57 protein-coding genes (2 of these 57 cut by a window edge) are annotated in these 54,099 nt (G+C 67.4%); 18 read left to right on the top strand and 39 right to left on the bottom strand.

Annotated elements, in window-relative coordinates; genetic code table 11:
• The 8 genes from ctaD to bioB form a co-directional block, all read right to left on the bottom strand.
• A protein-coding gene (ctaD, locus tag ACTFO6_RS06110; RefSeq protein ID WP_439933565.1) for a cytochrome c oxidase subunit I crosses the window boundary here: on the bottom strand, positions 1-801 show its 5' portion. The gene continues 789 nt to the left of window position 1, outside the view; only the first 801 of its 1,590 coding nucleotides appear in the window; the start codon lies at positions 799-801; its stop codon lies off the left edge, out of view.
• A 54-nt stretch (positions 802-855) separates the two neighbouring features.
• Complete coding sequence (gene coxB / locus ACTFO6_RS06105) at positions 856-1,680, bottom strand: cytochrome c oxidase subunit II (RefSeq protein WP_439933564.1); 825 nt, start codon at positions 1,678-1,680, stop codon at positions 856-858.
• A 31-nt stretch (positions 1,681-1,711) separates the two neighbouring features.
• Positions 1,712-2,185, bottom strand: a complete 474-nt coding sequence (locus ACTFO6_RS06100; RefSeq protein ID WP_439933563.1) for a DUF2244 domain-containing protein — start codon at positions 2,183-2,185, stop codon at positions 1,712-1,714.
• A 161-nt stretch (positions 2,186-2,346) separates the two neighbouring features.
• The gene (gene bioD, locus ACTFO6_RS06095; protein ID WP_439933562.1) at positions 2,347-3,039 is read right to left on the bottom strand and encodes a dethiobiotin synthase; all 693 of its coding nucleotides are present in this window, start codon (positions 3,037-3,039) and stop codon (positions 2,347-2,349) included.
• Positions 3,036-3,932: a malonyl-ACP O-methyltransferase BioC gene (gene bioC, locus ACTFO6_RS06090; protein ID WP_439933561.1), complete on the bottom strand. Its 897-nt coding sequence runs from the start codon at positions 3,930-3,932 to the stop codon at positions 3,036-3,038. The genes bioD and bioC overlap by 4 nt, the downstream gene beginning before the upstream one ends.
• On the bottom strand, positions 3,895-4,701 hold the full coding sequence (locus ACTFO6_RS06085; RefSeq protein ID WP_439933560.1) for an alpha/beta fold hydrolase: 807 nt from the start codon (positions 4,699-4,701) through the stop codon (positions 3,895-3,897). Before ACTFO6_RS06085 ends, bioC begins: the two co-directional genes overlap by 38 nt.
• Complete coding sequence (gene bioF / locus ACTFO6_RS06080) at positions 4,698-5,912, bottom strand: 8-amino-7-oxononanoate synthase (RefSeq protein WP_439933559.1); 1,215 nt, start codon at positions 5,910-5,912, stop codon at positions 4,698-4,700. Before bioF ends, ACTFO6_RS06085 begins: the two co-directional genes overlap by 4 nt.
• A gap of 36 nt (positions 5,913-5,948) precedes the next feature.
• Positions 5,949-6,926, bottom strand: coding sequence for a biotin synthase BioB (gene bioB / locus ACTFO6_RS06075; RefSeq protein WP_439933558.1), 978 nt, complete (start codon positions 6,924-6,926; stop codon positions 5,949-5,951).
• A gap of 112 nt (positions 6,927-7,038) precedes the next feature.
• Here bioB and ACTFO6_RS06070 point away from each other — a divergent pair, with 112 nt between their 5' ends.
• Complete coding sequence (locus ACTFO6_RS06070; RefSeq protein ID WP_439933557.1) at positions 7,039-7,722, top strand: ComF family protein; 684 nt, start codon at positions 7,039-7,041, stop codon at positions 7,720-7,722.
• On the opposite strand, the gene ACTFO6_RS06065 is transcribed toward ACTFO6_RS06070, so the two are convergent.
• The 16 genes from ACTFO6_RS06065 to ACTFO6_RS05990 form a co-directional block, all read right to left on the bottom strand.
• Positions 7,719-8,951, bottom strand: coding sequence for a tetratricopeptide repeat protein (locus ACTFO6_RS06065; RefSeq protein WP_439933556.1), 1,233 nt, complete (start codon positions 8,949-8,951; stop codon positions 7,719-7,721). The two genes, ACTFO6_RS06070 and ACTFO6_RS06065, sit on opposite strands and share 4 nt — an antisense overlap.
• Positions 8,948-9,841 (bottom strand): ExeA family protein, encoded by an 894-nt coding sequence (locus ACTFO6_RS06060; protein WP_439933555.1) that lies wholly within the window; start codon positions 9,839-9,841, stop codon positions 8,948-8,950. The genes ACTFO6_RS06065 and ACTFO6_RS06060 overlap by 4 nt, the downstream gene beginning before the upstream one ends.
• A 1-nt stretch (position 9,842) precedes the next feature.
• Entirely contained in the window at positions 9,843-11,660 is a 1,818-nt protein-coding gene (mshL, locus tag ACTFO6_RS06055; protein ID WP_439933554.1) for a pilus (MSHA type) biogenesis protein MshL, read from the bottom strand.
• Complete coding sequence (locus ACTFO6_RS06050) at positions 11,657-12,094, bottom strand: hypothetical protein (RefSeq protein ID WP_439933553.1); 438 nt, start codon at positions 12,092-12,094, stop codon at positions 11,657-11,659. Before ACTFO6_RS06050 ends, mshL begins: the two co-directional genes overlap by 4 nt.
• Positions 12,079-12,774: a hypothetical protein gene (locus ACTFO6_RS06045; protein WP_439933552.1), complete on the bottom strand. Its 696-nt coding sequence runs from the start codon at positions 12,772-12,774 to the stop codon at positions 12,079-12,081. Before ACTFO6_RS06045 ends, ACTFO6_RS06050 begins: the two co-directional genes overlap by 16 nt.
• Positions 12,771-13,418, bottom strand: a complete 648-nt coding sequence (locus ACTFO6_RS06040; protein WP_439933551.1) for a hypothetical protein — start codon at positions 13,416-13,418, stop codon at positions 12,771-12,773. Before ACTFO6_RS06040 ends, ACTFO6_RS06045 begins: the two co-directional genes overlap by 4 nt.
• Positions 13,415-14,311 (bottom strand): agglutinin biogenesis protein MshI, encoded by an 897-nt coding sequence (locus ACTFO6_RS06035; RefSeq protein WP_439933550.1) that lies wholly within the window; start codon positions 14,309-14,311, stop codon positions 13,415-13,417. Before ACTFO6_RS06035 ends, ACTFO6_RS06040 begins: the two co-directional genes overlap by 4 nt.
• A 179-nt stretch (positions 14,312-14,490) precedes the next feature.
• Entirely contained in the window at positions 14,491-18,111 is a 3,621-nt protein-coding gene (locus ACTFO6_RS06030) for a DUF6701 domain-containing protein (protein WP_439933549.1), read from the bottom strand.
• On the bottom strand, positions 18,108-18,587 hold the full coding sequence (locus ACTFO6_RS06025) for an agglutinin biogenesis protein MshP (protein ID WP_439933548.1): 480 nt from the start codon (positions 18,585-18,587) through the stop codon (positions 18,108-18,110). Before ACTFO6_RS06025 ends, ACTFO6_RS06030 begins: the two co-directional genes overlap by 4 nt.
• A complete protein-coding gene (locus ACTFO6_RS06020) occupies positions 18,577-19,386 on the bottom strand; it encodes a PulJ/GspJ family protein (RefSeq protein ID WP_439933547.1) in 810 nt (269 codons plus the stop codon). Before ACTFO6_RS06020 ends, ACTFO6_RS06025 begins: the two co-directional genes overlap by 11 nt.
• Positions 19,387-19,457: 71 nt before the next feature.
• Entirely contained in the window at positions 19,458-19,973 is a 516-nt protein-coding gene (locus tag ACTFO6_RS06015; RefSeq protein WP_439933546.1) for a type II secretion system protein, read from the bottom strand.
• 67 nt (positions 19,974-20,040) lie between these two features.
• Entirely contained in the window at positions 20,041-20,436 is a 396-nt protein-coding gene (locus tag ACTFO6_RS06010; RefSeq protein WP_439933545.1) for a hypothetical protein, read from the bottom strand.
• Between the two features lie 100 nt (positions 20,437-20,536).
• Positions 20,537-21,043 (bottom strand): prepilin-type N-terminal cleavage/methylation domain-containing protein, encoded by a 507-nt coding sequence (locus ACTFO6_RS06005; protein ID WP_439933544.1) that lies wholly within the window; start codon positions 21,041-21,043, stop codon positions 20,537-20,539.
• A gap of 32 nt (positions 21,044-21,075) precedes the next feature.
• Positions 21,076-21,516, bottom strand: coding sequence for a type II secretion system protein (locus ACTFO6_RS06000; RefSeq protein WP_439933543.1), 441 nt, complete (start codon positions 21,514-21,516; stop codon positions 21,076-21,078).
• A 212-nt stretch (positions 21,517-21,728) separates the two neighbouring features.
• A complete protein-coding gene (locus ACTFO6_RS05995; protein ID WP_439933542.1) occupies positions 21,729-22,958 on the bottom strand; it encodes a type II secretion system F family protein in 1,230 nt (409 codons plus the stop codon).
• A gap of 18 nt (positions 22,959-22,976) precedes the next feature.
• Positions 22,977-24,680: a GspE/PulE family protein gene (locus ACTFO6_RS05990; RefSeq protein WP_439933541.1), complete on the bottom strand. Its 1,704-nt coding sequence runs from the start codon at positions 24,678-24,680 to the stop codon at positions 22,977-22,979.
• Between the two features lie 141 nt (positions 24,681-24,821).
• Here ACTFO6_RS05990 and ACTFO6_RS05985 point away from each other — a divergent pair, with 141 nt between their 5' ends.
• Complete coding sequence (locus tag ACTFO6_RS05985) at positions 24,822-25,004, top strand: tRNA (cytidine(34)-2'-O)-methyltransferase (RefSeq protein ID WP_439933540.1); 183 nt, start codon at positions 24,822-24,824, stop codon at positions 25,002-25,004.
• Positions 25,005-25,013: 9 nt separating this feature from the next.
• Here the strand turns inward: ACTFO6_RS05985 and ACTFO6_RS05980 are convergent, their stop codons facing one another.
• The 6 genes from ACTFO6_RS05980 to ACTFO6_RS05955 all read right to left on the bottom strand — a co-directional run bounded on the left by ACTFO6_RS05980 (position 25,014) and on the right by ACTFO6_RS05955 (position 28,319).
• On the bottom strand, positions 25,014-26,009 hold the full coding sequence (locus tag ACTFO6_RS05980; RefSeq protein ID WP_439933539.1) for an NAD(P)H-dependent glycerol-3-phosphate dehydrogenase: 996 nt from the start codon (positions 26,007-26,009) through the stop codon (positions 25,014-25,016).
• A complete protein-coding gene (locus tag ACTFO6_RS05975; protein WP_439933538.1) occupies positions 26,006-26,458 on the bottom strand; it encodes an SH3 domain-containing protein in 453 nt (150 codons plus the stop codon). The genes ACTFO6_RS05980 and ACTFO6_RS05975 overlap by 4 nt, the downstream gene beginning before the upstream one ends.
• Positions 26,455-26,910 (bottom strand): protein-export chaperone SecB, encoded by a 456-nt coding sequence (gene secB, locus ACTFO6_RS05970; RefSeq protein WP_439933537.1) that lies wholly within the window; start codon positions 26,908-26,910, stop codon positions 26,455-26,457. The genes ACTFO6_RS05975 and secB overlap by 4 nt, the downstream gene beginning before the upstream one ends.
• Positions 26,911-26,990: 80 nt before the next feature.
• Positions 26,991-27,233 carry a glutaredoxin 3 gene (gene grxC, locus ACTFO6_RS05965; protein ID WP_439933625.1) on the bottom strand — a complete coding sequence of 81 codons (243 nt, stop codon included), beginning with the start codon at positions 27,231-27,233 and terminating at the stop codon, positions 26,991-26,993.
• 19 nt (positions 27,234-27,252) lie between these two features.
• Complete coding sequence (locus ACTFO6_RS05960) at positions 27,253-27,666, bottom strand: rhodanese-like domain-containing protein (protein WP_439933536.1); 414 nt, start codon at positions 27,664-27,666, stop codon at positions 27,253-27,255.
• A 338-nt stretch (positions 27,667-28,004) separates the two neighbouring features.
• Entirely contained in the window at positions 28,005-28,319 is a 315-nt protein-coding gene (locus ACTFO6_RS05955; protein ID WP_333843830.1) for an ArsR/SmtB family transcription factor, read from the bottom strand.
• Positions 28,320-28,458: 139 nt separating this feature from the next.
• Between ACTFO6_RS05955 and gpmA the strand changes: the two genes are divergently transcribed.
• From gpmA to ACTFO6_RS05930, 5 genes are all read left to right on the top strand, one after another.
• Positions 28,459-29,211, top strand: a complete 753-nt coding sequence (gene gpmA / locus ACTFO6_RS05950) for a 2,3-diphosphoglycerate-dependent phosphoglycerate mutase (protein WP_439933535.1) — start codon at positions 28,459-28,461, stop codon at positions 29,209-29,211.
• Positions 29,186-30,385 (top strand): murein hydrolase activator EnvC family protein, encoded by a 1,200-nt coding sequence (locus ACTFO6_RS05945; protein WP_439933534.1) that lies wholly within the window; start codon positions 29,186-29,188, stop codon positions 30,383-30,385. The genes gpmA and ACTFO6_RS05945 overlap by 26 nt, the downstream gene beginning before the upstream one ends.
• 75 nt (positions 30,386-30,460) lie before the next feature.
• A complete protein-coding gene (locus ACTFO6_RS05940; RefSeq protein WP_439933533.1) occupies positions 30,461-31,876 on the top strand; it encodes a S41 family peptidase in 1,416 nt (471 codons plus the stop codon).
• 87 nt (positions 31,877-31,963) lie between these two features.
• The gene (locus ACTFO6_RS05935) at positions 31,964-32,362 is read left to right on the top strand and encodes a hypothetical protein (protein ID WP_439933532.1); all 399 of its coding nucleotides are present in this window, start codon (positions 31,964-31,966) and stop codon (positions 32,360-32,362) included.
• A gap of 91 nt (positions 32,363-32,453) precedes the next feature.
• Entirely contained in the window at positions 32,454-33,221 is a 768-nt protein-coding gene (locus tag ACTFO6_RS05930; protein ID WP_439933531.1) for a HesA/MoeB/ThiF family protein, read from the top strand.
• Positions 33,222-33,228: 7 nt separating this feature from the next.
• Here the strand turns inward: ACTFO6_RS05930 and slmA are convergent, their stop codons facing one another.
• The 4 genes from slmA to ACTFO6_RS05910 all read right to left on the bottom strand — a co-directional run bounded on the left by slmA (position 33,229) and on the right by ACTFO6_RS05910 (position 35,976).
• A complete protein-coding gene (gene slmA, locus ACTFO6_RS05925; RefSeq protein ID WP_439933530.1) occupies positions 33,229-33,807 on the bottom strand; it encodes a nucleoid occlusion factor SlmA in 579 nt (192 codons plus the stop codon).
• A gap of 34 nt (positions 33,808-33,841) precedes the next feature.
• Positions 33,842-34,483, bottom strand: coding sequence for a pyrimidine 5'-nucleotidase (locus tag ACTFO6_RS05920; protein ID WP_439933529.1), 642 nt, complete (start codon positions 34,481-34,483; stop codon positions 33,842-33,844).
• Between the two features lie 40 nt (positions 34,484-34,523).
• Positions 34,524-35,411, bottom strand: a complete 888-nt coding sequence (gene argB, locus ACTFO6_RS05915; RefSeq protein ID WP_439933528.1) for an acetylglutamate kinase — start codon at positions 35,409-35,411, stop codon at positions 34,524-34,526.
• A 145-nt stretch (positions 35,412-35,556) separates the two neighbouring features.
• The gene (locus tag ACTFO6_RS05910) at positions 35,557-35,976 is read right to left on the bottom strand and encodes an Hsp20/alpha crystallin family protein (protein WP_439933527.1); all 420 of its coding nucleotides are present in this window, start codon (positions 35,974-35,976) and stop codon (positions 35,557-35,559) included.
• Between the two features lie 219 nt (positions 35,977-36,195).
• On the opposite strand from ACTFO6_RS05910, the gene ACTFO6_RS05905 reads away from it, so the two are divergent.
• The 5 genes from ACTFO6_RS05905 (at position 36,196) to lipA (ending at position 40,179) form a co-directional block, all read left to right on the top strand.
• The gene (locus ACTFO6_RS05905) at positions 36,196-37,329 is read left to right on the top strand and encodes a D-alanyl-D-alanine carboxypeptidase family protein (RefSeq protein ID WP_439933526.1); all 1,134 of its coding nucleotides are present in this window, start codon (positions 36,196-36,198) and stop codon (positions 37,327-37,329) included.
• Between the two features lie 7 nt (positions 37,330-37,336).
• Positions 37,337-38,209 (top strand): D-amino acid aminotransferase, encoded by an 873-nt coding sequence (locus tag ACTFO6_RS05900; RefSeq protein ID WP_439933525.1) that lies wholly within the window; start codon positions 37,337-37,339, stop codon positions 38,207-38,209.
• 11 nt (positions 38,210-38,220) lie between these two features.
• Entirely contained in the window at positions 38,221-38,487 is a 267-nt protein-coding gene (locus tag ACTFO6_RS05895; RefSeq protein WP_439933524.1) for a YbeD family protein, read from the top strand.
• Positions 38,488-38,677: 190 nt separating this feature from the next.
• Positions 38,678-39,241: a lipoyl(octanoyl) transferase LipB gene (lipB, locus tag ACTFO6_RS05890; protein ID WP_439933624.1), complete on the top strand. Its 564-nt coding sequence runs from the start codon at positions 38,678-38,680 to the stop codon at positions 39,239-39,241.
• Positions 39,238-40,179 carry a lipoyl synthase gene (gene lipA / locus ACTFO6_RS05885; protein WP_439933523.1) on the top strand — a complete coding sequence of 314 codons (942 nt, stop codon included), beginning with the start codon at positions 39,238-39,240 and terminating at the stop codon, positions 40,177-40,179. Before lipB ends, lipA begins: the two co-directional genes overlap by 4 nt.
• 90 nt (positions 40,180-40,269) lie before the next feature.
• Here the strand turns inward: lipA and ACTFO6_RS05880 are convergent, their stop codons facing one another.
• Positions 40,270-42,288 (bottom strand): site-specific recombinase, encoded by a 2,019-nt coding sequence (locus ACTFO6_RS05880; protein ID WP_439933522.1) that lies wholly within the window; start codon positions 42,286-42,288, stop codon positions 40,270-40,272.
• Positions 42,289-42,608: 320 nt separating this feature from the next.
• Between ACTFO6_RS05880 and ACTFO6_RS05875 the strand changes: the two genes are divergently transcribed.
• Complete coding sequence (locus tag ACTFO6_RS05875; protein ID WP_439933521.1) at positions 42,609-43,325, top strand: DUF4197 domain-containing protein; 717 nt, start codon at positions 42,609-42,611, stop codon at positions 43,323-43,325.
• A gap of 17 nt (positions 43,326-43,342) precedes the next feature.
• Here ACTFO6_RS05875 and ACTFO6_RS05870 read toward each other — a convergent pair whose 3' ends face one another.
• The gene (locus ACTFO6_RS05870) at positions 43,343-43,522 is read right to left on the bottom strand and encodes a hypothetical protein (RefSeq protein ID WP_439933520.1); all 180 of its coding nucleotides are present in this window, start codon (positions 43,520-43,522) and stop codon (positions 43,343-43,345) included.
• Between the two features lie 78 nt (positions 43,523-43,600).
• Complete coding sequence (gene polA / locus ACTFO6_RS05865; RefSeq protein WP_439933519.1) at positions 43,601-46,309, bottom strand: DNA polymerase I; 2,709 nt, start codon at positions 46,307-46,309, stop codon at positions 43,601-43,603.
• A gap of 30 nt (positions 46,310-46,339) precedes the next feature.
• On the opposite strand from polA, the gene ACTFO6_RS05860 reads away from it, so the two are divergent.
• The 4 genes from ACTFO6_RS05860 to ACTFO6_RS05845 all read left to right on the top strand — a co-directional run bounded on the left by ACTFO6_RS05860 (position 46,340) and on the right by ACTFO6_RS05845 (position 49,289).
• Positions 46,340-47,068, top strand: a complete 729-nt coding sequence (locus tag ACTFO6_RS05860) for a TIGR00730 family Rossman fold protein (RefSeq protein ID WP_439933518.1) — start codon at positions 46,340-46,342, stop codon at positions 47,066-47,068.
• Between the two features lie 68 nt (positions 47,069-47,136).
• The gene (locus ACTFO6_RS05855) at positions 47,137-47,550 is read left to right on the top strand and encodes a DUF2782 domain-containing protein (protein WP_439933517.1); all 414 of its coding nucleotides are present in this window, start codon (positions 47,137-47,139) and stop codon (positions 47,548-47,550) included.
• Positions 47,551-47,575: 25 nt separating this feature from the next.
• Positions 47,576-48,526, top strand: a complete 951-nt coding sequence (locus ACTFO6_RS05850) for a homoserine kinase (protein ID WP_439933516.1) — start codon at positions 47,576-47,578, stop codon at positions 48,524-48,526.
• A 34-nt stretch (positions 48,527-48,560) separates the two neighbouring features.
• The gene (locus tag ACTFO6_RS05845) at positions 48,561-49,289 is read left to right on the top strand and encodes a BPSS1780 family membrane protein (RefSeq protein ID WP_439933515.1); all 729 of its coding nucleotides are present in this window, start codon (positions 48,561-48,563) and stop codon (positions 49,287-49,289) included.
• 54 nt (positions 49,290-49,343) lie between these two features.
• On the opposite strand, the gene ACTFO6_RS05840 is transcribed toward ACTFO6_RS05845, so the two are convergent.
• Positions 49,344-51,533, bottom strand: coding sequence for a UvrD-helicase domain-containing protein (locus ACTFO6_RS05840; RefSeq protein ID WP_439933514.1), 2,190 nt, complete (start codon positions 51,531-51,533; stop codon positions 49,344-49,346).
• A 71-nt stretch (positions 51,534-51,604) separates the two neighbouring features.
• Positions 51,605-52,501: a phosphoribulokinase gene (locus ACTFO6_RS05835; protein WP_439933513.1), complete on the bottom strand. Its 897-nt coding sequence runs from the start codon at positions 52,499-52,501 to the stop codon at positions 51,605-51,607.
• A 234-nt stretch (positions 52,502-52,735) separates the two neighbouring features.
• Between ACTFO6_RS05835 and leuS the strand changes: the two genes are divergently transcribed.
• Positions 52,736-54,099, top strand: partial view of a leucine--tRNA ligase gene (gene leuS / locus ACTFO6_RS05830; protein ID WP_439933512.1) — the 5' portion only. It continues 1,243 nt past the right edge of the window; only the first 1,364 of its 2,607 coding nucleotides appear in the window; the start codon lies at positions 52,736-52,738; its stop codon lies off the right edge, out of view.

The following is a 54,099-nucleotide window of genomic DNA, read 5'->3' as shown; positions in this document are numbered from 1 at the left end:
GAAGGCGGGAATGGCGATGATGTACACCTCCGGGTGGCCGAAGAACCAGAAGATGTGCTGGAACAGCACCGGGTCGCCGCCGCCCGCCGGGTTGAAGAAGTGGGTGTCGAAATGGCGGTCGGTGAGCAGCATGGTCACCGCCCCGGCGAGCACCGGCATCACGGCGATCAGGAGGTACGCGGTGATCAGCCAGGTCCACACGAACAGGGGCATCTTCATCAGGGTCATCCCCGGCGCCCGCAGGTTGAGGATGGTGGTGATGATGTTGATCGAGCCCAGGATGGAGGACATCCCCAGGATGTGGATGGCGAAGATGGTGAGATCCATGCCCATGCCGAACTGGACGGTGAGGGGCGGATACAGGGTCCAGCCCGCCGCGGCCGCGCCCCCGGGCACGAACATGGAGATGATGAGCAGCAGCGCCGCCGGCGGCAGCAGCCAGAACGACCAGTTGTTGAGCCGGGGGAAGGCCATGTCCGGCGCCCCGATCATCATGGGGATCTGCCAGTTGGCGAAGCCCACGAAGGCCGGCATGATGGCTCCGAACACCATGATCAGGCCGTGCAGGGTGGTCATCTGGTTGAAGAAGTCGGGGTTCACCACCTGCAAGCCTGGCTGGAACAGCTCGGCGCGGATGGTGAGGGCCATGACGCCGCCCACCAGGAACATGATGAAGCTGAACCACAGGTACATCGTGCCGATGTCCTTGTGGTTGGTAGTCATCACCCAGCGCAGGAGGCCGCTGGGATGGTGCTCGTGCCCATGGGCGTGACTCTCAGCGTGTCCGTGCACTGCTGCCATCTCGATCTCCTTGTCCTTGATCCCGTCCGATTGCCGAATTCGTCGCCGGCCGGCTTACTTCGCGGCAGCCGCGCTCACCTGGACCGGCTGACCGGCCGCCTTCTTCTGCTTATGCTCGGCCACCCACCGGTCGTATTCCGCCTGCTCCACCACCTTCACCACGATGGGCATGAAGCCGTGCTCCTTGCCGCACAGCTCGGCGCACTGGCCCCGGTAGATGCCGGTCTTCTCCGCCCTGAACCAGGAGTCCCGGATGAACCCGGGGATGGCGTCCTGCTTGACACCGAAGGCGGGCACGAACCAGGCGTGGAGCACGTCCCCGGCGGTGATCAGCAGGCGCACCTTCTTGCCCACGGGCACCACCATGGGGTTGTCCACCTCCAGGAGATAAGTCTCGCTCTTGGGCGCCCGCCCTTCGATCTGCTCCTTGGGCGTGGCCAGGTTGCTGTAGAAGCCGATGCCCTCGTTCAGGTAGTCGTAGTGCCACTTCCACTGGTAGCCGGTCACCTTGACCGTCATGTCGGGCGCGGAGGTGTCCTTCATCTCGATCACGGTCTTGGTAGCCGGGTAAGCCATACCCACCAGGATGAAGAAGGGGATGACGGTCCAGATGATCTCGACGGTGGTGTTTTCGTGGAAGTGGGCCGCCTGGTGGCCCGCCGCCTTGCGGTGCTTGAACACCGCGTAGAACATGAAGCCGAACACCACCACGAAGATCACCACGCAGATGGCGAGAATGATGGTATGCAAATCGTAGATCTGGGCCGCGATGGGGCTTTGGGGCGGCTGCAGGTTGTACTTGGACGGCCCGAGGGTGGCGGCGAGCGCAGCCGATGGGGCGAATGCGAAGAAGCCGCCCCCGAATAGTTTTCTCTTCATTGTTTTGCCCATGTACCGAAAAATTTGAATATTACCGTTTCGCGAGACGCAATTTCAATTCTCGCGCGAGCTCGCGCCGCCGCTCTTGCGGCAGATGGCGTCCTACCTCCACCAGCCGCCCGTGGGAACGGAGCCACACCCGGGGTACCGCCAGGACCGATTCCGGTTCCACCACCACCACCTGGACCCAGTGGCGGTTGAACTGCACCGAGTGGCGGCTGCCGGCGCGCACGGTCTCCACCCTCACCGTGTCGCCGGCGATCACGATGGTTTCGCAGTCCCCCTCGTGGCGGGCGATCTCGCGGAAAGCGAGGAACAGAATCGCCAGCTCCATCCCGGCGAAAGGCACGATCGGCCACGCCCCCGCCGCGGCGAGTCCGCCGGCGATGCCCAAGGTAAGGGCGGCGATCGAGCAGAGCGCCCAGCGCCGCGCGACGGGCGGGAGGGAGGCGTTCCGCTTACAGACGACGGAAAACTCCGCTTCGTTGGAGAGGGCGAAAGCCATTTGCTCGGATCGCAGCCGCGGGCCCGGGCCGGAACCGGTCGAGCCTGCGGGCAAATTCTCGTTTTGGACGTTATCCAAAAGTAGCATGGCTGCACCCGCCGTGGCAAGGAAACGCATGGGCTCTGCATGGGCTCCAATGCTTGATTTTCCTGCCAAAACGGCTATTCCCAGGGCGGCGGCAACCTCAAGAAGCGCGCCGCCGCCTGGGGATCCGGCTGCGGGAGCGCCGGGACCACGCCGAGGCACGGCGCCCCCAGGCGTTCTTCCAGAGCAGCCACGTTGTCGTGGAAGGCGGCCATGGCGGGATCGAGGGTGTTGGCCACCCAGCCCGCTAGACGCAAACCCCGGGCCCGGATCGCCTCCCCGGTGAGCAGGGCGTGGTTGAGGCAGCCCAGCCGCATGCCCACCACCAGGATCATGGGGAGCGCCAGCCGGACCGCTAAGTCGGCGGTATCCCAGTCCGAGGCCAGGGGAACCCGGAAGCCGCCCACCCCTTCCACGATCACCCCCTCCGCCTCCCGCGCCAGGTGGCGGAAGGCTTCTAGAATCGGCTGCGGCCGAATCTCCACGCCCTCCGATCGAGCGGCGAGATGGGGCGCGATGGGCAAGGCCAGGGGATACGGGTTGATCAGCGCCCGGGGGAAGGGGCGGCCGGAAGCGTCCGCCAGGGCTTCCACGTCGGGGGAGCGGCCGTCTTCGCAGCCGGCGGCCACAGGCTTCATCCCCGCCACCGACCATCCCTTCTCCCGCAGCCGGTGCACCAGGGCACAGGCCACCAGGGTCTTGCCGACTCCGGTGTCGGTGCCGGTGACGAAGAGACCGCGTCCCATGACCGCGGAAGCGCCGGCGCTCATGTCGGCCTTCGGGGTCTGATCTCGATCACCGCCCGCCCGCCCGCGGAAAGCCGCGGCGCCCGCTGCCAGGCATGGCCGTACACCACCTCGAAGGTGGCCGGCAGCCGGCCGTCCCGCCGCAGGGCTTCGTAGCGCGCCTGGGCCTGGCGCCATTGGTTCTTGCCCATGAGCCCGCGGCGGCGGCCCTCCGTGGCATTGTGGGCACCGATCGCCTTGAGGTCGCGCAGGATCTGCCCGAACTCGGCGTAGGCGACGGTGATGAACTCCATGTCCATCACCGGGTCGGCGAAGCCGGCGCGCACCAGGGCGTCGCCCAGGTCGTGCATGTCGATGAAGCGGCTCACGTGGACGTAGCCGTCCACGCCGGCGAAGGCCTGCCGCAGCTCCTTGAGCGTGTCGGGGCCGAAGGTGGTGAACAGGAAAAGCCCCCCCGGCCGCAACACCCGCCGCACCTCGGCGAACACCCGCGCTGGGTCGTTGCACCACTGCAGGGTCAGGTTGGACCAGACCAGGTCCAGGCTGGCCCCCGCCAAGGGCAGGCGTTCCAGGTCGCCGCACACCCGCTCCGGCAGCGGATCCCGCCCGGGAAGAAACCGCCGCCAGCCGCCCCGGCGGGTCTCGATCTTCCTGAGCATGTTGAGCGCCAGGTCCAGGGCTACCAGGCGCGCCTGGGGATAGCGGCGCTTGAGGCCCGGGAGCGCGTAGCCCGTGCCGGTGCCTGCGTCCAGCACCGTGCGCGCCTCCAGCTTGATGTAGTCCAGGCGCGCCAGCAGGCGTCCGGCCACTTCCCGCTGCAGCAGCGCTGCGGCCTCGTAGCCGTCGGCCGCCCGCTCGAAGGCGCGGCGCACCGCGCGCTTATCGATGCGGTAGAGGAAATCGGTGGGACTCGCCATAAACCTGCTCGATGAAACGCTCGAAGAGGGCGGTGCACGTCTCCGGTTCGACAAGGAATGGGGCGTGCCCGCCGCCGGGCACCCGGGCGAGCCGGGCCCGGGGGAGCCGGGAAGCGAGCCACGCCCCCGCTGCCGCGGGAACGATTTCGTCCGGCTCCCCATGGATCACCTGGACCGGACAGCCCACCCGGGCGACGAGGGGGCGCAGGTCGTTGTCCCGGAGAAACTTAAGTCCCGCCGCCAGGGCCTCGGCCGCCGGCCGGGGACCCGCTCCCTGGACGGCGCGAAGCTTCTCCACCAGGGCGCGGGGGCGGGCCGCCCCGCGGGCCATGAGCACCAGGAACCGCTCCAGGGTGGCGTCGGGATCGCGGGCGAGCCCCGCCTCGAATCGGTCCAGCACCGCTCCCGCGACCCCCTGGGACCAGTCATGGCCCGCCACGAAGCGGGGGGTGGCGCTCACCAGCACCAGCCCGGACACCCGCCCGGGGCGAGCCACGGCCAGGGCCAGGGCGAGCTGGGCGCCCAGGGACCAACCGCCCACGACGGCGCCCGGGGGAACCACCTCCCCCAGCGCCTCCACCCACTCCGGCCATTCGCCGGGCAAGGGGTCACTCTTCCCGTGGCCCGGCAGGTCCACCCGGTGCACCCGGGCCTGCCGTGCCAGGGCGGCGGCCAGCGTTTCCCAGACGCCCTCGTGCAGCCCCCAGCCGTGGAGTAACACCAGGTCCGGCCCCCGGCCACAGCACGTCACATGCAGCCGATCCTTCATTGGGCAAGCTCCCCGGACGCAGGTACAGCCAGCTCCCGCCCCGCCTGGACCAGGGCCTCCGCCAGCCGATCCACGTCCGCCTCTCCATGGGCGGCAGACAGGGAGATGCGCAGCCGGGCGGTACCCGGGGGCACGGTGGGGGGACGAATCGCCGGAACCAGGATTCCCAGGCGAGCAAGGATCCGGCTCGCCGCCAGGGCGAGGGCGTTGTCCCCCAGGACCAGGGGCTGGATCGGCGTTTGGGAGGCCATAAACCGCCAGGGCCCGGTAGGCAGGCGGCGGCGCAGCCGGGCGACATGCTCTCGGAGCCGGGCCCGGCGCTCGTCGCCGCCCTCGATCAAGCGCAGGCTCTCGAGGAGGGCGCAGGCGAGGAGCGGCGGCAAAGCCGTGGTGTAGATGTAGGGACGGGCCCGCTGGATTAGGGTCTCCACCACCGCGGCATCGCCCGCGACGAAGGCGCCGAACACCCCAGCGGCCTTGCCCAGGGTACCCATGTAGACGATGCGGGGGGAACGCAGGCCGAAATGGGAGAGCGTCCCCCGGCCTCTTTCGCCCAGCACACCGAAACCGTGGGCGTCGTCCACCACCAGCCAGGCGTCGAATTCTTCGCACAAGGCGAGGAGCTGCGGCAGCGGCGCCAGGTCCCCGTCCATGCTGAACACGGCGTCCGTCAACACCACCCGGGGCCCGCGGTGGGCGCCGGCGAGCAGCCGCCGGAGGGCTTCCGCGTCCCCATGGGGGTAGCGCTTGAACCGGGCCCGGGAAAGGAGTGCCGCGTCGTTCAAGGAGGCATGGTTGAGCCGGTCGGCGAACACGGTGCCCCCCCGGCCGGCGAGGGTCGCCACCACCGCCAGATTGGCCATGTAGCCCGTGGAGAAGAGGAGCGCCGCGGGCAGCTCGACGAACTCGGCCAGGGCCTCTTCGAGGCGATGATGGGCGGCGCTGTGACCGCTCACTAGATGGGAGGCGCCCGCCCCCACTCCGTAGCGTTCGATCCCCTCCCGGGCGGCGCGGGCGACGCCCGGATGGTGGGCGAGCCCCAGGTAGTCGTTGCTGCAGAATGCCAGGTACTCGACCCCGTCGATGACGAGCCGGGGACCCTGGGCCGCCTCCACCCGAAGCCGCCGGCGCTTGAGCTGCAGGGCCTCCAGCTCCGCCAGTTCTCGCCCCAGCTCCGCAAGCCCGGGGAAAGGAGCGACGGTCGGATCCATGCAACGAGCCATCCGGTGGGCGCCTTCCAGCGCCCGTCAGGAGAGGGCCTTAAGCCCCAGCTTGGCGAACAAGGCCTGGTCCCGCTCCACCTGGGGGTTGCCGGTGGTGAGCAGCCTTTCGCCGTAGAAGACGGAATTCGCGCCCGCGAAAAAGCACAGGGCCTGCACCGGCTCGGGCATGGTTTCGCGCCCGGCGGACAGGCGCACCCACGCCTTGGGCATGGTGATGCGAGCGCAGGCGACGGTACGCACGAACTCGAGGGGATCTAGCGCCTCGGTGCCGTACAGGGGCGTGCCCTCCACCTGCACCAGGGCGTTGATGGGCACGCTCTCGGGATAGGGGTCCAGGCTGGCGAGCTGGGCGATCATGCCCGCCCGATGCTGCCGGCTCTCCCCCATGCCCACGATGCCGCCGCAACAAACCCGGATGCCGGCGGAGCGCACCCGGGCCAGGGTTTCCAGCCGCTCGGCCTGGGTGCGGGTGGTGATGATGCGCCCGTAGAACTCCGGGTCCGTGTCCAGGTTGTGGTTGTAATAATCGAGCCCCGCCGCCCGCAGCCGCTCCGCCTGTCCCTCCTTCAGCATCCCCAGGGTGACGCAGGTTTCCAGGCCCAGGGCCTTCACCGCGCTCACCATCTCGGCGACCCGTTCCAGGTCCCGGTCTTTCGGGCCGCGCCAGGCGGCCCCCATGCAAAAGCGGGTCGCACCCTTGGCTTTCGCGGCGCGGGCCGCGGCCACCACGTCGGGCAGGGAGAGAAGCTCCTGTGCCGCGAGGCCGGTCGCGTAGCGCACCGACTGAGGGCAATAGGCGCAGTCCTCGGGACAGGCGCCGGTCTTGATGGAAAGGAGCGTAGAGAGCTGCACCTGGTTCGGATCGAAATGCCGCCGGTGGACCCGCTGGGCTTCGAACAGCAGGTCATTGAAGGGCCGCTCGAACAGGGCGAGCACCGCTTCCACCGACCAGGCGGGGCGCTGCTGCGCCGCGGTGGAGGAAACCGTCATGGGCTGGGACATGGCTACCGTTGTGGCGGGAAAGAAGAAGCTTTTAAATTTCCCGCAGTATCGGTTCCGGGACGGGAGGCTGTCAATTTTTCTTCCCAGATTTTTGAACAGCCTGGCGCAGGCTTTGCGCCGCGCCGCAGCCGAGGCCTGCCTCCTCTGCGGCGGCGCGACCCGGGAGGGAAACCCCTGTCCGGCCTGCCGGCGGACCCTGCCCCTGCTCCCCTCCCCCCGCTGCCCGGTCTGCGCCGTCCCGGCGCCCCAGGCTGCCGCCTGCGGCGACTGCCTGCGGCGCCCGCCGGCTTTCGACGCCGCAGCGGCCCTCCTGGAATACCGGTTCCCGGTGGACGCCATGATCCGCCGCTTCAAGTACCAGGGAGACTTGGCCGCGGGCCGGGCGCTGGGGAGGCTGCTGGCCGAGCACGTGGCTCCCCTGCCCTCCCCCGACCTCCTGATCCCCATGCCCCTGCACCCGGCTCGGCTCAAAGTCCGGGGATTCAACCAGGCGGCGGAGCTGGCCCGGGAAATCGCCCGCGGCACCAGGGTCCCGGTGGCCATGGACCTGTGCGCCCGCCACCGGGACACGGCCGAGCAGGCGCGGCTTTCCATGGGGGAGCGGCGCAGGAACGTGCGGGGGGCGTTCTCCTGCGCCCGGGACCTGGACGGGGCGGACGTGGCGGTGGTGGACGACGTGCTCACCACCGGCGCCACGCTCAATGAGCTGGCCCGGCTGCTCAAGCGCCGAGGCGCCGCCCGGGTGCGGGCCTGGGTGGTGGCGCGGGCGGTGCCCAATTGGGCCGGAGAGGCCTAATTCGAGGGTAACTGCCCCAGCCGCTGCTCGACGAAGGTGGCCAGTTCGGCGCTCAACTGGCGGCTCGCCCGGGCCTGCTCGAAGGCGGCACGGGCCTCCGCGTGGCGGCCGTCCGCCTGAAGGGCGAGGCCCATGCCCAGCAGCCACACGCCGGTGCCAGGGGCAATCTGCAAGGCGCGGGCGTAGCGCTCCGCGGCTTCCCGGTGCCTCCCCGCCCGGTGCAAGAGCGCCGCGAAGAAGGCTTCGAACTCCGCCGAAGCTCCCCCATAAGGGGCCGCCGCCGCCAGGGTGTCCAAGGCGGCGGCGGTGGCGCCCCGCTCCACCTGGATCCGGGCAAGCGCGGTGGCGAAGCCGATCTGGCGCGGATTGAGGGCCAGCCCCTCCGCGAGGGCGCTTTCCGCCTCGGCCAGCCGGTTGCCCGCCAGCAGCAGCGCCACCAGACTCTGGCGGGCCGTCTCGTGGCGGGGATTGCGCTCCAGGGCGGACCTGAAGGCGTCCATCGCCTCCCCATCCCGATGCCGCTGCAACGCGGCGAGCCCGCGGCGGAACTCGTTTTCCGCCTGTTCCTCGGGCGTGGGGGGCCGGATCTTCTTGTCGATCGAAGGGGGGGCCTGGGGCGTGGGCTCGCCGCCGGTCTTTTCGGACGCGGGCGCCGGCGGGCTGGATCCGCCCCCAGGGGCCGCGTCTTCGCCCGTCGGGAGAGCCGCCGCGGGCAGCGGTAAGGATCGGGGCGGCTGGGCACCTTCCCGGGAGGCTGCCGGGGGGGAAGCGGCCCCCGATGGCTTCGTTCCCGGACGAGCCCCTTCTCTCGCTTGTGGGGCGGGCGTGGGGCTTGCCGCCTGCTCGGGCGGGCCCGAATCGTCGGCCGGCCTCCCGGCGGCCTGAAGCCTCGCCTCCTGGGCCCCTTCCCCGGAAGCCTCGGCCTCCGAGGAAGGGGCGGCGGATGCCGGTTCCGAAGACGGCTCCGGCGCTCCTATGACCTGGACGGCCGCCATGCTCGCCTGGGAAGGCCGGGCCGCGCCCCCTTCCGCCGGTCCCGGCGCCGGCCGGGTCCAATACAGCGTCATGGCGACCCCCCCGATCGCCCCCGCCGCCAGCAACACTCCGACCCCTAGCCAGGGACGCCGCGGGCGGGGGGGCACGGCGCGGATCTCCGGCTCGAAGGCCGCTGGCCGGGCTTCCCCAGACCGGCGCTCCAGGTCCGCCAGCATCTGGTTGATGAGGCTCATGCCAGCCACATCCAGGTGAGCCCGCCGAGGGAAAGCAACGCCCCCGTGGCCACGGGCCAGGCGCGGCGCGCGAAGCCCCGGGCCGCCGCCGGGGTATCCAGGGCGGCACGAACCACGGCACCCGCCGCGACGGCGCGGCGCCCCTTCCCGTAGGCCACCATCATGGACTTGTGGGCCAGGATGTTGAGGAGTCGGGGCACACCGCCGGAGAAGGCGTGCAGCAGCCCCACGGCGGGGGCAGTGAAGACCTCTCCGCCCTGATAGCCCGCCACCTGCAGCCGGTGATTCAGGTAGCGGCGGGTCTCTTCGGGGCTCAAGCCCTTGAGCCGGTACTGGAACGTGATCCGCTGGCGCAACTGCCGCACCGAGCGGTCCTGCAGGTTTTCGTCCAGCTCGGGCTGGCCGAACAGTACCACCTGGACCAGCTTGCGCTTCTCGGTCTCCAGGTTGGTGAGCAGGCGCAGCGTCTCCAGAGTCTTCAAGGGCATCGCCTGGGCCTCGTCCAGGCATACCAGTACCCGCTTCCCCGCCCTGGCGTAGTCGAGCAGCGCGTGGGTCAGGGCCCGGATCAAGCGAGTGCAATCCCCCTCGCCCGGGATCTGGACCTGGAAATCTTCCGCCAGGGTCTGCAACAGGGCCTGGGAATCGAGGTGGGGATTGGGGATGTAGGCGGTGACGAATTGGCGCCCCAGGGAAGCGAGGAACTTGCGGGCGAGCAGGGTCTTGCCCGTGCCCACTTCGCCCGTGATCTTGATGAAGCCCTCCCCGGTGCCGGCCGCCACCAGCAGGGTGTTGAGCGCTTCCTGGTAGGTGGAGCAAGCGAAGAAGAAGCTGGTGTCCGGCGTCAGCCCGAAGGGCAGCTCCCGCAACCCGAAGTGGGCCTCGTACATGTCACCTGGGCTGCGGCTGCCGGGCGGAGGACTCCCAGGGCGCAGGCCCCCCTTCCCCCTTGGTCCCGAACACCTCGGACTTCCCGCCCCAGGAGAAGCCCCGGTCCAGCTTCTCCAGCCGCGCCCGGCTCTCCCCCAGCTCGCCGACCCATTCCTGGTCGCTCTTGATGATGGTGGGCTTGAGCAGGATCACCAGCTCCCGCTTGGTGGAACGCTGCTGGGTCTGGCGGAAGGCGGCGCCCAGGAACGGGATGTCGGACAGGCCCGGCACCCCGGAGCGTTCCTCGGTCTGGGTCTGGGCCATGAGGCCGCCGATGGCCACGATCTGCCCGTCCTCCACCCGAACGATGCTGTCGGTCTCCCGGATCTGGCTGCGGGGCACGGGGATGCGGATGGTACCCAGGGTGCCCGACAGATCGATTTGCCGCTCGATCTGCTGCACGTCGCTCACGGAAGGATGGATGTGCAGGGTGATCATGTTGCGCTCGTCGATTTGGGGTGTAACGTCCAGGGCGATACCCGAGAAGAACGACTGCAGGGTCACGGTGGGCGTGGTGGTGGTGGCCGTGCCGGTGGTGGTGGTGGAGCTCACGTTAGTGACGAAAAGCTCGTCCTGACCCACCTTGAGCACCGCCTTCTGGTTGTTCAGGGTGGCGATGCGGGGGCTGGAGAGCACGTGGACGTTGCCCTGGGTTTCCAGGAAGGACAGCAGGGCGGCGAAGCTGCCGGTCTGGAACGCCAGGCTGAAGAGGCCGCCCGCCGTCCCCGGACGGACGAGATCCACCCCGGGGAGGGCGCTCACGGCGGGATTCTGGATCGTGGTGACCCCCGTCGCCGGGTCGGTGCTGAAGGTGGCGCCCGTGTTGAGGCTTCCGTTCGGGCGCAGGAGGGTTCCCGGGGCGAGTTGGCCCGCGGAGAGTCGGCCGTCGTTGGCCCGGAACGCCGCCCAGTTGATGCCGGCTTCATAGCCGTCGTTGAGTTCCACCTCCAGGATCTTCGCCTCCAGCACCACCTGGCGCTCCACGTTGAGCCGGGACGCCTTGAGGAACACCTCCACGTTCTTGAGCTCCTCCGGCATGGCGCGCACCACCACCACCCCCGACTGGGGGCTCACCACCACGCTGCGCCCCTCGCCGCTACCCACGATGGCGTTGAGGGCCGCGGTCAGCTCTTTCCAGAAATCGGACTCGGATCGGGTGGTGACTTCGCTGCTCTTGATCGCCGGGGCGGCCAGCCCGGGCAGAGTTACCGCCGTGGACTGGGGCGTGAACAACGGCCCGGGGGCAACACCCTGGATCGCGCTGGAGCTGACGGTGGTCTCCGAGGCGCCCCGCCGCACCCCGGTGAGGTAGCCCACGCGAAACACCTTAGTTCGCACTGTGAGCGGGTGGATCACGATGCGGTTGCCCTCCAGGGTGTACTCGTAACCGTAAAGGTCCCGGATCGCGTCCAGAGCCTCCCGCACCGTGACGTCGCGCAGGTTCACCGTCAGGGTTCCCTTGACCTCGGGGTGAACGAGCATGTTGTAGCGGGTGCCCGAAACGATGGCCATGAACACCTGGGCCGCCGGCGCGTTGGTCACCGCCAGGTCGAAGCGCGGTTCCTCCGGGGCCGGAATCGCCTTCGGCACTTCGATGGTGAGGGAGGGCAGCAGGGCCCGCTCCACCGCCTCCGGCGTAGCGGGCTTGGGCCGCTCCCCGGCGGCCCGCTTCAGCTCCTCCAGCATGACGTCATAGGTGGTGCCGTGCTTGGGCGGCGTGGTAGAGCACCCTCCCAGCAGCAGCGCCGCCGCGGCGAGCGTGGCTGCCAGCGCTCTCATCGTTTCTCTCCCCCGATTTTCCCCCTCGGCCGGCTTCTGACCGACCAACTGACGTCGGGGGCGCCTCCCCCCTTCTCCGCAAATCGCTTTTCCACTTCCGGGAAAAGCCGCAACTCGCGCCTTCCCTCCGGGCTCTGCAGGGTCACCGCGGCCTCGTCGATGGCCACGACCCGGGCGTCCCGGTAGCGGCCGCCCAAGGATACCCAGGTTCCGCTGATGAGGGCCGCCCGGCGCCCGGGGGAAACCAGCACCGACTGGAGCACCGGCGCCTCCGGGGCGCGGGCGTTCCCCGCCTCCCCCGCCGCAAGCGCCGCCGGCGGGCGGGTGGGATCGGGAAGCTCCTGGGCGCAGAGCTGGAGGGCCGGGCCCGCCGCCAGGAGAAAGGCGCCGGCGCGCAGAAGGCGCATCATCCCTGGGCTCAGATCACCAACCATGTCCGCTCCATGCTCAAGGTGTACACCGTGAGGGTCAGGGTGCTCACCGGGTACTTATCCACCGCAAGCTGCAGACGCCCCCAATACATGCGCCACGGCAGCCGCTCCAGTTCGGTCACGTAGCGCAGCAGGTCCGAGTAGCTGCCCCGCACCGAGATCTCCACCCCGTGCCGGTACAGCCGCTGGGGACCTTCGCCGCCCTGGGCCTGGAGGCGCAGCGGGTTTTCCGCTGTCCCCTGGGCCGGATTGGGATCGGCGAGGTCGACTGGAGGCAAGGTCGTCAAAGAAACGAGCTGCAAGCCCCGATTTCTCTCCAGCACTTCCCGCAGCAGCCGGGCGATACGCTCGGCGGGCACCAGGTGGGATTGCCGGTTCTGCAGGGAGGCCTCGAGGGCCTCAAGCTCTCGCTTCAGGGCAATTAGCCGCTGCCGGTTCGAACGATCTGGGTCGGCCGCTTCCCCTCGGGCGAGGACCTCGATCTTCCGCTGGATATCCTCAATCTCCCGGGTGTGGGACTGAAGGCGCTGGGCAAGCTGGCGGTTTTGCGCCATGACCGGCTCCAGCAAGACCAGGTAAAAGAGGAATACCATCGCCCCGAGCAGGGCGACCAGCACGTACAGGCGTTCCCGCTGGGGCAAAGCGTCGATGCGCGCCGCTAAGGCTTGCCATCGAGTCCTCATCGCCCTACCTCCTTAATCGGCGCCTTCGAGCTCAGCTCGAAGGCGAGGAACCGGACCGTGGCGTCATGTCCTGCCGTGCTGCCGGCCGCCTCGGACTTGGGCGCCTGAATCTCAAGCGCTTCGAAGCTCCGCCCGCGCATGGCCGGCTCGGCGTTGAGCCGCTCCAGGTACAGAGGCAGAAGCTTGGGCTCCAGCACATGCCCGCGGATCACCAGCTCCGTGCCTGCCCCGGAAACGACGAATCCGGTGAGCCAGAGCCCGTCGATCGCCTGGCGCGCAAGGGCCCGCATGTATTCGGAATAGCCCTCGGCGTCGCCCAGGTCCCGGCCCTCCAGGGTCTGCTCGAGTGCCTGGTACTGCCTGAGCCGAGCTTCCGCCGCCTTCAGCTCTTCTTCCAGCAGCTTGCTCGTCCCCCCCGGCGCCGAGCGCTCGGAGAGCTGCTGCAGCCGGCCGCGCTCGGCGGCAAGGGCCTGCTCGGCCCGGTCGGCAGCCTGAGCGAGCCGCGCCTGCTCCATTCGCAGGTAGCCGTACAGGGCGGTGCCCGCGAGCAGCAGGAGCCCCAGCGCCCGCAGCATGAAAGCCGCGGAGAAGGGCTTGCGCCGGGGCGCAAGGAGCTCGGGCTTGAGCAGGTTGATCTGCTTCATGCGTGTCCCACCTCATCCCGCAGGGCCGCGCCCAGGACGTGGAAATGGGCGCACTGCTCGGTAGGATCGGCCAGCTCGGGGACCGCGGAGAAGTCCATGAGCTGCGCCAGGTCCAGGGTCGTCACCGGAATGCCCAGGCTCTCCGCCAGGAATTCCCGCAAGCCCACGGGGGCGGGCAGGGGGCCGAGCAAGAGCTTGTCCAGGGCAATGAAAGGAAGCTGGCGGTCCACGTGATCCAGGGAACGCTGCAGCTCCAGGGCGACCCGCTCCCGATGCTGCCGGGCGCGTGCCTCGTCCGCATCCTGGAGTTCCCCCAGGGTCACCTCGATGCGCCGCGCGAGGTAAAGGTCGCCGCCCTGGCTGACGGTGAAGAGCCCGCCGCTGCCGTCGAAGGCGAGAAGGGCGACGGCGCCCGCGGGCTCATGGAGGGTTGCCAGGTTGCGCTGGGCCATCTCGGGAATGTCGATCACCCGGAGGGGCACCTTCGCTGCCTTGAGCCGCAGCAACCGCTCCTTGAGCCGTGGGGTGCGGGCGGCGACCGCGTACACCGCCTTGCCCCGGCCGGAGGCGCTCCGGGCGGGGATCTCCAGCACCTCCACCGTGGCCTCCTCGACCGGATAGTCGAGGAGATCCTTGATCCGCCAGCGGATAGCGGCCCCCAGTTCTTCCGCGGGCACGTTAGGCGCCTCCACCAGGAGCATCTGATACTCGCCCGGCTCCAGCAACAGGGTGCAGGTCCAGCGACGAAGCTGGGCTTCTTTGCACACCCGTTCCAGGGAGGCCCCATTCCCATCCAGCGGAAAACCGTCACAGCCAAAGACGACCGGCCGATGACCGCCGGCGGGACGGGTCACCTGCACCAGTTGCAGGCCCGAGGGACTCACGAAGCGCAACGCCGCCCACCCTTGCGTCCGGCCGTTTCGGTTGAAAAATCCGCCAATCATCTGTTTATGATAACTGTGCACTTAAAAATAAATCAATAACTCATTGTTGCTTTGTGATTTTTTCCTGCCAGTCGCGCTGCATTGCAAAATTTCACAATTCTAGCCCCGCCTTTTCCCATTTCGCCCTCTTAGTAGCTCTCCCGCAGGTCGATGAGCCGCGCGCCCGCCTTGTACTGGCCGAAGCTCGCGCGGGCGGCCGGATCGTCGTCGTAGGCCGTGCCGGCGTTGGCATCGGGGTTCGCCCCATCGTCCCAGCGGCCGCGCAGGTAGCTCTTTCCTTCGGCGGCGAGATCGACGCGCAATAGGACGCTCCCGAAGTTGCCGGCGCCGGGCCTGGTGAGCTTGAGATTTCCCACGCCGCCGGAGAAAACAAGGGTGGGCGCGGGCGCCACGCTGGTCTCGCCGGCGTTCAAGTTCCCTTGATAGCCGGAGAGCAACACGTGGGCCGCGGCAAGGCGCGTGCAGCCGTCGTCGGCGTTGGTGACGAAGCCGACCCCGTTCCAGTGCTCGACCCGGATCGGGATGGGCAAATCCAGGAGCTCCGAGCCATAGGCGTTGGCGAGCCGCAGCCGGCCGAACCGCACCCGGGTCTGCCCGACCTTCACGTGGTCGTTGCCGCCCGCCCCGTCCACGTCCAGGTCGAGATCCGCCGGCCGCAGGGCGGTGCCGTCGCTGTCCTGGGGGGCAATGCCCAGCTCGAAGACTTCGAAAGGCCCGTCCGGGTTGTCTGGGCTTGCCCGGCGCAGCGCCAACCGCGCACTGACCGTCGCCTCTCCCGCCACGAAACTGCCGCTCACGCTGCCGAGATCGAGGCGTGGGGTGAGGTTGACCGCGCCGTCCCGGGCGCCGAAGCCGAGGGAAGCGGGCGAGCCTACGGGATCCAGCTTGGCGTAGCCGCTGGCGGTGGTGTAGTTCTGGGTCACCGCGCCCGCCGCGTTTTTCGCCGAGAGCTTGAAACCCGCCTCCATGGCCTCGTTCATGTAGGTGAAGTTGGAGGCCACACTGCAGCCTGCCGCGATCCGGTTGGTGAGGCTAGCGTTGGTCACCGTGAAGTACTTAGGACGGAAGCGCCCGACGTAGCCGCCCGTGGGGCCGCTGCCGTCCAGCCCGCTATTGCCGGTGACCTGAAGGCCGGCCACCAGATAGTCGGACGCAGCCGCCGCGAAGAACGCGTTGCCCGCCTCGGTGTAGCACCAATCGGACAGGGTGGCCGCCCCCCCGGACCAGGCGGCGGCCGGCGCTGTGGCTGTAGCCGAGCATCCCGCGCCCCGCGCCACCGCCCCCAAAGCCATTCCCGGCAAGTTGGCGGAGACGCTCACGACCACGTCCGCGGCGAAGTTGGGCGTCAAGCCGTTGTCGGTGATGTCGGCGCCCGGGAGGGGACGGCCCGTGCCGTCGTCTTCGGCGGCTGCCCACCGGTAGGCCGCGACAGTCATGACGAATGGATCGCCGGCGGCCGCCAGCACGGGGCTCGCCGGGCTCGTGCCGTGCTGGATGGAAGTGGCGGCATTGGCCCCGCGAAAAGCAAGTCCGAAGGGGCGAGTAGCGAAGGCGTTGCTCGCTCCTTGTACGTAGGCACCCGATGGGGGCGGCGGCAAGGCCCGGCGGAACTGCAGCCGGATCTCTCCCGCGTCGGCATAACTGAAGCTAAAGGGTGCCTCGGCGTTGGCCGTCGTGAAGCGGAAGTTGACGCTGGCTGGATACCCTCCGTTGGGCACGAAGGAAGCGGTGTTGCCGCTCGATGCGGCGGTGGCGAGGGTGACCGGCTGGGTGCAGGTGGCGGGGTTGACGCACTGCGCGCCCACTTCGATCGCCACCTCGGATCCGCTCGGAAATAGGCTCACGCAGGCACCGGTTTCGGTGTCGGTGCGGATCGCCTGGAGATAGAGCGCCTGGGCGCCCGCCCCCACATTGGAAGGTTTCCCGGCGATCTGGGTGCCGATCGCCAGCGGCGCGTTGGCGCCGTTGCTCACCCGCAACGCCGACTCCACGAAGGCGATGGCCGGATCCTCCGTTCCACTCTCGGTAACGCCCGCGTTGTCAAGAAGGTTGACCGAAAGGGTGCTAACCGTGGTCAGTCGCAACCGCACCGTGAAGCTCGATTCGTTTCCCGGCCACACGTAGGCGGCCACGCCGTTGTTGGCTCCCGAAGGACTCCAGGCGCCGCTGCCGGACACCAACGTGGGCTGCCATACCCCGGTGCCGCTGGAGGTGGAAAGGGCGAGCACCCGCCCCGCCGGGGGGCTGACCGGTGCATGGGCGGCATCGTGCCCGCGGATGGTGACCTCGGCGTAATCGCAGGTCGCCACCGAGGTGTTGAGGGCGCTCACCGCGTAGTGGTGAAGGGTGATCGCCGGCCGTAGGGCGAGCATATGGGTCGCGCCGGTATCCGGCGCCGGCGGATTGGCTAGGGTGGCGGTCCGCGTACCCGTCGCCCCCGCCGCCGAGCGCGGCTCGTAATTCATCTCCAGGGCAAGGCCAAGGTCGTCAGAAACGGGCAGCGAAGCGATATCCACCGTCTCGGTCATGCCGGCGGGGGCCGTCCAGATGCCCGAGGAGTTCACAGTATGGCTGCTCACCAGCATGGTCTCGGCGATGGCCCCGGTATCGATACTGGGCGCCGTATGGTTAGAGGAGAAGCCCGTCGCCTGTCCCGCCTCGGCGACCAGGGGATTCGCCGTGTCCACGCCGGAAAAACTCAGGATGCCGCCCACGGCCCCGGTGTGGACCGGGGTGCCGCCGATCACCCAGGTATAGCTCGCCGGCTCCGCGTTTCCTGCGACCCGCCGATAGACGTAGAGACGATTGCCGAATCCCCCCGTGCCGCCGCCGGTGGCCTGATCGACTGCGCTCACGAGCGTCCAGCCGCCGGGCGGATTGACCGTCACCGTGCATGCGCCGAGGATCAAGCTGCTGCAGGGGCGAACCGAGAGGCTCGCGATCATGACGTCGTTCGCCTGCGTGCCGGCGGGCACCGGGATCACGAGCTTGAGCCCCGCCGGCCGCAGCGCGAAGACCGTGCCGTGGTTAGGGTCCGCGCCCCGGGTCTTAGTCACCGTATAAGGGCCTGCCGTCCCGGGCGAGGCCTGCGCAGCGTAGTAGAGCCCGATGGCGACGTCGTTGCCGGTGCGAGTCTGGGAGCTGTAGGCCTGGGTAAACCCCAGTAGTACGCCGAAATCGCTGTCGTCAGTCGTGTGCGCTGTGACCACCAGCATGGCGCCGGGGTAGTCCGTCGTCTCGGTCCCCGTAGTCACCGTGTTGGCGTTTTGATAGGACCAGTTCGACGCTGCGAGCGGAGCGGTCATGAAGGGCTGCTGCGTATCCACGCCCGTAAAGCGGGAAATACGCGCGGCGAGCACGTTACAGGTGCCGGATTGGGTAATGGTGTTGGGATCGCCGCCCGTGGCGATGCGCCAGTAGATCGCCGAGGTGAGGTTAGAAACGGGGTTTTGCTGGAAAAGTAGGTTCCAGCCCGGCATGGAGAGGGTGGGCGAAGCGCCCGAGGCGACGACCGCGATCAGCAGGTCTCCCGCCGCCGTGCCGGTCGGCAGCGTGGGAGAGATCGAGCCGCAGTTTCCCCGCACGGCGAAAGTTCCCTGTCCGCCATATGTGATCGTGGAGGCTGCGGGAATGGAAGCGGAACTCGAGGCGCGAAACGCGATTCCCGCCTGCGCCCATCCGGGCAGCAGGCAGGCGAGCAGCATCCCTGCCGCCCATTTCTGCCATCGAGGAAAAGGCAAGCCCGTCATGGCGCGATGGTCCCCTGCACCCGCCGCTCCACGTAACGGGCGCCGGGGTCGGCGCTGGTGTTGGGACACGCCCCCGCCATGGGGTTGTTGCAGGCCGTAGAGACAAGGCGGAAGACGCTGAAGGGATTAGGCGTGTGCCCCGTTTCGTCGGCGGGAAACCCACTGCATTCGACGGTGACAGTGAACGCCGAAAGGGTCCCCCCGAAAGAGAGGTTCTGCGGGCTCGCCGGGCAGGCGCTGCCTCCTTGCGCCACCAGCACCTGGTACATCCCCCACTCGATTCCCGCTCGGGCGGCGCGCAAGGCCCGGGAGCCCTGAAGGTCCAGGCCGCTCGCCGCCTGTTGCAGGCCGAAGACGCTCATGAGGGCGGCCCCCAGCAGCGCCAGCACCACCACCAGGAAAAGCGCGGTGACGGTGCTGAAGCCGCGCCCCGAGCGGCTTCGAAGAGCCCGTAGGGGGCGGCGGTCAGGGGACATTGGCCACGTGGACGGCATGGTAGAGGGTCACCGATTCGCCCAGCCGGGTGAGGGTCAATCCCAGGGTCACCAAGCCGGCCCTGACATTGGCGATGGAAGCGTTGTAGGTCACGAAGCAATCCGTCACGTCCCTCACCAGGAGGGCCGGGGGCGTGCCCGAAGGGGGCGTGGGCTGGGCCGCGGCGATGGGATAGTTCCAATAGCGCCGGATCACCCCCGCCCCCGGGTCGCACTCGTAGGTCACGGGATACGACACCACCTGGAAGCGGTGGGCCGGCGACTCCAGGGGAAACCGAAACGGATTGATGGCGAGGTTGTTGAGGGCCACGCCAGTGGGGCTGGTAGCCGCGCTGACATTGTCCCCTGCGTAAGCGTCCGCCCCGGGAATTCCCAGGTTGTAGACGAGGATCAGGTTCTGTTCCCCAGGCGCCAGGGTGATGGGCGGGCCCAGTACGTCGAAGGAGCCATCCGGCGCGGAAAAGTCTAGGGGGTCGCCCGCGCCGGTGCCGTCCACCTGACCCCGGTAGCGGCCGCCGCCGCTTGTCTGCAGGAATTCCAGGTAGGTTTTCCCGCCCGTCGTGGCCACCCGCACGCTGTTGGGCGCCGCTCGGGCGACATCCCGGGCGATGCGCCGCAGAGCCGTGTCTGCCTGGTCGGTCAGTTCGGCCCGGCGAGTCGCGTCTGCATAGCCCTCAATCGGCACGCGAATGAAAAGCGCCGCCAGGGCAGCCACGATCCCGGTGACGGCGATGGCCACCACGGCCTCCACCAGGGTGAAGCCGCCTCGGCGGCCGTGCATGGCCACCCCGAAGAAAGCTGCGGCGTCCCTGTTCGACGCCGGTTTCCGCGGCGAGGCCAATCCTCTCCTCATCACGGCACCCCGGTGGGCGTGTGGCGAGTGCGGTAGCCGTCCACCGTGACGGAGGTTCCCGCAGGGCCGGTCACTGTCACCGTGACCCGCAAAGAGTCACCGGCGGGAATCCCCCCGGCGGCCTCCTGCGCGACGCTCACCACCGCGCGATAGGCGCTCAAGGCAGAAAAGCAGTTGCCCGCCAGGTCGCAGATGCCGGCGGGCGAGGCCGTCTGGGTATCGAAACCGTGGTAGTCGTTCACGTTGTCGAAAGGAGCGGTGGCGGAGTAACGGCTCTCCCCCGCCTCCGGCCCCAGACCCTCCGGCGTGGCGCAATCCCCGGGGCCGCTCGCCGTGGGCGCGCCGGGGTCGTCCGGATCGCACCAGGTGAAGGGCATAAGGAGTACCTCTTCCAGCAGGGATTCGGCGATGGCCAGGGCCTGCTTTTGCGCCAGGGGATCGCTGGAATGGCGGGTGGTATAGGTAAACACGCTCAGGATGCCCGTGACACTGATCGCCACAATCGCGATGAACACAACCAGCTCAATCAGGCTGATGCCACGAAGAGCCCGACGCCCACCGCCGTCAGCGGCACCCCTCGCGTCAGCCGTGGACATAGCCGGTTTCTGCCTCAATCACCAGGGTCTGTGTAACGCCGCCAGCGATCATGAGGGATACGCCGGAGCTTGGACGGCCGAGGGCATCGAAAAAGAAGCTGAGGGGTGCGGGGCTCAAGGTGACGCCATCCGGTACCCCAAGGCTCAAATCCCCGCCTCGTACGGGATCCCGGACGGCTTGGGTGCAGACGGGGTCATAGCAGGCTCTTATCTCCGACGCGGTAGCGTTGATCCAGACCGCGCGTCGCTGTGCGACAGCGACCTTCTGTCCATGACGCAAGAGCGCTGCGAGCTCGTCGGCGAAGGCACGGTGGCCAAAAATTTCCCAATGAGCGATCCGAGGCAAAGCGATTGCCGCGAGAACGGCAGCAATCGCGACCATGACCACGAGCTCAACCAGACTGTAGCCGTTTACACGCATCGGGATGCCGACCGACCGTGACGTAAGCCCGCGCGCTTGACAGACGGTGGAAGCGCTTTCTTTAGCAGCCCGTCGTGACCACGGTGATCGCCGGGGAGCTGCCTCCTGCGGCCGGTGCCGTGTAACTCACCTGGCAGGCGGTAGGCGTAGGCGCGCCGATCACCCGGACGTTGAGGGTTGCGCCCGCCCCCGTTCCACCCCCGGCGAAAGTCAGCCCGTCGGCCACGTCGTCGAGTTGGGCAGCCACCAGAATGCCGCGGTTGGGCGCCGCGGGAAGCGGATTGTTATCTGAGCTCGACGCGGTGGGGTAGCCGTGGAACAAGTCGATGGTCTGCCCCTCCATGACGACCGTCGCGGCCCCTGTCGTCGGCGTACTCGTGACCAGGGCTTGGGCGTGGGCTAGAGCCGCGGCTGAGCGGATCGCGCCGTAGATGCCCTGAACCTTTGCAACGCGCGCTTGCTGCTGGAGGTTTATGTAGCGAGGCAATGCCACCGCCGCCAGTATGGCAATGACGGCAATCACAACGACAAGCTCGATGAGGGTAAAACCACGAGTTATACGAGCCATGGTACGCATCCTCTCTTTGTCATGGCTAGCTCTTAATTGGTGCAGGGGACATAAGCCGTTGCTGTCTTACCGCCTTTGCTTTCGATGGTGCATTGAATGGTCGTACCGGCGGTGCATGCAGCGGGGGTTCCGGCGGCGATCTTGTACTGGTCGTTGTTCGCCGGCGTGCCTGTCACCAACGTGACGCTGCCTGTCAGTAACGACGTTTGCCCGGCAAGAACGCTATTTGCACTGCTCGCACAGGCGTCGGTGGCGTGCGTGATGGCCACACCGCTGCCACCGGCCTTGAGCTTGCCGTAGTTGATGGCGCCTGCCGACGAAATCGACGCAGCCACGCCTTTAACAGCAGCCTGCTCCGCTTCGCCCGTGAAATCGACGAATTTGGGCAAGGCCGTCGCCGCCAAAATACCTAAGATGACGATTACCACCACGAGCTCGATCAACGTAAACCCGCCGTACCGCTTTTTTTGCATCTGTATTCCTCCCTCAAGAAAGCTCAACAACTCAATACGGAATGCCCACGGTATAAAGCAGCTTCTGTGCCAACCTGGATTAGTTCGTCGTCATTCGTAAAGTATCGTAATCTCAATGGCTTACGTCTTTGTTTGCGAAGGAAGGGTCTTTCCTTTGTCAACCCAGCGTTCAAACGATGACATCTACGTCTGAAGCTCGACCCGGATACTCTCTATCTCGAAAGCGCAGCGCTGCCCAAGTCCCATAGAGGCAAGAACACGCCCAGGGCGAGAACCAAGACCAGGACCCCCAGGCCCACGATCAGGATCGGCTCGATCTGGGCGGAGAGGGTCTTCAGCTCGTACTCCACTTCCCGCTGGTACATATCGGCGATCTCCTGCAGAAGATCGTCCAGCGCTCCCGAGTCTTCCCCTACCTTGATCATCTGCAGCACCACCGGGGTGAAGATTCCCGCCTGGATCGCCGCCCGCAGGACGCTCTCCCCTCGCTCGACGCTGGAGCGCATCTTCTCCACCCGGCCCGCCACGTAGTCGTTGTCCACCACCTGGGCCACCAGGCTGAGCCCCTGCACCACGGGCACGCCGCTCCTCAGGGCCAAGGAGAGGCTTCGGGCGAAGCGGGCCATGGTGGCCTTGTGGACGATCTTGCCCGCGATGGGGATCCCGAGCTTCGCCCGGTCCCAGCCGTGGCGCCCTTGGGGGGTGCGGACGAGGCTCTGGAAGGCGAGGGCAGCCACGATCGCGCCCCCCAGAAGCCACGGCCAGTGGCTCACCATGAAGTCGGAGAAGCCGATGAGGAAGCGGGTGAGGGTAGGCAGCTCGGCCTTGAAGCCGGCGTACACCTTGGCGAAGGCCGGAATGACGAAGACATTGATGATGGTGAGGGCGATCGCCATGGCGGCCAGCACGAAAAGAGGATAGCGCAACGCCGACTTCACCTGCTCCCGCATGAACTTCTGGAACTCCAGGTGATGGAACAGCCGCAGGAACACTTCCTCCAGGCGGCCGGTCCTCTCTCCCACCTGCACCATGGCCACATAGAAGGGAGAAAACACCGGCTGCTGCCGGGCGAGGGCCGCCGACAGCTCCCGCCCAGCGTCCAGGTGCTCGCGGATGCGCTGCAGAACGGCGCGAAACGCCCGGTTGTCGGTGGACTCCTGCAGTCCCGCCAGGGCCTGCATGATGGGGACCCCCGCCTTGAGGAGCGTGAACATCTGGCGGCTGAAGAGCAAGAGATCCAGGAGGCGCACCCGCTCCCGGAACAGGGTGAAGCGCGTCTCCCCGCCCGCGGCGGGCCGCGGCGCGTCGGCGGGCACGATGTCCACCGGCGTGACCCCGCTCGCAAAAAGCTGCGCTGCCACCGCCCCTGCGTCGGCCCCTTCCAGAACGCCCTGCACCGCCTCCCCGGCGGGGCTCCTGCCCTTGTATGCAAAAAACGCCATGGTCTCCTTCCCCGTCCGTCAATCCTCGCCTTGGCTCGCTACCCGCATGGCTTCCGCCACGGTGGTCTTGCCCGCCGCCGCAAGCTGCGCGGCGTGGCGCCGCAGGGTGCCCCCTCCCATCTGCTCGCGCGCCGCCGCGGCGAAGGCAGAAGCGTCTTCCCGGCTCAAAGCCTCCACCACGGGGCGGGTCATCTCCAGCATCTCGTAGATCCCTGTGCGGCCCCGATAGCCGGTGCCGCTGCAGCGGGAACAACCCCGGCCGCGGACGAAGCCTGCGTTCGAGGCGCCGACCGCCGGCTCCTGGCGCAGCCATTCCAGTTCCTGGGGAAGCGGACGGTAGGGCTCGGCGCAACCCTCGCACACGAGGCGCAGCAGCCGCTGGGCCAGGACCAGGTGCAGTGACATGGCCACCATGTAACGGGGCGCGCCCATGTCTAGGAGCCGAATAGGCGTGCTCACGGCGTCGTTGGTGTGCAAGGTGGAAAAAACCAAGTGGCCGGTCATGGCGGCCCGCAGGCCCGTCTCCACCGTACCCTGGTCCCGCATCTCCCCCACCAGGATCACGTCCGGGTCCTGGCGCAGGGCGGAGCGCAGCACGCGCCCGAAGGTGAGGTCGATCTTCTCGTGGACCTGCACCTGGCTGATCCCCGGAAGCCGGTACTCCACCGGGTCTTCCACGGTGATGATCTTGCGTTCCACCGAGTTGAGCTCGGAAAGGAGCGCGTAGAGGGTGGTGGTCTTGCCGCTGCCGGTGGGACCGGTCACCAGCACCATCCCGGACGGGCGCTGGATCATCTGGCGCAGCCGATCCTGGATTTCCTCCGGCATGCCGAGCTGGGAAAGCCGCAGCAGCCCCTCGCTCTGGTTGAGAAGCCGCATGACGATGGACTCGCCATGCTGGGTGGGCATGGTGGAAAGGCGCACGTCGATGCTCGATCCCCGCACCCTGACGTTGAACCGGCCGTCCTGGGGAAGGCGCCGCTCGGCGATGTCCAGCCCGGCCATGAGCTTCAGCCGCAGCGCCAGGGCCGAGGCGATGCGCAGATCCGTCTCGGTCTGCAGGTGCAGCACCCCGTCGATGCGGAAGCGGATCTGCAGCCGCCGTTCCTGGGGCTCGATGTGGATGTCTGAGGCGCGCACCTGGACCGCGTCCTCGAAGACCGTCTGCAGGAGCTTCACCACCGGGGCGTCTTCCACCCCTGCGCCGAGGCCCAGGGCTGCCAGGTCGATGCCGGGCTCCCCCAGCTCTTCCTCCAGAGCTTGAGCGAGGCTGCTGATCTCCTCGGTGCGCCGGTAGACCCGGTCGATCACCTCCAGAAGCTGGGACTCGGTCACCACGGCGAGCTCCAGGTCCCGTTTGAGGACGCGGGTAAGTTCGTCGTAGGCGAAGAGATCCGTGGGGTCCGCCATCCCCACCCGCAAGGCAGAACCGATTTCCTCCAGCGCCAGGGCGCGGAAGCGCCGGGCGTAGACTTCAGGCAGTTTCTGCGCCACCTCCGGGCGGATGTCCTGGCGCCGGAGATCCACGAAGGGAATCTTGAGCTGCCGGGCGAGGGCCCGGGAGATCTCGTCCTCGGTGACGAAACCCAGCTCCACCAGGGTCCGTCCCAGCTTGCGGCCGGTCCGCTTCTGCTCAGCGAGCGCGCGGGCGAGCTGATCCTCGGAGATGAGCTTCTGGTCCACCAAAAGCTGCCCCAGGCGTACTCTTTCAGTCCGGGCCAAGGGGTTCCTCCCATGATTTCGTGTAAAAAGCGAATAGCAATCTTCATGCCATTGAAAGTGAATGCAAAGATCCTGAGGACGCTTGAGCTCGAAATACTGGAAGTCGTCCTGTACTAGCCGGATATCCCGCCCAATGGGAGGGTGGTGTTCGGCCCGAAGAGCCGGGGGTTGGCCGAGGAAGTCCTGGCGGAATTCACGCCCGCAGGGCGACTGCGCATCCCCATCAGGCAAGGTGGCCCAAGCCTCAACCTGGCCAACGCGGTGGCCGTGGTGGTGTACGAGGCTTGGCAGCAGGTGGGGTTTACCGAAAAGGAAGAATTGTGACGCTCCGGGCTAGCTCGCGGGATGCTCGGGCTTCGGTTCCCGGGAAAGCAGCATGTCCACCGCCTGCTCGGGAGGCAGTTCCTGGAACAGGACCCGGTAGACCGCCTCGGTGATGGGCATGTCTACTCCCAGGCGCTGGGCGAGCCCGTGAACTTCCCGGGCCGTGTTCACCCCCTCGGCCACGTGGCCCAGGCTGCCTAGGATCTCTTCGAGGTGCTTGCCCTGGGCGAGCAGGCGGCCCACCTGGCGGTTGCGGGAAAGATCCCCGGTGCAGGTGAGGATCAGGTCCCCCGCCCCGGCCAACCCGAGAAATGTTTCCTGGCGGCCGCCCAGCTTGAGCCCCAACCGGGTGATCTCGGCCAGGCCCCGGGTGATCAACGCCGCCCGGGCGTTGTGGCCTAAGCCCAGGCCGTCGCAGATGCCGGCGGCGATGGCGATCACGTTCTTGACCGCGCCCCCCACCTCGACCCCCACCACATCGGTGCTGGAGTAAACCCGCAACCGCGGCCCGTGGAGCGTCCGGGCGGCGCCCTCGGCGAACGCCACATCCGCGGCCGCCAGAGTGACCGCAGTGGGCAGCCCCCGGGCCACTTCCTGGGCAAAGCTCGGGCCCGAGAGCACCCCGTACTGGGCCTCCCGGCCCAGGGTCTCCTCCGCCACCTGGTGGGGAAGGCGCCCCGTGGCGGGTTCGAAGCCCTTGCTCGCCACCACCACCGGAGGCGCCAGGGCCCGGGCGGCCACTCGCTGGAGGGTTTCCCGCAAAGCGGCGGTGGGCACCACCGCCAAGGCTAGGTCGGCCCCGGCGAGCGCCATGGCGGGGTCGCCCTCCAGCGCCACCGAGGGAGGGATCGGGAAACCGGGCAGGTAACGGCCATTGACCCGGGTGCGCTCCATGGCCTCCAGGTCCGCCGGATCCCATACCCAGAGGACGATCGAGTGGCGGTCCGCCAGGTTCATGGCAAGGGCGGTCCCCCACGCCCCTGCCCCCAGCACGGCGATCCTCATCCGCCCCATACCTGGCCGACGGGGACGAAACCGGTCTGCCCGTCTCGGTGCCGTACCTGGACCCAGCCCGGAACGGACCCTTCCAGCCGCTCCAGCACGACCCCCTTCTCGGCCTCGAAGACGAGGGGTGCGCCCGGGTCCGGCTGGCGGCGCACCACGGCGCGGGGGGCGCTGACAATGACGGTGGGCCGCTCCGCGAGGGCCCGCTTTTCGACCCAGGCCAGATCCCCCGCCACGTCCCGCACCTTGACCCAGTGCTCCAGAGAAACCACCACCTCCAGGGGATAGCCCGGGCTCGCCACGTACAGGGGCCGCCCCTGGAGGGAGGGGGCGTCGTAGAGGACCGCCGGCTCGGCCCCCACCGCCCGGTATTCGGTAGCCAGGACCGGCATCGCCCCGGCGAGCAGCAGGACCGTCAGCAGGGGCGCCTGGAAAAGCCGCCGGCTCATGATGCGGCCGGGGGCTGGGAGGCAGCCCGCTCCCGACGCTGGCGGTACAGGGCCTCGAAGTTGACCGGGGAAAGGATCACCGGGGGGAAGCCCGCCCGCCCCACCACGTCGGAAACCACTTCCCGGACATAAGGGAAGAGGATGTTGGGGCAGGCGATACCGAGCACCGGATCCAAGTCCTCCGCCGAGAGGTTGCGGATCTGGAAGATGCCCGACTGGGCCGCCTCCACTAGGAACAGAACCTTCTCCTTCGCTTTGGCCGTGACGGTCACCGTGACCACCGCCTCGTAGATCCCATCGTTGAGGGGCTGGGCCTGGGTATGGAGCTGGACCTCCACCTGGGGCGGCTCCCGCTCCAGGAAGGCCTGGGCCCCATGGGGAATCTCCAGGGAGAGGTCCTTGACGTAGAGCTTTTCAATGGAGAAGACCGGTTGCGCTGGTTGATCGTTCATGGAAAAGGTCCTGGGAAACTACCCATTTTTTAAGAGAAAGAGGGGGAATCGTCCGGCTCACCGCCTGGGCCGGTTCGCCGTCACTCCGCCAGCAACGCATCCAGGCGGCCGGCCCGGTTGAGGGCCGCCAGGTCGTCGTAACCCCCCACGTGGGTGTCGCCGATGAAAATCTGGGGCACGGTGCGGCGCCCCGTCCTGCGTACCATCTCCTCGCGCAGGGCCGGCTCCAGGTCGACCCGGATCTTCACGATCTCCCGCACGCCCTTCTGTCTAAGCAGGGCTTCCGCCATCTGGCAATAAGGGCAGACGGCGGTGCAGTACATGTTCACCCGGGCCACCGAGCTAACCCTTTTCGATGGGCAGGTTGGCCTGTTCCCACGCCACCAGCCCGCCCTTCAGCACCCATACCTCTTCGAACCCACGCTTGCGCAAAAGGTTGGCGGCGGCGCCGGAGCGGTTCCCGCTGCGGCAAATGATCAGGATGGGCCGCTTCCGATATTTCTCCAGCTCCCTGATGCGGCTGTCGATGGCGGTCAGGGGCACGTGTCGCGAGTGGGGAATGTGGGCCGCTCGGTACTCGCCTTCGTCGCGCACGTCCAGCACCAGGGCGTCTCGTTGGTTGATGAGCCGGGTCGCCTCCAGGGTTCCCACCTGGGGAATGCCCAGGATCTTGGGGCCGAGAAAGGACCAGACCAACATCCCGCCGCTCACCACCGCGATCAGCACGAGCCAGATGTTGTCCTGAATAAACTCCATAGCAGATTCGTCCGCTTTGTTTGATCCTACGCAACGTGCAGCGCATTCTATCAAACCCGTTCTGGCCGGCCGGAGGGCACGAAAATCGGCTGTTCCTGGCTCTCCCGCCAGCGGAACCCGGCTGCTCCCTCACCTTTGCCTTGCCTGGGTTCAAGAGAAAGTAAGCACATGCTCAATAGTTGAGCGCCGAAGGGCTTTCCGTCTTTTGTGCGGCACAAAAAAAGACGGAAGGCGAAAGCGGGCGGTAGTGGGCGGAAATTATGAATTAGAAAGTAGTAATATTTTGTTGTCTGCGGGCGAAAGGCTTATGTCAAAACAAGCCGGCGCCAAGCCGGACCCTATTGGGTATAGCCGCAGAAAACCTCGCGCATCATATTGATTAATTTCAATATGCGCGGGTCTGCGATGCGGTAGTAAACTCGGTTGGCATCCTTGCGAGTGCGCAACACCCCCTTGTCGCGCAAAATGGCGAGATGCTGGCTGATATTGCTCTGGGAGGTGCCTACGGCCTCCACGATCTCCTGGACGCTCACCTCCCTCTCCCCCAGCACGCAGAGAATCTTGAGCCGCAGGGGATGGGACATGGCTTTGATCGCCCGGGAAGCTTGCTCGATGTGCTCATCCTGGTCGATGAGCTGGTGGAGAAAGTCCATTTTTGAAGTCGCGGTCGACGGCATGGATGTCGTGGTCAACGGCAGCGTTGTGGGGGCTTAAGGAACGCTATGAAAGCATACTAGAATATTAAAGTAAATTTCTGCTCCCTCGGCCGTCCTTCACAGAAAAAAGAGGCATATGGCAACGCACAAACTGGTCCTGCTCCGCCACGGAGAGAGCCTGTGGAACCGGGAGAACCGCTTCACCGGCTGGACCGATGTGGACCTGTCGGAGAAGGGAATCGAAGAGGCCCGGGCCGCGGGCCGTGTGCTCAAGGCGGAGGGTTTCGACTTCGACCTGGCGTTCACCTCGGTCCTCAAGCGGGCAATCCGCACCCTGTGGCTCGCCCTGGACGAAATGGACCTCATGTGGATCCCCGTCCACAACTCCTGGCGGTTGAACGAGCGCCACTACGGCGCCTTGCAGGGGCTCAACAAGGCCGAGACCGCCGCCCGCTACGGCGAGCAGCAGGTACTCCTGTGGCGCCGCAGTTACGACACTCCGCCCCCCGCCCTGGAGCCCTCCGATCCGCGCCACCCCGGCCGCGATCGGCGCTACCGGGAGCTCAACCCGGAGGAGCTGCCCCTCGCCGAGTCCCTCAAAGACACCGTGGCCCGGTTCGTTCCCTACTGGACCGGGGCCATCGCCCCCGCCGTTCGGCAGGGCTCCCGGGTGCTCATCGTGGGCCACGGCAATTCCCTGCGCGCCCTGATCAAATATCTGGACCGGGTGAGCGACCAGGATATCGTGGGCCTCAACATTCCCACCGGCATCCCCCTGGTCTACGAGCTGGGTCCGAACCTCGAGCCGCTGCGCCACTATTACCTCGGTGACCCGCAAACCGTGGCCCAGGCCGCCCAGGCCGTTGCCAACCAGGGCCGGGCCCGCTGAAGGGCTGCCGCCCCGGGCGGGACGCCTCCTCGTCGCGGCGCTGGCCGCGTCCGTCGTCTTTTCGGTCCAGGCCGGACCGAAGGACGAGCTGGGGGAGTTGCGCCAGCGCCTGCAAGCCCTACGCCAGGAGCTGGAGAAGAACGAAGGATCCAGGGTCGAGGCCGCCGACGCCTTGCGCAGCTCCGAACGAGCGATCAGCGAAGCCAACCGGAAGCTGGCGGCGCTGGAGGCGCGGGAGCGGGAGATCGACGCCCGGCTCGCCGCCCTGGATGAAGAGGCCCGCCGGATCGAGCAAGCCATCCGGGAGCAACGGGAGGTCATCGGCCGGCTTCTCCGGGAACGGTACCGGGCCGGCCAGCAGGAAAGCCTGCGCCTGATCCTGAACAGCGAAGACCCCAACCAGATCGCCCGCCACCTGCACTACCTCACCTATCTCGCCCGCGCCAGAACCGAACGGGTGCGGGCGCTGAAAGAGGACCTGGACCGGCTGGCCCGCCTACAGGGGCAAGCCCGGGAGGAACGCGAGGGCCTGGCCCAGGTGCGGGCGGATCAGACGGCCGAGCGTCAGAGGCTGGAAAAAGAGCAGGAGGCGCGCAGGACGGTTCTCGCCCGGCTTGCCGAAAAAATCCAGGAACAGCGCCGGCAGATCGACACCCTCAAGCGGGACGAGGTGCGGCTCGCCCGGCTGGTAGAGCGGCTGGGCAAGGCGCTTTCGGGCCGCAAGTCGCCGCCGCCTCTGCGCAACCAGGCCACCCCCGACGCCTCCCTGGACGGCCGGGCCTTCGCCGAGCTGAAAGGACGACTGCGGCTCCCCGTACCGGGGGAACTCGCCCATCGCTTCGGCAGCCCAAGGGAAGGCGGACTCACCTGGAAAGGCTTGTTCATCAGGACGCCGCCCGGGCAACCGGTAAAGGCCATCGCCGCGGGCACGGTGGTGTTCGCCGACTGGTTGCGGGGCTTCGGGAATTTGCTGATACTGGACCACGGACGGGGGTTCATGAGCTTGTACGGATTCAACGAAGCTCTGTTGCGGGAAGTCGGCGACCGGGTGAAGGGCGGCGAGCCGGTCGCCCAGACGGGCAACACCGGCGGCCATTCCGAAACGGGGCTATACTTTGAAATTCGACATGAGGGAAAACCGCTCGACCCGTTGGAGTGGGTGACGCTACGTTGATCGAGCCGGGGTTGCTTGGGGGTCGCGGGCACGAAAGGCGTCTCGTGCCGGCGCGGGAAGTTGGAGTAACCGGTAATGCGTAACAAAGTGCATCAAATCGTCCTGGTTCTGGCGGGAGTGGTGGCGGGCGTTTTCTTGAGCCTGCACTTTTCGGCCGTGGCGAACAAGGACGCCTTGACTCCCTTGCCGGTGGAGGAGTTGCGCGCGTTCGCCGAGGTCTACGGGCGCATCAAGAGCGACTACGTGGAGCCGGTGGACGACAAGAAGCTCATCACCGAGGCCATCAACGGCATGCTGACGGGGCTGGACCCCCACTCCGCTTACCTGGACCAGGAGGCGTACAAGGAGCTCCAGGTCGGCACCCAGGGCGAGTTCGGCGGCCTCGGCATCGAGGTCGGCATGGAAGACGGCTTTGTCAAGATCATTTCCCCCATCGAGGATACGCCGGCCCACCGGGCGGGCCTCAAGGCGGGCGACCTGATCATCAAGCTGGACGACACCTCGGTGAAGGGCATGTCCCTCAACGAGGCGGTCAAGCGCATGCGCGGCAAGCCCAACACCCAGATCACCCTCACGGTGCTGCGCAAGGGGGAGGCCAAGCCCTTCGTGGTGACCCTCACCCGGGCCATCATCAAGATCCAGAGCGTCAAATCCAAGCTGATCGAGCCGGACTATGCCTATATCCGCATCACCCAGTTCCAGGAGCATACCGGGGAGAACCTGGTGAAGGCCGTGCAGAATCTTTACAAGCAGAACGAACGGGATCTCAAGGGACTGGTCCTCGATCTGCGCAATGACCCCGGGGGGCTCTTGAACGGGGCCGTGGCGGTGGCGGCGGCGTTCCTGCCCAAGGACGCGCTGGTGGTCTACACGGACGGGCGCACCGAGGACGCCAAGATGCGGCTCACCGCCAGCGCCGAGAACTACCTGCGCGGCCCCTACCGCCGGGATTACCTCAAGGACCTGCCGACCCAAGCGAAGTCCGTGCCCATGGTGGTGCTGGTGAATGGGGGTACCGCCTCGGCCTCGGAAATCGTGGCGGGGGCGCTACAGGACCACAAGCGGGCCGTGATCATGGGCACCCCCACCTTTGGCAAAGGCTCGGTGCAGACTATCCTGCCCCTGGGCAACAACACGGCCATCAAGCTCACCACCGCCCGTTACTATACGCCGAGCGGCCGCTCGATCCAGGCGAAGGGCATCGAGCCCGATATCCTGGTGGAAGACCCGGCCAGCTCGGACCTGGAGGCCCTGCGCCTGCGGGAGGCCGACCTGGAGCGGCATTTGTCCAACGGCCAGGATCAGGGCAGGAAGGATAAGGAGGGACCGGGGAACAGGGAGCCCGCCACCAGCCCGCAGAACGACAAACCCAAGGACGGGGCGCCGGACAGCGCGGAGCGGCGCAAGCCCACGGAGTTCGGCTCCAAGGACGACTACCAGCTCGCCCAGGCCCTCAACCTGCTCAAGGGGCTCAACATCATCGCCAAGTAGGGTGCCCGGGCGGGTGACCTGGCATCCGGTTTGGCGCTACCATGGGAGCGTTGCCTTCGCCCGCGGCCGGCGGAGGCGCCCGCTTCCATGGCTCTCGACGACCGTCACAAGCAACGCCATCTCGTGTTCCATCCGTTGCCCCCCGGCCAGGCGGAAGCGGCCGCCGCCCTGCTCGGCCGTATCGACGGGTTGAAGGTGCGCTGCGAACCGGATGGGGTATCGCTGCGGGTGGAGTACGATCTGCCCGACTTCACCCTCCAGGGCATCGAAGAGACCTTGACCGGCCGCGGCTTCCACCTGGACGGCTCCCTGCTCTCCCGGCTGCGCCGGGCCCTCGTCCACTACTGTGAAGAGGTGCAGTGCGAGAACCTGGCCGCAGAGGGGGAACGCTGCCAGAAATCCCGCGAAATCTGGGTTCAGGCCTACGAACACCATCCCCACGGGGACGCGGACGAGACGCCGGAGGAATGGCGGGCGTATCGATGACGAGGCGGGAGCCTTTCGCAACGAAACGTTCGAATTCCCGAGGACGAGCCGAGGCGGCGCGCCCCCTCCGCCGCAGCGCGCAGGCGAACCCATGAACGACCAGCAGCTTCTCCGCTACAGCCGGCACATCCTGCTCCCCGAGATCGGCATCGAGGGTCAAGAACGCATCCTCGCCGCCCATGCCCTGGTGATCGGCGCAGGCGGCCTGGGTTCCCCCGTGGCCCTGTACCTCACCTCCGCGGGCATCGGCACCCTGACCCTGTGCGACGGCGACCAGGTGGACCTCACCAACCTCCAGCGCCAGATCGTGCACCGGAGCGACGCCCTGGGGCTGCCCAAGGTGGAGTCGGCCCGGCGCACCCTCGCCACCATCAACCCGGAGGTGCGGGTCGAGCCCGTGGCCCAGCGCCTCGACGCCGAGGCCATCGACCGGCTCGTGGGGGAAGCCCACGTGGTGGTGGATTGCAGCGACAATTTCGCCACGCGCCACGCCATCAACCGGGCGTGCGTGGCCCACCGCCGTCCCCTGGTCTCGGGGGCGGGGGTGCGCTTCGACGGCCAGGTGGCGGTGTTCGATCTGCGCCGCGGGGACAGCCCTTGCTACCACTGCCTGTTCCCGGAAGAGGGGGAGGCGGAAGAAACCCGCTGCGCGGTGATGGGGGTGTTCGCGCCCCTGGTGGGCATCATCGGCGCGGTGCAGGCGGCGGAGGCGTTGAAGCTCGTGGCGGGCGTGGGCGAGCCTCTCGCCGGCCGGCTGCTCCTGCTTGATGCCCTCGCCATGGAATGGCGCGAGGTCAAGCTCAGCAAGGACCCCCGCTGTCCCGTGTGCAGCCGGCAGCCGGCCGCGGCCCACGCCTAGCCGGAACCTAATCCCCCAGCAGATCGGCGCGCTGGCCGTTCCAGTATTCCATCGGGTCGCGCTTGAAACCGCTCTTGGCGTACTGGTGCCAGCGGCCCACCACGAAGCTCATGATCAGGTTGGCCCGGGCGGCGGGATCGGCCGCGCCGTCGATCTCCCCCTGGCCGACGGCGAAGCGCAGCGCCTGCCGCAGGCTCGCCTCCAGGCGGTCGTGGAGCTGGTTGACCCGGCCCTGGAGCCGCCCGTCCTCGTAGATCAGGGCGTCCCCGATCAACACCCGGGTCATTCCCGGGTTCTGGCGCGCGAAACCGAGCAGCAGGGAGACTATGCTCTCCAACTGGCGTTTGCCGCTCGGCTCCTCCGCGGTGATCTTGTTCACCAGCCCGAACAGGGTCTGCTCGATGAACTCGATCAGGCCCTCGTACATCTGGGCCTTGCTGGCGAAATGCCGGTAAAGGGCTGCCTCGGACACGTCGAGCCGGGCCGCCAGCGCCGCCGTGGTGATCTTCTCCCCCTTCGGCTCTTCCAGCATCTGGGCCAGAGCCCTCAGGATCTGCAGCTTTCTTTCGCCGCGCCTCGCTGGCATCGCCCCTCCCCTGTGCCGCGCCGCTCCCCGTCCGTTATATCAGCAAGTGCAGCCTGTGCGGAAGCTCCGGCAGGGAGCTTATCTTGACATCGACGTACGGGGGCAGCCGCCCGGAGCGGGTCACCCAGACCGTGCGCATCCCCAGCCGTTTCGCGGTGCGCAAGTTCTGTGGAGTGTCGTCCACCATGACGCAGCGCCGCGGCGACAGGCGGTGCCGGTCGAGCAGCCGGCGGAAGCCGTAGACGTCCGGCTTGGGACGGAACTGGGTGTGCTCGATGGAAAACACGTCGTCGAAATACCGGTCGACGTCCAGGAGCCGCACCACCGCTCGGGCGTAGTGGGCCGGCGCGTTGGAAAAAACGATCTTGCGGCCGGGCAGGCGCCGCAGGACGCCGTGCAGGTATGGCTCCCGGCGCAGCATGCGCTCGAGTTCCGGGAACTGATGCGTGTGCCAGAGGAAGTGGCGCGGGTCGGTGCCGTGGTGGCGCATGAGCCCCAGCAGCGTCGCCCCGTAGCGTTTCCAGTAGGCGACGCGCAGGGCCTGGGCGGCCTCCGGATCGAGATCGAGATGGGCCTGTAGATAAGCCGTCATGCTGCGGCTCAAGTGGGGAAAGATATGGGGCGAGGCGTCATGGAGCGTGTTGTCCAGGTCGAAGATCCAGGTGAGGCCCCGCATCGCCGACTCCGCTCCCGGCCGGCATATCCCCGGGTAGCGTCTAACGGGCCTTGATCAGGGTGCCGACCCCTTCGTCCGTCAGCACCTCGAGGAGCACGGCGTGCTCCACCCGCCCGTCGATGATATGCACAGATTTCACGCCGCTGCGCGCCGCGTCCAGGGCCGCGGCGATCTTGGGCAGCATGCCGCCCGAAAGCGTACCGTCGGCGAGCAGGGCGTCCACCTCCTTGGGGGTGAGCCCGGTGAGGAGCCTGCCGTCCTTGTCCAGCACCCCCGGGGTGTTGGTGAGCAGGATCAGCTTTTCGGCGCGCAGCACCTCCGCCAGCTTGCCGGCCACCACGTCGGCGTTGATGTTGTATGCCTCGCCCTCGGCGCCGACCCCGATCGGGGCGATGACCGGAATGAAGTCGCCCTGGTCGAGGAAAGCGATCAGGCCGGGATCGACGCTCACGATCTCGCCCACCTGGCCGATGTCGATCGGCTCCTCGGCGTTGTCGCGGCTCGGCATGAGGAGCTTCCTGGCGCGGATGAAGGCCCCGTCCTTGCCCGTGAGCCCCACCGCCTTGCCGCCGTGCTGGTTGATGCGGTTGACGATTTCCTTGTTCACCAGGCCGCCCAGCACCATCTCCACCAGATCCATGGTTTCCCGGTCGGTCACCCGCATGCCCTGGACGAACCGTCCCTGCTTGCCCACCCGGGCGAGCAGCTCGTCTATCTGGGGGCCGCCGCCGTGCACCACCACCGGATTCATGCCCACGAGCTTCAACAGCACCACGTCCCGGGCGAAACCGTTTTTCAGGTTCTCGTCGATCATGGCGTTGCCGCCGTACTTGATGACGATGGTCTTGCCATGGAAGCGCCGGATGTAGGGCAGCGCCTCGGCGAGAACCCGCGCCTTTTCGCGGGCGCTGGCGGGGGTAAGGCTCATGGGGGACGGGGCTCGGGGGAACGGGATTGGGGAAAAAAGAGCTCGCGACGCGGGGAAAACCTGCCTTATTCTACATCGGCCGGCAGGCCACGCGCGGGCGTTGCCGCCAGCGCGTGGCCCGTGCCGTACGCCGCATGGATGCCTGTCAAGAGATGGTCAGCCGGCGGCCGCTTGCTGCCGTGCGCTTGGGCAGGGTAAGCTCCAGCACGCCGTCGACGAAGCGGGCGCTCGCGGCCCCTTCGTCCACTTCCTGCCCCAGGGAGAAGGCGCGGAAGAGCTTTCCGTAGTAACGCTCCCGGCGCAACACCTTTTCGTTCTGCCGCTCCTCGCCGTTCTTCTTCACCTCCGCGGCGATGGCCACCTGATTGCCGTCGATGGTGACCTGGATGTCGTCTTTTTTGACACCGGGCAGCTCCGCCAGCACGGTGTACTTCTGCTCGTCCTCCTTCACGTCCATCCTGAAATGGGCGGGTCCCCGGCTCTCCAGGCTCATGGGTCGGACGAAAAACCCCTGCAGCAGGTCGTCCAGCTCTCCAAAGGGATCGAAGCGGGTGATGTTAGCCATGGGTGCCTCCGTCGGTGCTGGTGCATGGGTGGAACCTTTTTTGTTTAAATAGGTGCTGGAGCGCCTGTTTCAAGGCCGGCCCGGTGAGGGAGACCCACGGCGGGCCGTACGGCCCGGAAACCTTTCTCGCCAGCGCGCGGTCTTCCGGGAGGGCGGACGCCTCGCGGAAACGGATCCTGAGGTCGTTCGCCGCAAGACGGTATAATACAAATTTTGCCTATGACACGTCTCCTTACCGCCCTTCTCTTCGCCAGCTTTCTCCTCCACGCCCAAGCCCAGACTCCCGGAGCGCCCAAGGCGCCGCCCGTGACGGCCAAGGCGTGGGTGCTCATGGACTTCTATACCGGCCAGGTGATCGCCGGGGAAAACATGCACGAACGCATGGAGCCGGCCTCCCTGACCAAGCTCATGACGGCCTACCTCGCCTTCTCGGCCCTCAAGCAGAAGCAGTTGCGCCTCGACCAGACGGTACCGGTATCGACGAAGGCCTGGCGCGCCGAGGGCTCCCGCATGTTCATCGAGCCGGGGAAGCCGGTGACGGTGGAGGAGCTGTTGAACGGCATGATCGTGCAGTCCGGCAACGACGCCTCCATCGCCCTGGCCGAGGCCGTCGCCGGCTCCGAGCAGGTCTTCGCCCAGATGATGAACCGGGAGGCGGCCCGGCTCGGCCTCAAGAACACCCAGTTCGTCAACGCCACCGGGCTGCCCGACCCGCAGCAATATTCCACCGCCCACGACATCGCCCTACTGGCGGCTGCGTTGATCCGTGATTTCCCGGATTTCTACCCGCTCTACTCGCAAAAGGAGTACACCTATAACAACATCCGGCAGGCCAACCGCAACCGCCTGCTGTGGACCGATCCCTACGTGGACGGGGTGAAGACCGGCCACACGGAGGCCGCAGGGTACTGCCTGGTCGCCTCTACCCGCCGGGACGGCCGGCGCCTGATCTCGGTGGTTATGGGGGCGGGCTCCGAGACCGCCCGGGCGGTGGAGAGCCAGAAGCTGCTCAACTGGGGATTGCAGTTCTTCGACACGGTGCGGGTGTACCAGAAAGGGCAGGAGGTGGCCGTGCTGCCGGTCTGGAAAGGCAAGGAGAACGCGGTCAAGGTGGGCTTCCAGGACGACCTCTACCTCACCCTTCCCAAGGGCCAGGCGGAGCGCATTAAGGCCGCCCTGGAGCGGCAGGAACCCCTGATCGCCCCGGTGGCGGCGGGCCAGAAGGTGGGAACCTTGCGCCTCACCGTGGACGGCCAGCCGCTGGGCGAGTATCCGGTGGTGGCGTTGCAGAGCGTCCCGGTGGCCAACGTCTTCGGTCGCGCCTGGGACAGCTTGAAGCTCCTATTCAACTGAGGCTGCCATGATCTACCTGAACGGCCAGTTCATGCCCCTGGAAGAGGCGCGCATCCCGGTGCTGGACCGCGGCTTCATCTTCGGCGACGGGGTCTACGAGCTGATCCCGGTGTATTCGCGCCACCCGTTTCGCCTGGTCGAGCACCTGCAACGGCTGGATGCGAGCCTCAAGGAAATCCGGCTGCCCAATCCCCATTCTCTCGACGAGTGGGCGCGCCTTGTCCAAGAGGTCATCGCCCGCAATCCCTGGGAGGACCAGGGCGTGTACCTGCAGGTGACCCGCGGCGTGGCTCCGCGCGACCACGCTTTTCCCGTAGGCGTCGATCCCACCGTGTTCATCATGGCGAACCCCCTGTCCACCCCGCCCCGGGAGCAGATGGAAAAAGGGGTCGCCTGCGTCACTGCCGCCGACAACCGCTGGCTCCGGTGCAACATCAAGTCCATTTCGCTTCTGGCCAACGTGCTGCTGCGGCAGCAGGCGGTTGACGCTGGAGCGGTGGAGACCATCCTGCTGCGGGACGGCTTCCTCACCGAGGGGTCGGCGAGCAACGTGTTCGTGGTGCGCGGGGACACCCTGCTCACGCCGCCCAAGAACCACTTGATCCTGCCGGGCATCACCTACGACGTGGTGCTGGAGCTGGCCGCCTCCGGCGGCATCCCCGCGGAGGTGCGCGAGGTGTCGGAATTCGAGCTTCGTTCCGCCCAGGAGGTAATGCTCACCTCCTCCACCAAGGAAATCCTGGCGGTGGTGGAGCTGGACGGCCGGAAGGTGGGCGGCGGCCGGCCCGGACCGGTGTTCCAGCGGCTCCACCGGCTGTACCAGGAGTTCAAAGCCCGGGTGATGCGGACTCCGGCCCAGTCCCAGGCCCTCACCCGTTGAGATGGAGCCTTATGGACGAGCCCGCTTCAGCCCTCCGATACCCGTGCGATTTCCCCCTCAAGGTGATGGGACGGATGGAGCCTGGCTTCGCCCAGGCGGTGCTGGAGATCGTGCTGCAGCATGCCCCGGACTTCGACGCTGCGTCCATGGAGCTGCGCCCGAGCCGGCAAGCCCGCTACCTCAGCGTGACCTGCACCGTCCGCGCCACTTCGCGGGAGCAGCTCGATGCCCTGTACCGAGCCCTGTGCGACCACCCGAAGGTGGTGATGGTGCTGTGACGAGAGAGGACGCATGGGGCTGGAGGTGCTGAAACCAGCGGAGCCGAGCCACGAGGGCAACGCGCCCGCGGACGGGGTCGCAGTGCCTACGCCCGAAGGGCGCAGGGGCAACCCGGGAGCGGGCAAAGGCGCGCCCGCTTTCGTGATCCGACGGCTGGGGCATGCCGACTACGTCCCCACCTGGCAGGCGATGAAGGCGTTCACCCTTTCCCGGCGCGAAGACACACCGGACGAGCTGTGGGTCGTGGAGCATCCCCCCGTCTATACCGTGGGGCTGGCCGGGCGGGCGGAGCACCTGCCGCGCCGCGCCGACATCCCGGTGGTGCAGGTAGACCGGGGCGGCCAGATCACCTACCATGGGCCGGGCCAGATCGTCGTCTACCTGCTCCTGGACCTGCGCCGGCTGAAGCTCGCCGTGCGCCCGCTGGTGCGGCGCATGGAGCGGGCCGTGATCCAGCTCCTCGCCCGGCGCGGCGTCGAGGCCCACGCCCGAGACGACGCGCCGGGCGTCTACGTGGAGGGCGCCAAGATCGCAGCGCTGGGGTTGCGGATCCGCAACGGCTGCTGTTACCACGGGCTGGCGTTTAACGTGGACATGGACCTTGCGCCCTTCGAGGCCATCGACCCCTGCGGCTACCCGGGCTTGCGGGTGACGCAAGCGCGCAACTGGGGACTCACCGAACCCATGGACGCCCTGGCCGAGGAATTGATGGAAAACCTGGTAAGCGCCCTGTATCCGAGCATCCGACCATGACCGGCGCCATCGAGCGGGAAAAAGGTGCGGCCAAGACCGCCCGCAATCCCATCAAGATCGTTCCCCAGGAGACCCTTCTCAAGAAACCTTCCTGGATCCGGGTGCGAGTGGGGGGCGGCGAGCGGTTCCAGGAGATCAAGCGGCTGCTGCGCGCCCAGAGGCTGCACACCGTGTGCGAAGAGGCCTCCTGCCCCAACATCGGCGAGTGCTTCGGCAAGGGCACGGCCACTTTCATGATCCTGGGGGACCTGTGCACCCGCCGCTGCCCCTTCTGCGACGTGGCCCACGGCCGGCCGAAGCCGCCGGACCCCGAAGAGCCGCGGCATCTCGCGGAGACCGTGGCAGCGCTGAAGCTCAGATACGTGGTGATCACCAGCGTCGACCGGGACGACCTGCGGGACGGCGGCGCCCGGCACTTCGCCGATTGCATCCAGGCGCTGCGGCAGCGCTCTCCAGGGACCCGGATCGAGATCCTGGTGCCCGATTTCCGCGGCCGGCTGGAAGTGGCCCTCGAGATCCTTACCCGCCATCCCCCGGACGTGATGAACCACAACCTGGAGACGGTACCGCGGCTCTACAAGCTGGCGCGCCCAGGGGCGGATTACGCCCACTCCCTCAGGCTGCTCCAGGCGTTCAAGGCCCGGGCGCCGGGCGTGCCCACCAAGTCCGGGCTGATGGTGGGCCTGGGGGAGACGGACGAGGAGATCCTGGCGGTGATGCGCGACCTGCGGGCCCACGACGTGGAAATGCTCACCATCGGCCAGTACCTCCAGCCCACGGCCGGACACCTCCCCGTGGCCCGCTACGTGGAGCCCGAACGATTCCAGGCCTACGAGCGGGCGGCGCGGGAGATGGGCTTCGCCCACGCAGCGTGCGGCCCCCTGGTGCGCTCCAGCTACCACGCGGACCTACAGGCCCACGAGGCCGGCGTCTATTGAGCCTTCGTCAAGGGTTGTTTGACCATTGACCGCAGTCCCCTCCCTCCTCCCGGGAGAGGGGTTGAGCGCTCGCCGTGGAAATCCTGCCGCTCAAGGCGCCGCGGTCTCTCCCCGCCGCATCGGGACGAAAAACTCCAGCGGGCTGCGGAAAAAGCGCTTCACCACCTGCCACAAGAGCCCCTTCGCATCCCGCAGCCTGGCCCTGCGCGCCCGCAGGGCCACGTTGATCGCCAGGGTGAAGCTCACCAGCAGGTTAGTGACGCCGATCAGGTATAACCCCACCAGGCTGACGGCCAGGGCCTCCCACGCCACGGCATGCTCCAGCCCGACCAGGGCGTAGCCCAGGTTGGCGGTGGAGAAGGCGACGTGGCGGATGTCTAGGGGTAAGCCCATCAGAAACCCGATGAAGGGCGTGATCCCCAGGAGGACGCCGAAGAAGAAGTTGCCCGCCAGCGCCCCCAGGTGCTCGTGCACGTAGCCGGCGAAGCGCTCGGTGCGCTCCCTCCCCAGCAGCCGGTTCAGCCAGCGCAGATGTTTCACGCGCTGCGGGATTTGGTTGTAGACCGCCAGGTTGTCGTAATAGCCGGCGATCAGTCCTGCCAGGAACAGCCACACTCCCGCGATGGCGGCGTGGACCAGGGCGAGGCTCGTCCAGGGATCGAGCTCGTGCAGCAGCAGACCTGCCTTGGCCGGCGACACCGCGTGCTCGTCCAGCAGGCCGAACCAGAGCCAGGCGAGGAGATACGCCACCGGAAACGCCATCACCATGTTGCCCACGATGGCGATGAACTGGCTACGCATCACGTCCACGATCAGCGTTTCCAGCTTGCTCAGGTTGCGCCGGCCCGAGTCGGTTTCCGCCTCGATGGTGGCGGCGATGGTCTGGGCGGTCATGGCGGGCTGCTTGGTGGCGATGGTGAAATGGAAAAGATGCACCACCACGAAACCGAGCCCGTAGTTGAGACACACCGCCGCGGCCTCGATCAGGGGCGGAAGCTGGAGCTTGAGCAGGGCGATCTTGACCAGGGCCATGACGCCCACGATGAGCCCGGCGCCCATGGCGGAGCGCAGCATGCCGAAATACTCGGACGCGGTCACGGTCACGTAGTGCTCGCCCGCCCGGCCGCCCCGCTCCACGATCTGCAGCGCCAGCAGCTCCACGTTCTGGGCGATGTAGCGGCGCAGGCTGGCGCGGGTGTTCTCCGCCTGGATCACCTGCTTGAGCAGGGCGAGGGCCTGCCGGGGCCGGTCCTGGGCCTGGGCGGGATCCAGGAGGGCGAGGAGCGTCTTGACGCGCTCGATCGATTGAGCGAGGCGCAGCAGCAGGTAGCCCAGGTTCACGCTGGCGCCGTTCTTATTGGCCCGCCGCCGGATGCGGGCCATCACCTCCTCGCACTGGTGCAGAAGCACCCCCAGGTGCCGGTCGTCCTCGGGGGCCGGCTCGCGCCCGTCGAGCCATGCCCGGTAGCGCCGGATCCAGGCCACGATCTCCTGATTCTGGGCGAGGAACGGAGACTCGAACTCCTCGATGGCCGGCTCGTTGCGCACGAGCTCCGGTTCGAGCCCCATGGCCGCGATGCGGTAGGAGACGATTTGCAGCGCCTCCAGCACCTCCTCCTGCAGGGCGCCGGGGTCGGCGGCTTCGGCCAGCCTCAGGGCCCGGTACAGGCCGAGCCAGGTGTCTTCCGGGATACGGCCCACCCACTGATAGTCGTCCCGCCGCCAGAACACGACACCGATCAGATCCCGCAGATGGGCGGGATTCGGGGCCCAAGGGAGGAGGGCGCCGCCGATGCGCCGCAGCAGACCCCGGGCAAAACTCTCGTTGGGGAAGATTCCGCTGTCGGCGTACAGGTGCACCTGGCGCTTGGAGGCCAGCAGGTGAAGCAAGTAACGGCGGAAGGCATCCTGATACTCGGCGTTCTCCTCCAGGAGAAGCGCGAGCTGCTGGAGACGGGCGATGGCGGAGGCAACCTTCGCTGGATTCTCCGGCCGCAGCCTATCCACCAGGTGGACCAGGGGAGCGATGTCCTCGGAATCGGCGCCGACGAAGGCCTGAAGCGCCCGCTCCAGATGCTGGCCCTGAGCTTCCTGCGCCGTCCGGGTCATCCGGTCGCTCCCAAGACAATGGAATGAGGAAGTTTGCGGTCTTTCCCCGGTGGCGGCAAGCTTCCCGCTTTATTGAGCCTCCGGTAAATGGTTGACGAACCATTTACCGCTGTCCCTCCTCTCTCCTTCCCTCTCTCCCGGAGGGAGAGAGGGACTGGACTGTCCTCCTCCCTCGCCGGGGGAGAAGGAAGAGGAGGGGGATGCCCCTCTCCCCCAGGGAGAGGGGGAAGGGGAGAGGGCCGAGTATCGTCAAGCATTTTCAGGAGGCTTCGTAGGTTCTGGTTGAGGCAGACGTCCGGGGGCCGTATGATGGCGGGGCCATGACCCGCCGTCGTCCCAAGAACTGGAATTTCACCGTCACCGGTTGCCTCGCCCTGCTCCTGCTGGGGCCTTCTTTCTTTCCTCCCTCCGCCCTCGCCGTGACCGGGCTGTCGGACCAGGAGGCCGTCGACGGGCTCAAGCAGGCCCTGATCCAGGGCTCGAGCGTGGCGGTTGGGAAGCTCGGCGTGCCGGACGGGTTCCTCGGCAACCCCAAGGTGAGGATTCCCCTGCCCGAGCACCTCCAGAAAGGCGCCTCGATGCTGCGCATGCTGGGCCTGGGGGCCCAGCTCGACCAGTTGGAAGTGACCATGAATCGGGCCGCCGAGGCGGCGGTGCCGGAAGCGAAGGCCATCTTGCTGGAATCCATCAAGAAGATGTCGATCCAGGACGCCCGGCAGATCTTGACCGGCGGCAACACCGCCGCCACCGAGTACTTCCGCCGCACCGCCTCCGCACCCCTTGCCGCTCGGTTCCTGCCCATCGTCAAGCGGGCCACCGACCAAGTGGGGCTCGCCCGCCAGTACGACCAGATCGCCGGGCCGGCCGCTCAGTTGGGCCTGATCGACGAAAAACAGGCCACCTTGGACGGCTACGTCACCCAGAAGGCCCTGGACGGCCTGTTCCTGATGATGGCCGAAGAGGAACGGGCGATCCGCCGGGATCCCCTGGGCCAGGGAAGCCGCCTCCTGCGCAAGGTGTTCGGCGCGATCCGTTGAAGCGCAGGACCGGCGGCTCAAGGGGCTTTGCGCAGCGCCCCCAGCAGCCGCTTGATGATTTGCTCCTGGCTCTTCAGCCGCTCGCGGAAGGCGAGGCGCTCGGTGTCCGCGATTTCCATCCGCAGGTCCGAGAGAAAGCTCTCCAGCACTTCGATCAGGACTTCCCGCTCCTCAGGCGACAACTCCAATTGGGTCATGGCGGCGGCCCTCCTCCTTCTTCTTCGATTTTAGACACTCGGGGAGCTTCGGGGGATGGAGAGCCCTCAAGAAACTCCTCAGTGGGCCTCGTCCCAGTTGCGTCCGACCCCCACGTCCACCACCAGGGGGACCCGCAGCCGGGCGACGCCTTCCATCAGGCGGGGAACCTCCCGCTTGACCTCCTCCAGCTCCGCTTCCGGCACCTCCAGCACCAGCTCGTCGTGCACCTGGAGGATCAACCGGCTCGCGAGATTCCGCTCCCCGATCCAGCGGTGCACCGCGATCATGGCCAGCTTAATGAGGTCCGCCGCCGTGCCCTGCATAGGGGCGTTGATGGCGGCCCGTTCGGCCGCCTGACGCCGGGCGTTGTTGCCGCTCCTGATCTCGGGAAGCCACACCCGGCGCCCGAAGACCGTCTCCACATAGCCCTGGGCGCGAGCCTGCTCCCGCACCTGGGCCATGTAGGCGGCGACCCCGGGAAAACGGGCGAAGTAGCGGTCGATGTAGGTCTGGGCGGCGGCGCGCTCGATCCCGAGCTGGCTCGCGAGGCCAAAGGAGGACATCCCGTAGATCAGGCCGAAGTTGATGACCTTGGCGTAGCGGCGCTGCTCCGGTGTCACCTGGCCGTGGGGCACCCCGAACACCTCCGCCGCCGTGGAGGCGTGGATGTCCTCGCCCGCCTCGAAGGCCTTGAGCAGCCCCTCGTCGCCGGAGATATGGGCCATGATGCGCAGCTCCACCTGGGAATAGTCCGCCGAGACGATGAAATGGCCCGGTGGCGCGATGAAGGCCTCCCGGATGCGCCGGCCTTCGGCCGTGCGGATGGGGATGTTCTGCAGGTTGGGCTCGTTACTGGAGAGCCGGCCGGTCACCGCCACCGCCTGGGCGTAGTTGGTGTGCACCCGGCCGGTTTCCGGGTGGATCATGCGGGGCAGCTTGTCCGTGTAGGTGGACTTGAGCTTGGAAAGGCCGCGGTACTCCAGGATGAGCTTGGGCAGGGGATAATCCAGGGCGAGCTGCTGGAGCACGTCCTCGTCGGTGGACGGCGCACCGCCCGGGGTCTTCTTGACCACGGGAAGCTTAAGCTGCTCGAACAGGATTTCCTGGATCTGCTTCGGGGAATTGAGGTTGAAGGGCTGCCCGGCCACCTCATGGGCCTTTGCCTCGATCTCCATCATGCGCTGGGCAAGCTCCCGGCTCTGGGCCTCGAGCCGCGCCACGTCCAGCAACACCCCGTGCCGCTCCATGGCGAAGAGCACGTGCATGACCGGCATTTCCAGGGCCTGGTATACGTGGAGCAGCTTGGGCTCGGCTTCGAGCTGGGGAAACATGGCCCGATGCAGTTGCAGGGTCACGTCGGCGTCCTCGGCCGCGTACTCAGTGGCGCGCTCCACCGGTACCTGATCGAAGCCGATCTGGCCCGCCCCTTTGCCGCACACCTCTTCGTAGGTGATGGTCTTCACCCCCAGATAGCGCTCGGCCAGGCTGTCCATGTCGTGGGCGCGGTGGCTTTGCAGCACGTAGGACTGGAGCAAGGTATCGTGGACCACGCCCCGGAGCGCAACCCCGTGGTTCGCGAACACGTGCATGTCGTACTTGGCGTGCTGGCCTAGCTTGCGCTTCGTGTCGTCCTCCAGCCAGGGCTTGAGCCGCGCGAGGGCCCGGGTCAGGTCGAGCTGGGGCGGCGCGTCCGGGTAGCGGTGGGCAAGCGGCAGGTAGGCCGCCTCGTGGGGTTCCACGCAAAAGGAGATGCCCACCAGGCGGGCCCGCATCGGGTCGAGATCGGTGGTCTCCGTGTCCACGGCCGCGAGCCCGGCGGTCTCGAGCCGCGCCAGCCAGGCCTCGAGCTGCGCCTCGGTGAAGAGGGTCTCGTAACGGCGCTCGGCCCGGGGCTCGGCGGTTGCGGGGGCGGCCGCCCGGCCGCCGTCCCCCGCCGGGTCCTGGGCCTCGAGCTCCCTCAACCAGCTCCTGAAGTCGAAGCGCTGGAACAGGGCCTGGAGCCGCTCCCGGTCCGGGGGCCGAGGCCGCAGGTCCTCGATGGAAACGGGAAGCGGCACGTCGCGGCGCACGGCGAGCAGCTCCCGCGCCTTCGGCAACCACTCCAGGGCTTGGCGCAGGTTCTCCCCCGCGACGCCCGGGATCTCACCCGCCCGGGCCATCACCGCCTCGAGGCTCCCGTACTGCTGCAGCCACTTGGCCGCCGTCTTGGGCCCCACCTTGTCCACCCCCGGCACGTTGTCGATGGCATCCCCGATCAGAGTGAGGTAATCCAGCACCCGCTCCGGCGGGACCCCGAACTTGGCCCGGACCCCCGCTTCGTCCAGCGTTTCGTTGGTCATGGTGTTTACCAGCACCACGTTCTGGCCCACGAGCTGGGCGAGGTCCTTGTCCCCGGTGGAGACCACGCAGCGCAGCCCCCGCGCCTGCGCCTCGCGGCAGAGGGTGGCGATCACGTCGTCCGCCTCCACTCCCTCCACTTCCAGCAGCGGCCAGCCGAGGGCCTGGATCGCCTCCTTGAGGGGTTCGATCTGCCGCGCCAGGTCTTCCGGCATGGGCGGCCGGTTGGCCTTGTACTTGGGATACAGCTCCTCGCGGAAGGTCTTTCCTTTTGCGTCGAAAACGCAGCCGATATAATCGGCGTCATGTTCCCTGCGCAGCCTGCGCAGCATGTTCAGCACGCCGTAGATCGCCCCCGTCGGCTCGTTGTTGCGGTTTCTCAGGTCGGGCAGCGCGTGGAACGCGCGGTAGAGATAGGACGAGCCGTCCACCAACAGCAGCGTCTTCATCGGATGCTTTTCTTCTTTTGAGGTGCCCACATGAGTATCAGTCACAAGCTTCCTTCGGCGGTCGCCGTCGAAGCGTTGAAGAAAACCTGGTCGGCCCGGGAGTCGTGGCGGGTCTTCGGGATTATGTCAGAATTCGTCGAGGCGACGGAACGGCTGAGCGCGGTGATGCCGGCGGTGAGCGTCTTCGGCAGCGCCCGGGTCACCCCCAACCATCCGTACTACGCCCTCACGGAGAAAATCGCCCGGCTGCTCTCCGACGCCGGGTTCAGCGTGATCTCGGGCGGCGGCCCCGGCGTCATGGAAGCGGCCAACAAGGGCGCGTTCTTCGGAAAATCCCCTAGCGTGGGCCTCAACATCCAGTTGCCCCACGAGCAGCACGGCAACCCGTTCCAGGACATCTCCCAGAGCTTCCGTCATTTCTTCGCTCGCAAGTACATGTTCGTGAAGCTCGCCACCGCCTGGGTGGTGATGCCGGGCGGCTTCGGCACCCTGGACGAGCTGATGGAGGCCCTCACCCTGGTACAGACCGGCAAGTCCCGGCGCATTCCCATCATCCTGGTGCACGGACCGTTCTGGCAGGGGATGCTGGACTGGTTCCGCACCACGCTGGTCACCGAGGGCATGATCGACGCCGAGGACCTCGACCTGATCCAAGTGATCGACGAGCCCGAAAAGGTGGTGACCGCCATCTTCGACTACTACGCCACCCGCGGCTTCTCCCCGTCCGAAAAGGAAAAGGAGATGCAACTCAACCTGTAAGGCTCAACGAAAAGCCCGGGCGCTCGTCTATAATCCGGGGCCATGCCTCTGCAAAGGACAACGACATCATGATCCCCCACCGCTTCGTCCAGGGCCTCGCCGCCGCCGGGCTCTTTTGCCTCTGGGCCGCGGCGGCAGCCCAGACGCCCAACCCGCCTTCGAAGCAGCCGCCTGCGCCCGCGGGACAGCCGCCGTCCAAGCCGCAACCCCCGGCCAATCTGGAACCCCTGCCCGAGCCGCCTCCCCCACCCCCCGGCTACGAGCCGGACCCTTCCCTCGAGCCCCAGGTGACCATCATCCAGCGCGGGGAGGAGACGGTGGAGGAATTCCGCATCAACGGGCGCCTCTACATGGTCAAGGTGACACCCCGCTACGGGCCGCCCTACTACCTCATCGATTACCAGGGCAACGGCCAATTCATCCGCCGGGACAGTCCGGACCCGGGTTTCAGCCCGCCCATGTGGGTCATCGAGCGCTTCTAGCGGGGCGGAGCCCTTCGCCTGCCCCATGTCGGTCTTCACCCCCGTCACCCCCGAGGAGCTTTCCGCCTGGCTGCGCCACTACGCGGTGGGGACGCTCGTCGCCTTGGAAGGCATCGCCGAGGGGATCGAGAACACCAACTACCGGGTGACCACCACCCAGGGCCGCTTCGTCCTCACCCTGTTCGAGAAGCTCAGCGCCGAGGAGCTGCCCTTTTACGTGGACCTGATGGCCCACCTGGCGGAGCACGGCATCCCGTGTCCCCGGCCCATCGCCGGACTGGACGACTGCCGCTTCCGGCCCTTGAAGGGCAAGCCCGCCTGCCTGGTGAGCTTTCTGCCCGGGCGGCCGCAGGAGCATCCCGCGCCGGCCCATTGCGCCGCCGTGGGCGCCGTGCTGGCCGAAATGCACCTGGCGGGCGCCTCCTACCCGCGGCGGCTCGACAACCCCCGGGGTCCCAAGTGGTGGCGCGCCACGGCGCCTCAGGTGATGCCCCACCTTTCCCCGGAGGACGCCGCCCTGCTCAAGGAGGAGTTGCGCTTCCAGGCTCTGTACCGCTTCCACGACCTGCCCCGGGGGGTGATCCACGGCGATCTGTTCCGGGACAACGTGTTCTTTCTGGAGGGACGGGTGTCGGGGCTGATCGACTTCTACTTCGCGGGCAACGACGTCCTGCTCTATGACGTCGCCATCACGGCGAACGACTGGTGCCTGGATGCTCGGGGCCAGATAGACGAGGCGCGCTGCCGGGCGCTCCTCTCCGCCTACCACGAAGTGCGGCCCTTGACCGCTATCGAGCGCGGCGCCTGGCCCGTGCTGCTGCGGGCGGCGGCGCTGCGCTTCTGGATTTCCCGTCTCTTCGACTGGCATTTTCCCCGCCCGGGCGAGCTCACCCACGCCAAGGACCCGGAGCACTGCAAGCGCATCTTGACCGCCCACATCGCCGCTCAATCGCGGCTCGCGCGCCTGTGGGTTTAAAATAGTTTCGTTCGTTATCCGCTCGGAGAGGCAGATGCAGGTGCGCAGGCTCGCGCCCATGCGCGGCTGGGAATGGATCGTTCAGGGCTTCGCCCTGTTCCGCAGGAGTCCCCTCAACTGGATCGCCTTGTGCCTAGCCCTGGTGGGATTCGCCCTGGCCGCGAGCTTGATTCCCCCCATCGGCGAACTGGTGTTCTACCTGCTTTCGCCGGTGCTGCTGGCCGGTCTCATGGTGGGCTGCCGCAACCTGGAGCAGGGCGGCCGGCTGGAGCTCACCTGCCTGTTCGAGGGTTTCCGACGCCAGACCAGCGCCCTCGTCACCATCGGCGGCGTCTACCTGGTAGGGCAAGTGCTGATCTACGGGGTGGTGGTCGTGCTGGCCGGCGCGAGCCTCAACGAGCTCATGCGGGACGTGCAGGGATCGACGCCGCCAGCGGTGCCCCCCATGCCCGGCCAGGTGATGCTGGCCCTCGCCGTGGCCGCCGCCCTGTCGGTGCCCCTGCTTATGGCGGTGTGGTTCGCCCCGCTGCTGGTGATTTTCGACGGGCTCATGCCCTTCGCCTCCATGCGGGAGAGCTTCAACGCCTGCCTCGCCAACATCCTGCCCCTGGTGGTCTACAGCCTGATCCTGATGGTGCTGGGCTTCCTGGCACTGCTGCCCTTCGCCCTGGGGCTGATCCTGCTAGTGCCCACCGTGTTCGCCTCGATCTACGTGAGCTACAAGGAGATCTTCGCCGCCGATCCGGCCCTGGCCGCGGCGTGACGCGGGCACCAATATCCCGAGAATGCCTGGAGGCGCTCGGCCCACTCTCCAGGCTCAATGGGCGGGGGTGAGCTTGGCGTACTCCAGCGCCAGCCACTTCAGCCCCGCCTCGGAAAAGCGCACCTGCACCCGGGCGTCGGGGCCCCGGCCTTCGCAGTTGACGATGACCCCCCGGCCGAACTTGGGGTGAAGCACGCTCTGGCCCACGTGCCACTCGGGGCCGCCGGCGAGGCGAAACGCTGGCTCCGGCCAGGTGGATCCCTGGGGCGAAGCCGGAGCGGGCGCAGCCCGGCGTGCCGGGACCCCGCTCCCCATGGCCTTCACCAGCTCGGCCGGGATTTCCTGTAGGAACCGGGAAGGCACGTTGTAGCGGGTCTGGCCGTGGAGCATGCGGCTCTGGGCGAAGCTCAAGTACAGCCGCCGCCGGGCGCGGGTGAGGGCGACGTACATGAGGCGCCGCTCCTCCTCCACGCCGCCGGGGTCCAAGAGGCTCTGTTCGTGGGGGAAGAGCCCTTCTTCCAGGCCGGTGACGAACACGGCGTGGAACTCCAGCCCCTTGGCCGAGTGCACGGTCATGAGCTGGAGCGCCTCCGCGCCGCTCGCCGCCTGGTGCTCCCCGGCCTCCAGGGCGGCGTGGGCCAGGAAGGCGGCCAGGTCGTGTTCTTCCGCCTCTTGGAGGAAAGCGCTCGCCGCGTTGACCAGCTCGTCCAGGTTCGCGAGCCGCTCCTCCCCTTCCCGCTCGGCCCGGTAATGGGCGGCGAGCCCGCTCGCCTCGATCGCGTGTTGAACCAGCTCCGGCAGGGACAGGGCGGCAGCCGCGGCGCGCAGGTCCTCGATCAGGGCCACGAACCCCTCGATTCCCTTGCGGGCCCCCTCCGGCTTCTGTCCCCTGGCTTCCGCCCTCCGGCGCGCCGCCTCCCACAGGCTCGAGCCGGCGGCCGCCGCCTCGCTGCGCAACTGCTCCAGGGTGCGGGCGCCGATGCCCCGGACGGGGAAGTTGATGACCCGCTCGAGGGCGCCGTCGTCGCCGGGATTGGCCGCCAAGCGCAGGTAGGCGAGGGCGTGCTTGACCTCCTGGCGCTCGAAAAAGCGCAGCCCTCCATACACCCGGTAGGGAACGCCGGCGCTGAAGAGGGCGTGTTCCAGGACCCGGGACTGGGCGTTGGAGCGGTACAGCACCGCCATGTCGGAATAGGGCACCCCTTCCCGGCTTAAAGCCCGCACCTCGTCCACCACGAACCGGGCCTCTTCCTGGTCGGTCAGGGCCTGATACAAGCGCAGGGGCTCTCCTTCGCCGTCCGTGGTCCACAGGTTCTTGCCCAGGCGATGGCGGTTGTGCTTGATCACGGCGTTCGCCGCCGCCAGGATGTTGCCCGCGGAGCGATAGTTCTGTTCCAGCTTAATCAGCCGGTAGCCGGGATGGTCCCGCTCGAAATCCCGCATGTTCTCGGCGGAGGCCCCGCGGAAGGCGTAGATCGACTGGTCGTCGTCTCCCACCGCGAACAGGGGCGTCTCCCGGCCCGCCAGGCGCTTGAGCCAGAGGTACTGGAGGCGGTTGGTGTCCTGGAACTCGTCCACCAAGATATGGGCGAAGCGGTCCCGGTAATGGGCGGCGAGCGCCGGGTCGCGGGAGAAAAGCTCGTAGGCCCGGAGCAGGAGCTCGGCGAAGTCCACCACCCCTTCCCGGTCGCACTGCTCGTCGTAGGCGGCGTAGAGCTGCGCCATGCGCCGGGTGCGCTCGTCCAGGGCCTCCACCTGGGCGGCGCGCAGGCCTTGCTCTTTGGCGGCGTTGATGAAGTACTGGAGCTCCCGCGGCGGCACCTTCTCCTCGTCCACGTGCAGCCCCTTGAGCAGGCGCTTCACGAAGGCGAGCTGGTCCTGGCTGTCCAAGATCTGGAACAGGGCGGGCAGTCCCGCCTCCCGATGATGGGCCCGCAGCAGCCGGTTGCACAGGCCGTGGAAGGTGCCTACCCACATGCCCCGGGGATTGATGGGTAGCATAGCCGAGATGCGGGTGAGCATCTCCCGGGCCGCCTTGTTGGTGAAGGTGACCGCCATGAGCCCGTGGGGGACCACCTGTCCTGTCTGGATCAGATAGGCGATGCGGGTGGTGAGCACCCGGGTCTTGCCGCTGCCGGCGCCCGCCAGCACCAGGGCCGACTGGGGTTCCCCCGAAGGCTGCCGCAGGGGAAGGGTGACCGCTTCGTGCTGCTGGGGATTGAGTCCGGAGAGAAGCTGCGACATGGAAGAATACGGGGCCGCTCAAAGCCCCGTATTCTACACCGCGCTCGGTCCCCGCACGCGGGCGGTCGGCCTCACACCCGCGTGAGGGCCTCCAGCGCGTTCAGTTGCTTGCTCTTGGAGATCAGCTCCTGGATCAGGGGGGTGATGATGATCTCCATCGCCATGCCCATCTTGCCCCCGGGCACCACGAGGGTGTTGGGCCGGGACATGAAGGAGTTGTGCAGCATGGAGAGCAGGTAGGGGAAGTCCACCCCCCGGGGGTTGCGGAAGCGGATCACCACGAAGCTCTCGTCCAGGGTGGGGATGTCCCGGGCGATGAAGGGGTTGGAGGTGTCCACGATGGGTACCCGCTGGAAGTTGATGTGGGTGCGGGAGAACTGGGGCGTGATGTAGTGCACGTAGTCGTGCATGCGCCGCAGGATGGTGTGGGTCACCGCCTCCAGGGAGTACCCCCGATCGTTCATGTCCCGGTGGATCTTCTGGATCCACTCCAGGTTCACCACCGGCACCACGCCGATCAGCAGGTCCACCTTGCCGGCGATGTCGATGGCGTCGGTCTTCACGCCTCCGTGCAACCCCTCGTAGAACAGGAGGTCCGAGCCCGGAGGAATGTCCTCCCAGGGGGTGAAGGTGCCGGGCTTCTGGCCGTAGGGGGCCGCCTCCTCCTCGTTGTGGAGGTACTTGCGGTACCTCCCCCTGCCGTTTTCCCCGTAGGCGCGGAACAGGTTTTCCAGCTCCTCCCACAGGTTCGCCTCCGGGCCGAAGTGGCTGATGGCGCGCCCCTTCTTCTCCGATTTCTCGATCTGGCGCTTCATCTCCTCCCGGTCGTAGCGGTGGAACGCGTCGCCCTCGACGAACACCGCGTTGATCTTCTCCCGGCGGAAGATGTGCTGGAACGCCTGCTTGACCGTGCTGGTGCCGGCGCCCGACGAACCGGTAACCGCAACGATGGGATGCTTCTGCGACATGGCCTGCTCCTCGTCCCGTGGCATGCAAGGGGGCATCGACAGCGCTTAAATGCCCCAGTCTACCAAGCGTCAATTTAACAGAGGGTTTCGAAAGGCAAGATACGACTTGCTTATCGTATCGATAGCGTTTTCGTGGCAAATAACCCCCCAGGGACTGGCCGCGCCCGTTTCCTCCGGCACGCTATAATTCGTTTTTTCCTGAATTCACGGACTTTTTTTCGAGGCGCCAGGCTTATGGAAGCCCACTACCATCCGGAGCTCGTCGAGGCGCGAGCCCAGACCCATTGGGAAAAGACGCGCCGCTTCCGCGCGGTCGAGAACACGGACAAGCCCAAGTACTATTGCCTGTCCATGTTCCCCTACCCGTCGGGAAAGCTCCACATGGGGCACGTGCGCAACTACACCCTCGGCGACGTGCTGGCCCGCTACCACCGCATGCGCGGCTACAACGTGCTGCAGCCCATGGGCTGGGACGCCTTCGGGCTGCCGGCGGAAAACGCCGCCATGGCGAACGGCGTTCCTCCGGCCCGATGGACGTACGACAACATCGCCTACATGAAGCAGCAGCTCAAGTCGCTGGGCTTCGCCATCGACTGGGACCGGGAGCTCGCCACCTGCCGGCCGGAGTACTATCGCTGGAACCAGTGGCTGTTCCTGCGCATGCTGGAAAAGGGCCTGGTCTACAAGACCACGGGCATCGTGAACTGGGACCCGGTGGACCAGACCGTGCTCGCCAATGAGCAGGTGATCGACGGCCGCGGCTGGCGCACCGGGGCGCCGGTGGAAAAGCGCGAGATCCCCATGTACTACATGCGGATCACCGCCTACGCCGAGGAGCTGCTGGCCGGCTTGGACCGGCTTCCCGGCTGGCCCGAGCGGGTGAAAACCATGCAAGCCAACTGGATCGGCAAAAGCGAAGGGGTGCGCTTCGCCTTCCCCTACACGCTGCCGAACGGCGAGAAAGGCCTGCTCTGGGTCTTCACCACCCGGGCCGACACCCTCATGGGCGTGACCTTCTGCGCCGTGGCGGCCGAGCATCCCCTGGCCGCGTACGCCGCCCGGAATAACCCCCCGCTCGCCGCCTTCATCGAGGAATGCAAGCGCGGCAGCGTCATGGAAGCGGACCTCGCCACCCTGGAAAAGAAAGGCATGCCCACGGGACTGACGGTGATCCATCCCCTCACGGGCGAAGCGATCCCGGTGTGGGTGGCCAACTACGTCCTCATGGGCTACGGCGAGGGCGCGGTCATGGCCGTGCCCGGCCACGACGAGCGGGACTTTCACTTCGCCAAGAAGTACGGGCTTCCGATCAAGCAGGTGATCGAAGTGCCGGGCGAGACGTTTTCCACCGACGCTTGGCAGGACTGGTATGCGGACAAGGCACGCGGACGGTGCGTGAACTCCGGAAAATACGACGGCCTCCCCCACGAGGCGGCGGTAGAGGCCATCGCCGCGGACTTGAAGGCCCTGGGCCTGGGCGACAAACAGGTGCAATGGCGGCTGCGGGACTGGGGGATTTCCCGCCAGCGCTACTGGGGCTGTCCCATCCCCATCGTCCACTGCGAAGCCTGCGGCGAGGTGCCCGTGCCCGACGACCA

Source organism: Pelomicrobium sp. G1, from assembly GCF_051905455.1.
Lineage (GTDB): Bacteria > Pseudomonadota > Gammaproteobacteria > Burkholderiales > UBA6910 > Pelomicrobium.
Note: the sequence above shows the minus strand (reverse complement) of the source record. Positions and strands in the feature narration are given on the sequence as shown.

Coding starts and splice junctions, on each gene's coding strand:
- ACTFO6_RS06050 (WP_439933553.1), bottom strand. CDS start 12,094: ATGGTTGGTGATCTGAGCCCAGGGATGATGCGCCTTCTGCGCGCCGGC.
- ACTFO6_RS06100 (WP_439933563.1), bottom strand. CDS start 2,185: ATGGCTTTCGCCCTCTCCAACGAAGCGGAGTTTTCCGTCGTCTGTAAG.
- ACTFO6_RS05850 (WP_439933516.1), top strand. CDS start 47,576: ATGTCGGTCTTCACCCCCGTCACCCCCGAGGAGCTTTCCGCCTGGCTG.
- secB (WP_439933537.1), bottom strand. CDS start 26,910: ATGAACGATCAACCAGCGCAACCGGTCTTCTCCATTGAAAAGCTCTAC.
- ACTFO6_RS05910 (WP_439933527.1), bottom strand. CDS start 35,976: ATGGCTAACATCACCCGCTTCGATCCCTTTGGAGAGCTGGACGACCTG.
- bioC (WP_439933561.1), bottom strand. CDS start 3,932: ATGGCGAGTCCCACCGATTTCCTCTACCGCATCGATAAGCGCGCGGTG.
- mshL (WP_439933554.1), bottom strand. CDS start 11,660: ATGAGAGCGCTGGCAGCCACGCTCGCCGCGGCGGCGCTGCTGCTGGGA.
- ACTFO6_RS05980 (WP_439933539.1), bottom strand. CDS start 26,009: ATGAGGATCGCCGTGCTGGGGGCAGGGGCGTGGGGGACCGCCCTTGCC.
- ACTFO6_RS06000 (WP_439933543.1), bottom strand. CDS start 21,516: ATGCAAAAAAAGCGGTACGGCGGGTTTACGTTGATCGAGCTCGTGGTG.
- argB (WP_439933528.1), bottom strand. CDS start 35,411: ATGAGCCTTACCCCCGCCAGCGCCCGCGAAAAGGCGCGGGTTCTCGCC.
- bioB (WP_439933558.1), bottom strand. CDS start 6,926: ATGTCCCAGCCCATGACGGTTTCCTCCACCGCGGCGCAGCAGCGCCCC.
- ACTFO6_RS05940 (WP_439933533.1), top strand. CDS start 30,461: ATGCGTAACAAAGTGCATCAAATCGTCCTGGTTCTGGCGGGAGTGGTG.
- ACTFO6_RS06040 (WP_439933551.1), bottom strand. CDS start 13,418: ATGAAGCAGATCAACCTGCTCAAGCCCGAGCTCCTTGCGCCCCGGCGC.
- ACTFO6_RS06010 (WP_439933545.1), bottom strand. CDS start 20,436: ATGGTCGCGATTGCTGCCGTTCTCGCGGCAATCGCTTTGCCTCGGATC.
- ACTFO6_RS05875 (WP_439933521.1), top strand. CDS start 42,609: ATGACCCGCCGTCGTCCCAAGAACTGGAATTTCACCGTCACCGGTTGC.
- ACTFO6_RS06045 (WP_439933552.1), bottom strand. CDS start 12,774: ATGAGGACTCGATGGCAAGCCTTAGCGGCGCGCATCGACGCTTTGCCC.
- ACTFO6_RS06060 (WP_439933555.1), bottom strand. CDS start 9,841: ATGTACGAGGCCCACTTCGGGTTGCGGGAGCTGCCCTTCGGGCTGACG.
- slmA (WP_439933530.1), bottom strand. CDS start 33,807: ATGCCAGCGAGGCGCGGCGAAAGAAAGCTGCAGATCCTGAGGGCTCTG.
- lipB (WP_439933624.1), top strand. CDS start 38,678: ATGAAGGCGTTCACCCTTTCCCGGCGCGAAGACACACCGGACGAGCTG.
- polA (WP_439933519.1), bottom strand. CDS start 46,309: ATGAAGACGCTGCTGTTGGTGGACGGCTCGTCCTATCTCTACCGCGCG.
- ACTFO6_RS05920 (WP_439933529.1), bottom strand. CDS start 34,483: ATGCGGGGCCTCACCTGGATCTTCGACCTGGACAACACGCTCCATGAC.
- ACTFO6_RS05935 (WP_439933532.1), top strand. CDS start 31,964: ATGGCTCTCGACGACCGTCACAAGCAACGCCATCTCGTGTTCCATCCG.
- ACTFO6_RS05855 (WP_439933517.1), top strand. CDS start 47,137: ATGATCCCCCACCGCTTCGTCCAGGGCCTCGCCGCCGCCGGGCTCTTT.
- ACTFO6_RS05955 (WP_333843830.1), bottom strand. CDS start 28,319: ATGGACTTTCTCCACCAGCTCATCGACCAGGATGAGCACATCGAGCAA.
- bioF (WP_439933559.1), bottom strand. CDS start 5,912: ATGGATCCGACCGTCGCTCCTTTCCCCGGGCTTGCGGAGCTGGGGCGA.
- coxB (WP_439933564.1), bottom strand. CDS start 1,680: ATGAAGAGAAAACTATTCGGGGGCGGCTTCTTCGCATTCGCCCCATCG.
- ACTFO6_RS05845 (WP_439933515.1), top strand. CDS start 48,561: ATGCAGGTGCGCAGGCTCGCGCCCATGCGCGGCTGGGAATGGATCGTT.
- ACTFO6_RS05835 (WP_439933513.1), bottom strand. CDS start 52,501: ATGTCGCAGAAGCATCCCATCGTTGCGGTTACCGGTTCGTCGGGCGCC.
- ACTFO6_RS06085 (WP_439933560.1), bottom strand. CDS start 4,701: ATGAAGGATCGGCTGCATGTGACGTGCTGTGGCCGGGGGCCGGACCTG.
- ACTFO6_RS05880 (WP_439933522.1), bottom strand. CDS start 42,288: ATGACCCGGACGGCGCAGGAAGCTCAGGGCCAGCATCTGGAGCGGGCG.
- ACTFO6_RS05960 (WP_439933536.1), bottom strand. CDS start 27,666: ATGGAGTTTATTCAGGACAACATCTGGCTCGTGCTGATCGCGGTGGTG.
- ACTFO6_RS05905 (WP_439933526.1), top strand. CDS start 36,196: ATGACACGTCTCCTTACCGCCCTTCTCTTCGCCAGCTTTCTCCTCCAC.
- bioD (WP_439933562.1), bottom strand. CDS start 3,039: ATGAGCGCCGGCGCTTCCGCGGTCATGGGACGCGGTCTCTTCGTCACC.
- ACTFO6_RS05870 (WP_439933520.1), bottom strand. CDS start 43,522: ATGACCCAATTGGAGTTGTCGCCTGAGGAGCGGGAAGTCCTGATCGAA.
- lipA (WP_439933523.1), top strand. CDS start 39,238: ATGACCGGCGCCATCGAGCGGGAAAAAGGTGCGGCCAAGACCGCCCGC.
- ACTFO6_RS06005 (WP_439933544.1), bottom strand. CDS start 21,043: ATGGCTCGTATAACTCGTGGTTTTACCCTCATCGAGCTTGTCGTTGTG.
- gpmA (WP_439933535.1), top strand. CDS start 28,459: ATGGCAACGCACAAACTGGTCCTGCTCCGCCACGGAGAGAGCCTGTGG.
- ACTFO6_RS06020 (WP_439933547.1), bottom strand. CDS start 19,386: ATGCACGGCCGCCGAGGCGGCTTCACCCTGGTGGAGGCCGTGGTGGCC.
- ACTFO6_RS06025 (WP_439933548.1), bottom strand. CDS start 18,587: ATGTCCCCTGACCGCCGCCCCCTACGGGCTCTTCGAAGCCGCTCGGGG.
- ACTFO6_RS05975 (WP_439933538.1), bottom strand. CDS start 26,458: ATGAGCCGGCGGCTTTTCCAGGCGCCCCTGCTGACGGTCCTGCTGCTC.
- ACTFO6_RS05860 (WP_439933518.1), top strand. CDS start 46,340: ATGAGTATCAGTCACAAGCTTCCTTCGGCGGTCGCCGTCGAAGCGTTG.
- ACTFO6_RS06030 (WP_439933549.1), bottom strand. CDS start 18,111: ATGACGGGCTTGCCTTTTCCTCGATGGCAGAAATGGGCGGCAGGGATG.
- ACTFO6_RS05840 (WP_439933514.1), bottom strand. CDS start 51,533: ATGTCGCAGCTTCTCTCCGGACTCAATCCCCAGCAGCACGAAGCGGTC.
- ACTFO6_RS05900 (WP_439933525.1), top strand. CDS start 37,337: ATGATCTACCTGAACGGCCAGTTCATGCCCCTGGAAGAGGCGCGCATC.
- ACTFO6_RS05895 (WP_439933524.1), top strand. CDS start 38,221: ATGGACGAGCCCGCTTCAGCCCTCCGATACCCGTGCGATTTCCCCCTC.
- ACTFO6_RS05995 (WP_439933542.1), bottom strand. CDS start 22,958: ATGGCGTTTTTTGCATACAAGGGCAGGAGCCCCGCCGGGGAGGCGGTG.
- ACTFO6_RS05930 (WP_439933531.1), top strand. CDS start 32,454: ATGAACGACCAGCAGCTTCTCCGCTACAGCCGGCACATCCTGCTCCCC.
- grxC (WP_439933625.1), bottom strand. CDS start 27,233: ATGTACTGCACCGCCGTCTGCCCTTATTGCCAGATGGCGGAAGCCCTG.
- ACTFO6_RS06065 (WP_439933556.1), bottom strand. CDS start 8,951: ATGAGCCTCATCAACCAGATGCTGGCGGACCTGGAGCGCCGGTCTGGG.